Genomic DNA, 57,671 nt, shown 5'->3' on the forward strand with positions numbered 1-57,671 from the left:
TCTATGGTTCCAGACTTCTTGCAAACTAATAAAAAATTGCCATTAGGATACCCCAAATAAAGTGCTATTCACAGCGTCAAAAACGCGGTTTTGATAAATTATAACCTTCAGTTCAGGTTAACCTATACTTATCTAAGTTATAGGGTGATTTAACAGCAATTTTGAAGGAGTATAAAATGGCAGATTATAAAGCATGGCTCAGCGATTTAACCAACTGGCTAAAAGATGTAAAAGATCACGAAGTAAAAGATACAGTTACTCGGTTTGTTGAATCTGAGCAGGCACTTAAAGATTTAGGACAAGAAAAGTACGGGTTATACAAAAGTTACTTACAGCGCGATATAGAACATGTCCAAGAAAACGAATCACACTATAATTCGCTTGCATGGCAAGAGCTTAAAGAGTCTCTTTGGTTTGAACTTTCGCACATAGAAGATAAAACTCAACTTGAGTGGCAATCTCTTAGTCAAGATTTTAAGCACAATGGTGTGTATCACGCAGGCGAATGGATAGCCATGGGCACATTAGTATGTAAGAATTGCACCCATAGTTACGATGTTTATCACGCTACACAAATTACACCGTGTATTGAGTGTGATGGAATCTATTTTAGTCGTAAGGCACTGCACCCTTAAATATAAGTATTAAGTGGCTGCGGGCCACTTAATACGCCCAAAGGCCAGCGAATATGCTGGTAAAAAAAGAAGTTAGAATGACGAAAAAATTGCTGCCACTATCTGTTTCAAAGCTCGCACCGAGTATTTCTACTAATCACGTAAACACGTGTATGAGCAATCCATACCCAGAGCAACTTACGTTTATAGGCCAACAACGCGCCCAAAGTGCTTTAGACTTTTCATTAGGGATGGAACTGCCGGGTTACAACGTTTATGTAATGGGCGAGGCCGCTCACGGGCGCTTTACGCTTGTTAAAGACAAACTTAAACAACACGCAAAAGACCGCTCAACGCCAAACGAATGGTTATACGTAAATAATTACGATGACCACAGAGAACCTATTGCGCTGTTTATGCAACCGGGCCAAAGTAAGCAACTTAGTGACGACATAGATTCATTTTTAGATGAAGTACTCGACACCTTTCCTGCTGCATTTGATAACCCAGCGTATCAGCGTAAGAAAAAATCAATCGATCGTGAGTTTAACGATGCCTACGATAGTGCTATTACCGCAGTAGAAATTGCCGCACTTGAACAAAGCGTTGCGTTAGTCGAAGAAAAAAATTCTGTAGGGTTTGCACCACTTGTTGATGGTAAACAGTTAAGCGACAGTGAATTTGGCGAACTTGAAGAAACATTGCGTGAAGAATTTTTTGAAAAAATAGAAAAACTCGAAGATGCATTAATAGAAGCGTTAATAGAGCTGCCACGTTGGAAACGCGAATCAAAAGAAAAACAACGCAATCTTAAAAAGTCGACTGCAGAGCAAGCCACTAAGCCACTTTTAAAAGACTTAGAACATAAATACGCAACTCACATTGGCGTACTGCGTTATTTAAAAGATATACGCGTTGAAATTATAGACGCGGTACTTGAATGGCTAGATGACGAAGATGAAAGTGAAGAAAGCAAAGAAGACTTTGATCGTAAAGGCATGCTTACCGACTTTTTTGCACCTAACATTTTAGTTGAGTTTAAAGAGGACGACGCAGCACCGGTTGTGTACGAGCCTAACCCAACATTTGGCAATATATTTGGCAAAATAGAGTACTCAACTTCGCAAGGCTCTTTAATTACTTGTTATCGCTCAATTCAGGCTGGTGCATTGCACCGTGCTAATGGCGGCTATTTAATTATGGACGCTGAAAAAATCATGGCAAACCCACAAGTGTGGGATGGTTTAAAACTCGCGTTAAAAACACATCAAATTAAAAACGACTTACCGTATCAAGACAGCACAGTAGGCACTAGCTTTACACTTCGCCCGCAGCTTATACCGCTTGATGTTAAAATTATTTTATTAGGTTCGCGTGAGCTGTACTACACCATAGGTGAATATGACGAAGAATTTGCAGAGCTATTTAGAGTATTGGCCGACTTTGATTACTACTTGCCAAGTAGCGATAAATTGCAATATCAGTTTATTACTAAAGTAACCGAGTATTGCGAGCAAACATTAAAGTGCACTGCAACGCAGGCTGCTATGGTGCGTTTACTTAAATTTAGTTACCGCCAAGCTGAGCATCAAAATAAATTATCAGCGCGTTTTGCTGATGTGCTTGAACTTATTGCAGAAGCGAGTTACTACGCAAAACAAGATAAATTAACCGTTATTGACGCGCACCATATTGACGAAGCCATTGAAGGCAAGCAATACCGTACCGGCCAAATTAGCGAAAATATGCTCAGTGATATAAAAGAAGGGCACACACTTATTGCTACTAGCGGTCAAGCCATTGGCAAAGTGAATGGCCTAACGGTACTGCACATTGGCGATACCTCGTTTGGTACACCTGCACGTATTACCGCAACGGTTTATGCGGGCGCCGATGGCGTAATAGATGTTGAACGCGAAGCTGAGCTTGGTAAAGCAATTCACTCAAAAGGCGTTATGTTGCTTACCGGTTATTTAGGAAATAAATACGCGCAGCACTTTAGTTTAACGCTTAGCGCTAATATTGCTATTGAGCAAAGCTATGGCTACATAGATGGTGATAGCGCATCTTTAGCAGAGTTGTGTGCGCTTATTTCGTCTATTACAAGCCTACCTATTAGCCAATCAATTGCGCTTACAGGCTCTATTAACCAACATGGTGATGTACAAGCCATTGGCGGCGTAAACGAAAAAATAGAAGGCTTTTTTAAACTGTGTAAAATGCGTGGTTTAACAGGTTCGCAAGGCGTTATCATTCCTAAATCAAACCAAGTTAACTTAGTGCTTGATGATGAAATACTTAATGCGGTTGATGCGGGTAAATTTAATATTTACGCAGTTGAAACCGTAGACCAAGCGCTTAACTTATTAATGGATATAGAAGCTGGCGATATTATTGATGACCAGTATCCAGAAAACTCAGTAAACGGTATTGCACTTGCTCGTCTTAAAGAAATTGCCGACATAGTAAATGGCGATGATGACGACGAAAAAGACGAAGAGCCAGATAATGAAAAGCTAGACAACGAAAAGCTAGACAACGAAAAAGGTTAATGATGATTAATATAATTTTGGCGGTAGTTATCGCCATTTTTTGTTTTTTAATATTTCAAAATAGTAAAAAAGCAAAACAACAAGCAGGCATAAATGCACAAATAGGTGCAGACTATTTAGCCGCTAACGCAAAGGTAGAGGGTGTAGTCGAAACCACATCAGGCTTACAGTACAAAATAGTGCATAAAGGTGAGAGTGAGAACACACCGAGCCCAACAAGTATAGTTAACGTGCATTACCACGGCACACTAATCGACGGTACTGTGTTTGACAGCTCAGTAGAGCGTAAAACACCGATTAGCTTTGGTTTACATCAAGTTATTAAAGGCTGGACTGAGGGTTTACAACTTATGAGCCCGGGCGATAAATACACGTTATATGTACCGCACCAATTAGCGTACGGCGAAAAGCGTGTAGGGAGTATTCCTCCTGCCTCAGTACTTATTTTTGAAGTAGAGTTACTGGCAATTGAGTCTGAGTGATTAAATTAAATAACAAGGAAGTAAGTTATGAATAAAGACGAATTACTTAAAATAGCCAAGGGTGATATTAACTTTACCTTTCAATCTATTATTTATGCATTAGCGCTGTGCTTACTCGTTGCAGCTGTTTTTTTACTAGAGATGAGCGTTAACCTACAAATGGGTTTAATGGTTTGTATTATTGGTGTGTTTGGCATGACTATTTATAATAATTTAAATACCCGCCTAAATGCGGCACTTGCACTTATTGCGCTCTCACAAGATAACCAAAGCACTAAGTAAGCAACGAGTTAGTTTAATAAATTGGTATAAGCCCTACTTTAATAAAGTGGGGCTTTTTGCTTTTAGCTAACAATAAAATTTACTCAAGGATTTTAATACGAGGTCGATACCTATAAAAAGGTAAACTATTTTAGGGACAAAATAATGAAGGTTTCAGCGGCTCCCATTCCATACCAAGTACACAGCTCAAATACTCAACTTTCAGCGCAATCAGATAAACTAGCTGTTGAAAAAGCGAGTGAAGAAAAGAGCGAGGAAGAAAATGAGGAAGAGCCAAAATATGTGTTATCAAAGTTTTTAGATACCAAAGCGCAAGAATACAGTGAAGATAACGCTACGTTTAGCAATCAATATAAAAACCTTGAAAAAGTATATAAACACTTCACTGGACGAGTTATTGCGCTGCAAGAACAAATTAACAAACTTAAACAAAGTCCCGTACAACGCAGTTTAACTATAAATACTTCTGCAAGTGAGCTAAATAAAAGTGATACGAGTTTAACTTTAGATGCAGAGCACCTAGGTGCAAAAAAATATAAAAACACGCAACAGCAAGATCAAATAGATATGTTAGAGCTGCAATTAGGGGAGTTAAAGTCAGAACAAGCAGCAATAAAACAACAAATGGTTGAGCTGGTTATTAGTGAAATGAAAAGGCGGGGCGACGACTATACTATTTAGCGCCACCAACATGCTGGTGGGCTAGCTTTTAAACTCAATTTTACCCACTTCAAGTTTAAACTTACCTTCTTGTTTGCCTGCAATCATAAAGCCTAGCTGTTTTATATCGTCAAGATCAATAATAACCTGCTGCTCAAGCACGCGACCGCGATACGTTAAAGTAAAATCACTCGGAGCAAAGTTTATATCTACCCATTCATTTTTTACTGTTTTAAATGAGTGGGTGTACGCTGCGCCATCAAGGTAATTGGTAGTTCTGAGCCTAAGCTGATAGGTTTGTCCATCGCCTTTAACACGCAGCGCTATAGCTTTAGTATTTTGGCTTTGTGTATTTAACTCTGTACGTATTGATGCAAAACCACCGTTGTTTTCAAGCGATATATTCCCTTCAAATATTAAACTTTTAGCAGTTTGGTTTACTTGGCTATTTGATACCCCACCCATTACTGAGTCGTTAACAACGTACCAGCGCTGGTTTGCATTCGCTTGTGCACTTACAACTAATAAATTAAATACAAAAAGTGATGATAGTTGTTTGGTGATCATGGCTTACTCCTAAATACTTTAAGCTTATCAATACGGATAAACATATTATTTGTTCACTTATTTAAAGCTAATTATTTTTACTGCTCCATTTTTTCATGATTTTTTCAAACATAATTTCTTTATCAGTTTTATCCTCAGGACAGGGTTTACCGCTACCTTGAGGCATGCCATTACTACCAAATACGGTTGAAGTATCAATTAAATAGCATTTACCGTTAAATTTTTCTAATCGTCGTGTGCCTGTTGTATTTTGGCTAATAACTTCTGAGTTGTCAGATTTTACTGGCGTTTTAATAGTCGGCTTATTGTTTATCTCATCACTTGCAGAGCCATTGTCTTCACCAAAGGAGACCATTTTTTTATGAGTCATATTATTTACAGGTGAGCCAAATAGCGGCGCATATGGATTTAGCTTTTTAAATGTTTGAGAAGCTTTTGTTGGAGGGTCTGAAGGCGCAGCTGACTGGGGTTCAGTAGGTTTAACAGAGTCATTTTTAAGCTCTGTTTGTGCCTTTTGTAAAGTGGTGGTTTTGGCTTTTATTTTTTTAGTCACCTTTACTTTGGTTTTTGTAAAATCTTTTTTTATAGGTGTAGTGTTAGAGGTCGCTGCATTTGGTGCATCTGTTTTAGTATTTACAGGTTTTATATCGGGCGCATTGGTTGTTGTAACAACTGGGCTTGGCCTAGGTAGGCTAGCTAAATTAACTGTAACATAGGCCTGTATTATTGCGCTTTCCTTTTCCTTTGGCGGCTCAACTTTAATAGATTGCGAAAACAAAAAGTACAACACAATAGCGTGTATACAAAACGAGATAACCCACGGCCATGCATTCCCTTTATTCACATCAAACCCTCAACATAATAGTGCTGTTATGAGTCAATAAAATACATTTAGTTCACCTAAAGTTAATGTGTTTTACTTTGTGGCTTTATTGCAGATACAACAAAACTATTTTGCAGTTTCTGTTGTTTTTGCAGGTGCTTGGTTACGTTATTATGAGCGCAATCAAACTTAGGAGGCATTATGATATTACTTTTTGAACCAATAGAACTTGCAGGTAAAACATTAAAAAACCGTATTGTTATGCCCCCAATGACCCGCTCGCGTTCAACACAGCCCGGCGATATAGCTAACGACTTAATGGCAACATATTACTCACAGCGCGCAAGTGCCGGGCTAATTGTAAGCGAAGGTACGCAAATTAGTGAGCTTGGTAAAGGTTACGCTTGGACTCCGGGTATTTATTCAAATGAGCAAGTTGCAGGCTGGAGTAAAGTAACAAGCGCAGTACATAGCGCTGGTGGCGTGATGTTTGCTCAGCTTTGGCATGTTGGTCGCGTAACTCACAGTGACAACACCGGTGGCGTGCAGCCTATTTCAGCCTCGGCCATTGCTGCAAAAGACGTAAAAGTATTTGTAGATACAAACGGCACACCGGGTTTTGTAGATACTCAGTTACCACGCGAGATGAGCAAACAAGATATTACGCAAGTCATAGGCGAATTTCGTCAAGCTGCTAAAAATGCAGTTAATGCAGGATTTGATGGCATAGAGCTTCATGCTGCAAATGGTTACCTTATTAACCAATTTTTAGACTCAGAGTCAAATGCTCGCACCGATGAATATGGTGGCAGCGTGCAAAACCGTATACGCTTTTTAATTGAAGTGGTAAATGCTGTTAGCGACGAAATTGGTAGCAGCAAAGTAGGCGTAAGACTTGCCCCGTTAACAACCCTTAATGGCACAGTAGACGAAAACCCTGAGGAAACTTACTTAGCGGTTTCTGAGGCATTAAATAAAGCCGGTGTAGGTTATATACATATAGCCGAAGCCGATTGGGATGACGCACCTTTAATGAGTGTTGAGTTTAAACACGCCATTCGTAAAGCCTACAGCGGTGTATTAATTTACGCAGGCAAGTACACAAAAGAGCGCGCAGACAAAGCACTTAGCCAAGGCTGGGCCGACATGATTGGTTTTGGTCGCCCGTTTGTATCAAACCCAGACTTACCAGCCCGCTTAAAGCAAGGCAAGCCTCTTAACAGCCACAACCCCGACACTTTGTTTGGTGGTGCAGAGCAAGGCTACACCGATTATCCAACGGTATAATTGCTAGTAAGTAATAAACATTGAGTAAAAACATAAAGGGCTGCATTTTATGCAGCCCTTTTTTGTGCACTGATTCTATTAGCTTTACCTTGAGCAAAAAATAAAAAACGCGTAAGTTAACCGGGTTACCTATTTTAATAACAAGAAAAAAAATGAAAGCCAAAGAGATAGAACAATTAGAATTATCAAATTCTGAAACCCGAGAAGTTATTACACCCTACGCCTTTAAAATTGACAGTGCTTTACTAGGCTTGCCTTTGGCTACACCTAGTAGGCGTGCATTAGCGATTATTATTGATGTTGCACTGATATTTTTAGCAGCCAAGCTCAGCGCGGCTTTAATAGCATTTGTTGCTGCCATGGCTTTTTATAAAGGTACGGCTCAGCAATACCTCCCAAAAATGTCGAGTGTGTGGCGAAGAATCTTAAAAGTAACGGCAGCAAGTATTTTATTTGTAAGCGCACTTACTATGCTTTCAATTGGCATAGATTACCTAGAAGACGATAACGCTGATCAAGGTTTGGCTGTTCAGGGCGTAAAAATACAAGATGAAATTCAGCTTACCGCCACAGAAAAGCAACGGGTAAATACTTATTTAGCGCAAACAGCCGATGAGAGCTGTGATCAACCTTGCCAACAAAATGCGCTTGATAATTTAATAGGGGAAGTACCCAAATTAGCAAAAATGGATGACCTACAAAGCCCACAACTTGCTACCGTGTTTTTACAGTTGTTAGTACTCAGTGAAAATAACGAAATAAAGCCTGCACAGTTAATAGAAGAAAAACCTGCACAAACAACCACAAATAGTATTTTGCAGTGGAGCAAAGGCATTATTCAAGACCTAGGCTTGGGTTTTGGCTGGGCTGCGGTTTACTTTACGTTGTTCTCGCTGCTTTGGCGTGGCCAAACACCAGGTAAAAAAGCATGTAACATCCGCGTAGTTGCCCTAAGCGGTGATCCATTAGGTTTATTAGACTGTTTTGGTCGCTACGGCGGCTACGGTGCAGGTTTTGCTACGGGTTTATTGGGGTTCCTGCAGATATATTGGGACCCAAACAGACAAGCAATTCAAGATAAAATATCAGCGACGGTGGTGATTCGAGGTAGCTTGAATCAACCGGTGAATGTTGAAACGGTTGTAGATGTAGTGAAAGAGTAAAGTAATTATAAGAATATACAGATTGAGTTAAAAAACTTAAAATTAAGTACAGGTTTAACTTTATCAGGTGTTTTATGAAAGCGTTATTAGCTGATTGTTCAGCAAGTATTTCAGAACTGAGAAAAAATCCAATTGCGCTCTTAAATAAAGCTGGTGGAAAGAGCATCGAAATTTCGAAATATAATAAGACAGTTGCTTATTTAGTTCCTGCACAAATGTATGAATTGATAATGGATCAGCTTGATGACTATGAATTAGCTAAAATTATTGAAAGTCGTAGAGCTGACTTATCTCAGGAGGTTGAAGTTAGCATTGATGACTTATAGCTCTTATCAATTGAATTACATTAATTAGAAAAAGCTAATGCTTAAAGTGACATAAAGTAGCTCAGACTATTTTTCTGTTTATATTAGGGCGTGTTAGCATACAAAAAAGTAAATATTGAGTACATGGATGAATATGGTAACTTTTTCTCGTTATACGACATTAATTTTATATGGTGTTATTACCTATATTTTGTTTTTAATTATGTCTTCGGTAACGATTAATCAAGGATTGTGGCTCGCTTGGACTAATCTTCTTCACAAAACATTTAATACTTCAAATTTCACACCTTCGTATGGTTACGCTACATTATTATTTTTAGCAGGCTTAGCCGTAAATAAAATAGCAGATAGCTTTTCTATCTATAATTCAAAAAGATATTGGCAATTTAATTGGCGATACCCTTCTCTCATACTATCAGTAACATGCACTATTGCTATTTGGTTGTTTTTTGAATCTAGAGCAACCGGTTCTTTGATTAGTTTAGAGTTAATACTTTTATATTTACCTCTTATAGTCGGATTAGTATTTTTACCTGCACTTGAGTTTTTAAAAGTTCGTATTACGCAAAAAATAACTCCTCTATGTATTGATGACCCAAAAAACAACGATTCAACGCGGCATATCGCTAAACAAATTGAAGAAACTTTATGCGATGAGAAAAATCAAGCAAAGAGTATACGCATTTTAATATGTGGACCGTTTGGTGTGGGGAAGACAACGGCAATAAATTTAGCAGTTGATAAACTAAAAAATAAAAAAGAACTGCCTAAATTAGTTCACTGCAATATTGATCTGTGGGGTGTTGAAGCTGAATCTATTATCCAATATGTATTAGATGAAGTGCTAATAGGACTAGGTACAGAAATAGATATGTGTAAATTCCGCTCTTTACCGTCGCACTATATTTCAGCTATGAATGCAGGTAATACGTCTTCTAAAATATTTGCAGCGTTTATGCATAAACCTACATCTCCAGATGCACTTTTAAAAAACTTAGGTGATGCCATTAATGCAGCAAATTTAAGATTATTAGTCACAATCCAAGATCTCGATCGTAATCAAAAGGCGCTAGACAGCCTCCATGCGCTTGCTGGCCTGTTAGATAGATTAGAAGAACTGCAAGGTATTGATTATATTTTTGCAGGTGAAAACCGCCCAGAGTTTTCTGATACTTTACTGCGTATTTGCCCAATACGATTTGATTTTTCTAAACCAAATTTTATTAAAGAAATAACCGAGTTAGAAAATAAGTTAATAGATAATGATACGCAAGTGTATTATCAAAAAGTTCTTTTAAAGCCAGGTGTATCTAGGCGCCCACTACAACTTATAAATAAATTGTTACCTTCATTTAGAGCATTGCATACTCTTGAAGAGCAAATTAAATCTGCTTGGCTGGCATTGTGCGGTGAAGTGTTATTTTACGATCTTGTATTACTTCAGGTATTGAAAAATAATAACCCACCCATTTACGATGCACTGATAGTGTTACTAAATAATACAGCCTTTAAAAGCCAACCATTAGATGAGTTTATTACAGATAACTTTTCTCGGGAAGATAATTTAGATAAAGAACTTATAAAAGCTTGTTTAGAGCACTTTCGCTTAATTGATCTTTTTTTAGGTATAAAAAGTAAAGAAACGAATATTTCAAAAGATAGAGTGCCAAATCATGTTTTATCATTTTATAAACACGAGCATATAAGTAGATCCTTAATAGGAGGCAGACTTGAAAATAGTAAGCTTAAACAAAGGCACGTTTTTAAAACGTTAAATAAAATAGCGAATGGTGGTAGCCGTCATATTAAAAACCAAGCAATTACTGACTTATGTGCTGCTGTGGAAAATGATGAGACTTCTAGCTTTTGGCTTGATTCCATTGAGCGCTATGGCTGGTGTATTCTTTACAATGAAATTGAAGATGAAACGACCGCTAAACAATTATTTGAAAAAGCGATTAATGTCCAATCATCAAGAAAGTCTTTTGACCTTTTAACATCATTTGCAGTAAGGGGTTACAAAGTAAACCCAAGTAGTGCATTTATGAACTATCTTTTTTCAGAAAGAATAATAAACGACTTATTTGAGCAACGTACCTGTTTTACATATGGTACTTTGTTTGCGCTATTGAAAATTTATAGTAATTTTAGCTCATTTGGACGTTTTGGTAGTGAGCCCCAAAATTATAAAGCTCCTATGAACAATCTTATTTTACAATTTATTGATGGCAATGATTCTGTCAGCGACGCTAATTTGTTGTATTTGTTTTCAAGTAATGCCGATGATATCCCTGATTTATTACTTGCTCTAAATAAATCGACTCTAAATAAAGTACAGTCTTTGATTAAAAATATTAAATCAGAAAATACCCGTGTGATTTATAGTCAAATAGCTGAAGCACGAGAAGCAAATGATGATGAATTTGAAGGTATAAGAAGTGATGCATTAAAATTGATATCGCAAATGTTAAAGCTTTAGTTTCAATTAATTGAGGCAGTTATTATAGCTTGAAATTAAAGCGCGATAATTACCTTATCGCGCTTTAATTTTAAATATTTATTTTATCTTTCAGTTTTACCCCAAACCCAATAACTCCCAGTAACAACACAAATCCCCATACAAACACATTGCCGTATTGGCTGTACACGCTGTCGCCTTTTATAAGCTTAATGTTGGCTTTCAATATGGTAGCTTCAAACTGAGGCATGGTTTGTTGTGTGTGGCTTATTGGGTCGTATACGGCGCTTACGCCATTGTTGGTAACTCGCACTAGAGGGCGTTGTAGTTCGAGCGCGCGCATGCGGGCTATTTGCATATGTTGCAAAGGTCCAATAGAGTCGCCAAACCAGGCATCGTTACTTACTGTAAAGAGTAGGTCGGAGTCGCTTTTGTAATTACCGCGAACTAAATCGGCAAAAACAATTTCGTAGCAAATAGCGGGTAGTAAGTTATAGCCATTGGCGCGTAAGTTGTTTTGCACTTTGTCGCCACGGGTAAACGACGACATAGGTAAATCGAATAATGGGGCAATAGGGCGCAAAAAGTCTTGAAACGGTACAAATTCGCCAATAGGTAATAGCTGGTGTTTTTGATAGCGGTTTTTATCAAGGTAATGGTAATGCCCATGTTCGTCGCCGCGTTCTTTATTACCAACCACAATAAGTGTATTGAATATGTTTTTGGTGTCTCGCTGATAGTCAACAATACCGGTTACAAGGGCGGTTTTATTAAACGAGGCTGCACTGTCTAAATTGGCTAGATAGGAATCAGCAAGCATTTCTATTTCAGGCACTGCGGCTTCGGGCCATACTATTAAGTCGGCATCCCAATGTGGGCGTGTCATGTCTTGGTATTTGCTCATTGTGGTCCAAAACTCGCTTGGCTCAAAGCGCAGATGTTGCTGTATGTTGCCTTGTACGAGTAATACTGACATGTTTTTATCTGTGTAATGAATACTGCCAGTGGTGTTTGCACCTGTAAAAATAAGCGCAACAGCTGTAGCAGTAACCGCCGGGGTTTTAAAATCTTTTTGGGTAAGTTTATATAGTGCAAAGCCAATAGCGATACACACGAGGGTTAAGCCAAACTCGCCAATATAAGGGGCAAGCAGCCTTAAAGGTCCGTCGGTTTGTGTGTAGCCAAAACTTAACCACGGGAAACCGGTAAGTACGGTGCCACGTAAATACTCACTAATTGCAAAGCAGGCAATTAGTAATGCGCCAAAGCTTTTAGGACCAGTGGCAAAGCGTGTAGTTGCCCAAAAGGCAAGTGCGGGAAATAATGCTAAGTATGAGCACAAAAAAGCCATTAACGAGAGCGATGCTATAAGCGGCATACCGCCAAAGGTGGCAATAGAAACATGTACCCAGCTTATACCTGCACCAAACCAGCCTAGGCCAAATATAAAGCCATATTTAGCGGCGGTTTTTGCGTGTGCTTTACCGGTATTATTGGGATTAACGCAAAAAATTATGGCACCAAGGCTAATAAATACGATGGGCCAAATTTCAAAGGGAGCATAGCCAAAAGTTAAAACAAGGCCCGCAACCAGTGCGAGCCATGCTTTTTTATCTTTTGCTAATAGGGTAAGTCTAGTTAGCAGTTTCTTCACTGTCGTTATCATCAGCCTTAGGAACGGTGACTTGCAGTTGCAAAATACGACGATTGTCGGCGTTGGTTACTTTAAATTGGTAACCTTCTATGTCAATCGTTTCACCACGGCTTGGCATATGGCCAAATGCGTGCAGTACAGTTCCGCCAATAGTATCGGCTTCGTCTGTGCTGTAGCCTGTTTTAAAATGCTCGTTAAAGTCATCTACAGGTGTGAGTGCTTGCACTACGTGAACATGTTTAGCAAGTCGACGAATATCTTGATGTTCTTCTTCTTCGTCGTGCTCATCTTCGATTTCGCCAACAATTATTTCAAGAATATCTTCAATCGTTACCAAGCCCGATACGCCGCCGTATTCGTCAATAACAACAGCCATATGGTAGCGTTGCTGACGAAATTCGTTTAGCAGTGTATCAACACGTTTGCTCTCAGGTACTACCATTGCTGGTCGTAAATAATCGCGTATTGATGGTAAATGCTCGTCTTTATTTAAGATCAGTGGCAATAAATCTTTAGCGAGTAAAAAACCTTCTACATGGTCTTTGTCTTCAATCACCACTGGAAAGCGTGAGTGAGTTGAGTCAACCATCATTGGAATTAGCTCTTCAAGCGGGCTGTCGATCTCAAGAGTGATCATTTGTGAGCGCGGAACCATTATGTCTCGCACTTTAAGCTCAGACACGCCAAGCACACCTTCTATCATCTCTTTTGTTTCAGGATCGATTACGTCTCGTTCTTGCGCATCGGCAATAACTTCGACCAGCTCTTCTCTATTCTGGGGTTCCCCTTGCAACATTTGGGCTATTCTGCCCAACCACGTTTTGCCAGAAGAACCCTGGCTAGATTGCGAGTTACCGTCGCTCATTGCGTCTAATTGCTCCGTTAATTTAAATATCGTCCCGGTATGGGTCTGCTATGTTTAGCTCTGCAAGTAATTGCTTTTCGATGCTTTCCATCTCTAAAGCATCGTCACTCTTTATATGGTCAAATCCAAGCAAATGCAAGCATCCGTGAATAACCATGTGAGCAAAGTGGTCATGAAATGACTTCTCTTGCTCAATTGCTTCAGCTAATACAATGGCTGGGCAAATAATTAAATCACCAACCAAGGGAATATCTATTCCTGGTGGTGCTTCAAATTCGAACGACAGTACGTTGGTCGGTTTATTTTTACCACGATAGTCGTTATTAAGTTGTTGCGATTGCGCTTCGTCGCTAATAACGATACTGAGTTCTGACTCGTCACGGTATTGGCTAAGGGCTTTGTCGGCCCACAGTGCAAATTGCTCTTCGCTTGGGAGATTGTCAAACTCACAGGCTACTTGTAAATCAAGTTCGGTTGTCAAAGTATTACTCTTTAGTAGTAGGCTGTTGAAGAGCTGCAAGTGCGTCTTTTGCATTTTGCTTTTCAATGCGCTTTAGTCGCTCGCTTTCGTCGTTTCGCTCGTAGGCTTCAACTATGCGTGCTACAACAGGGTGGCGTACTACGTCTTGGGCTTTAAAGTAGTTAAAGCTAATTTCGTTTACGCCATCAAGTACTTCCATTGCATGGCGAAGGCCTGAACGTGTGCCACGAGGTAAATCGACCTGTGTTATATCGCCTGTAATAACCGCTTTTGAGTTAAACCCTATACGGGTTAAAAACATTTTCATTTGCTCGGCGGTGGTATTTTGGCTTTCATCTAAAATAATAAAGGCATCGTTTAAAGTACGTCCGCGCATATAAGCAAGCGGGGCGACTTCAATGATATTTTTTTCGATGAGTTTTTCTACTTTTTCAAAACCTAGCATTTCAAAAAGAGCGTCGTAAAGAGGGCGCAGATACGGGTCTATTTTTTGACTTAAATCGCCTGGTAAAAAGCCAAGCTTTTCACCGGCTTCTACAGCAGGACGCGTTAATAATATACGGCGTATTTCTTGGCGCTCAAGGGCGTCAACGGCGGCAGCAACTGCAAGGTAGGTTTTACCAGTACCAGCAGGGCCAATACCAAAGGTAATATCGTGGTTTAAAATATTAGCCACATAAACACCTTGGTTGTCGTTACGTGGTTTAATAACACCACGGCGCGTTTTAATCACCATTTCTTTGCCGTAAGCGCTGCTTGATGCATCTTGCTCTAGGGCTTTTGATTCGGTAATAGCTAAATGAACGGCTTCGGGTTCTATTTCGCCTAAGACACCACGAATTGGCTGAGTATCAACATAAAGGTTTTTTAAGATTTCTACAGCGCCGGCGCAGTTGTGTAGTTTACCGGTTACTTTAAAGAAGTTGTCACGGTGAATTATTTCAACAGCCAGGTGGCGCTCAATTTGTTTGATGTTTTCGTCAAACGGGCCACATAAAGAAGAAAGGCGTTTGTTATCGGCAGGTTCTAAATAAATCTCTAATGTTTTTAACTGATTACTCAAAATTGCTTCCTATAGTACTGCGCCAGCGTTAACTGGCGCTAATAATTTTGACTAAGGAACGAAAGTAGCTACGCCAATTTCGTTAACAGTGTCTGGTTTTGGCTCTGCAGCTGCAGCTTTAGTTAAAATAGCTGAAGGAGCGATTTCACGTCGTAAGTTCATTTCTGATTCTGTACGAATTAAGTCACCACGTAAAGAGTTAGGTAGTGCTTCGGTAATACGTACGTCAACAAACTGTCCGATCACTGTGTGCGGGCCAACAAAATTAACTACACGGTTATTTTCGGTACGGCCACGTAATTCCATTGGGTTCTTTTTAGAAGGACCTTCAACAAGTATACGTTGCTCTGTATCGAACATTTGACGGCTAATTTGCTGTGCCATTTGTGTAATACGGTTTTGTAGTAAGTATAAGCGTTCTTTTTTCTCTTGCTCTGTTACGTCATCTGGCAAATCTGCCGCTGGCGTACCTGGGCGTGCACTGTAAATAAAGCTAAAGCTCATATCAAAACCAATGTCGCTAATAAGCTTCATGGTTGCTTCAAAATCTTCTTTACTTTCGCCTGGGAAACCAATAATGAAATCTGACGACATGCTTAAGTTAGGGCGAATTTTGCGTAACTTACGAATTGTCGATTTGTATTCAATTGCCGTATGGCCACGTTTCATTAAGTTTAATATACGGTCTGAACCACTTTGTACTGGTAGGTGTAAGTGATCTACAAGCTCTGGTACATCAGCGTAAACGTCAATGATGTCTGGCGTAAATTCTACCGGGTGCGATGTGGTGTAACGAATACGGTCAATACCATCAATAGCAGCAATAAGACGAATTAAATCTGAGAAATAACATATTTCGCCATCGTGCGTGTCGCCGCGGTATGCGTTTACGTTTTGGCCTAGTAGGTTTACTTCACGTACGTTTTGCTCAGCAAGCTGTGCAATTTCTAGTAATACGTCATCTACTGGGCGGCTAACTTCTTCGCCGCGAGTATACGGTACAACACAAAAAGTACAGTATTTAGAACAGCCTTCCATAATTGATACAAACGCAGATGGGCCATCTGCTTTTGGCTCTGGCAGGCGGTCAAACTTTTCAATCTCTGGGAATGAAATATCAACAACCGATGAGCCTTTATCGCCTTGCACTTGTTTAATCATTTCTGGTAAACGGTGTAGCGTTTGCGGGCCAAAAATTACATCTACAAATGGTGCACGTTGGCGAATAGAGTCGCCTTCTTGTGAGGCAACACAACCACCTACACCAATTATTAAATCTGGCTTGTCGTCTTTTAACAACTTCCAACGACCTAGCTGGTGAAATACTTTTTCTTGTGCTTTTTCACGAATTGAACAGGTGTTAAGTAAGATTACGTCGGCATCTGTTGCATCATCAGTTAGCTGGTAGCCATTGGTGGCATCTAAAAGTTCAGCCATTTTCTGAGAGTCGTATTCGTTCATCTGACAACCCCAGGTTTTAATATGCAGCTTTTTGCTCATTGAAATATTGCCTCGTGTTCAATTCGATAGTGGCACAAAAATGTGCTAGAAACAGGATTAAGGAGCAAGCATGCTCACTTAAAGGAGGCGTATTTTAGCTGGATACCCGCCCAGATCCAAGTATAGTTTTCATGTTTGTGATCTCAAATCAATACAGAGCGAGTTTAATCAGCTGTTAGGGATATCCTCTGGTATAAAACAAATTAATTTTGATACAATCAAAACAGACTCAAGTAATAATAAAATGATGAAAAACATGACTAAAAATAATGTGATAGTAGTTGGCGGAGGCATGGTTGGCGCGGCTATGGCGATAAAGCTGGCTCAACAAGGCTTTGGCGTGCGCATAATTGAAAAACACCTAATAGACCCATCGCACATTCTTAGTAGCGATAAGGTGGATATTAGAGTGTCTGCTATTAATCGTTTTTCAGAAAATTTACTTGATGAATTAGGCGCAATGCCTCTTTTAAGGCAAAATCGCATAGCACCTTATCAACAATTAGAGGCTTTTGAGCGCGGTGGTGACAATTTATTATTTGATTGCGCCGACATAAACACGACACATTTAGGCCACTTGATTGAAAATAGTCTAATTCAAGCAAGTTTGTGGCAGCAATTTGGGCATTACAAGATTGAGGTTATTGAGCAATCATTACCGGTAACTAAAGTAGAGCAAACGGATGATTTAATTACGCTTGTGTATGGTGATCAAACCTATACGGCTGATTTAGTAATTGCCGCCGATGGCGGGCAATCGCAATTGCGTGATAAAGCTAATATTGGTATTACGGGATGGCAGTACCAACAGCATTGCATGGGGGTATTAATTAAACTCGATGCCCCGCAACAAATTAAAACATGGCAACAGTTTACACCAACCGGGCCATTAGCATTTTTACCAATGCAGGCACCGTATGCTAATTTAATTTGGTACGACAATGCAAATACACTACAAGCATTTAAAGGGCTAAACCCAACTCAGTTAAAAACGCACATACTGAATAAGTTCCCAGAACTTGCTGGAGACTTTGAAGTACAAACCCATGCGATATTTCCGCTAACTCGCCAACATGCAAATAGCTATTCGCAAGGGCGTTTGGTTTTAGTGGGCGATGCAGCGCATACAATTAATCCTCTTGCAGGGCAGGGCGTTAATTTAGGTTTTCAGGACGTAGTGGCACTTGCTGAAGTTTTAAACGAAGCAGGAGATATAGGTTGCCCTCTGAAACTTAAAGAATACGAACGAGCCCGCCGCAGGGCTAATTTATTAATGATGAGCATGATGGACGCGTGTTACTTTGGGTTTTCAAATAACATTACGCCACTTAAATGGGCACGTAGCCAGTTTTTAAAAATGGCCAATAATACGGGGCCAATAAAAAACTGGGTTTTAAAATACGCAATTAGCGGTGATTTAGGCTAAATTTAAAGTAGGTATTTAAAAGGCTCATTTATGAGCCTTTTTTTATGCCTGTTTTTAAGTCAGCAAATAGTGACTCGGCTATATTGAACACGGTTTTAATTTAACTGGTGTTACATCACTAAATCGCAATTTAATAACTTTAAAGAGCCTGTGTGTGGATAATTTTTTTACAGTAATAATTATTTTAGGTGCGCTACTGCTTGTTGCTAGCTTAAAAACAACCGTTAAAGTTTGTAAAAAAACATCGCAAAGAGCATGGAGTGTACTGCTATGCGCTATTATTTTTTTTATTATAGGGTATTGGTGGGTACTTTATTATTTTTCAAATCACAACATTGCACCCGTCGTTATGAATATGGTGGCTATGTTGTTGCTTGGCGGTGGTGGGTTTGTTTTTTTAGTTATTAAACTGAGCTTAAAAAGTATTCTTAAAATAGAGCAAGCAACGCAGTATCAAAAATATCAAACTGAGCACGATAACTTAACAACTCTACCTAACCGCGATAAGTTTTTTAAATCTCTGAGTAAACAAGTTGAATATCCTTCCCCATTTTCACTATTTTATATCGACTTAAATAACTTTAAACAAATTAATGATGCGTTTGGGCATCAGTGTGGTGACCAACTCTTGGCTGCATTTGCCAATAAACTAAATAAAGAATTATGCGGCATTGCTAAGTTATATCGGATTGGAGGTGATGAGTTTGCATTTTTACTGCATACCGATACAGATGAAAGCATGAATTATTGTGTAAACATTATAAACTCAGCCGTCAAAAGTCCGTTTTGTACGAATGAGCAAATGGTTAAAATACAGTTAAGTATAGGCGTAAGCCGTTTTCCTGATGATAGCCGATTGCCCGATCAGCTATTAAAAAAAGCTGACTTGGCACTGCATGAAGCTAAAAAAACATTTCAACCTTTGGTAAATTACTCATCTGCAATAGGTAAACGAGCTGAGGACTTTTTTGATTTATCAGCCAAAATTAAAGTGGCATTACATAAAGATGAGTTTGAGCTTTATTTACAACCCATAATGGACTCTAAAGATCTGCAATTACATGGCCTAGAAGCGCTTATACGATGGCCGCAAGATGATGGTAGCTTTATTAGTCCTGAAAAGTTTATAACCGTAGCTGAGCGTACAGGGCTTATTTTTCCTTTATCGAAATGGGTTGTACAAGAAGCCGTTAATCACATTAGAAATCTAAAACTATTTGGTTTCACCGGTACCATACATGTCAACTTATCGACGAAAGATATTGAAAGCAGCGAGTTTTACGATTTTATAATTAGTTTACTCGCAACCGACCCTACATTAAGCGACTCGTTAATTTTTGAAATTACAGAAGGTGCAATGATGACAAATATACCGGCTGCTAGAAAAATGATGCAACAGTTGAGTATGCGCGGGTTTAAATTTAGTGTTGATGACTTTGGTACTGGCTTTTCGTCGCTGTCGTTATTAAGAGAGCTGCCAATTAATCAAATAAAAATTGATCAGTCGTTTGTCAAAGATATGCTTATTAACTCGCCTGATTACGCCATTGTAGAATCTACATTGTTTTTAGCGGGTCGATTAAATTGCGATGTAGTTGCTGAGGGAATAGAGACTAAAGAAGTAGAACAGGCGTTGTTGAATCTTAACTGTGATTATTTACAAGGGTATTTATATAGTAAACCAATAACAATAGATGAATTTATAAGTGTTTATTTAAATGCAGAGAAAGTAAGTTGAAGTTAATGAGCTTTGAGAAGTTTTAGTCAGGGGAGTCAAATTGGCTGGGATACCAGGATTTGAACCTGGGAATGCCAGGATCAAAACCTGGTGCCTTACCGCTTGGCGATATCCCAACTATAAATTTGATATTAATTTTAGTTCTTAATAAGAACATGGTGCGGAAGGAGAGACTTGAACTCTCACAACCTAAGTTACTGGAACCTAAATCCAGCGCGTCTACCAATTCCGCCACTCCCGCATCACTAATTTGCTAATTTAAACTCTAAGCTAGAGCGATTCTTTTATCCAACTTTCCTTGGTAGAAGAAGTTGGCTGGGATACCAGGATTTGAACCTGGGAATGCCAGGATCAAAACCTGGTGCCTTACCGCTTGGCGATATCCCAACAAAGAATTAATGATAATTTTATTTCTTATCAAGAAATGGTGCGGAAAGAGAGACTTGAACTCTCACAACCGAAGTTACTGGAACCTAAATCCAGCGCGTCTACCAATTCCGCCACTCCCGCATCAACAATTTGCCAATTTAAACTCTAAGCTAGAGCAATTCTTTAATCCAACTTTCCTTGGTAGAAGAAGTTGGCTGGGATACCAGGATTTGAACCTGGGAATGCCAGGATCAAAACCTGGTGCCTTACCGCTTGGCGATATCCCAACAAAGAATTAATGATAATTTTATTTCTTATCAAGAAATGGTGCGGAAAGAGAGACTTGAACTCTCACAACCGAAGTTACTGGAACCTAAATCCAGCGCGTCTACCAATTCCGCCACTCCCGCATCGTTTGTACAATAAAGTACAGGTAGTTATTTTAAACTCTTCATTGAGCTGCAATTTAACTCTTGCAGAGCCATTTCTAAAAGAAGAAATGGTGGCTAAGACGGGATTTGAACCTGTGACCCCATCATTATGAGTGATGTGCTCTAACCAGCTGAGCTACTTAGCCATTGTTGGCTGGGATACCAGGATTTGAACCTGGGAATGCCAGGATCAAAACCTGGTGCCTTACCGCTTGGCGATATCCCAACAATAACAATTGATAATTTTAATTCTTATCAAGAATTATGGTGCGGAAGGAGAGACTTGAACTCTCACATCCTAAGATACTGGAACCTAAATCCAGCGCGTCTACCAATTCCGCCACTCCCGCACACAAGGTAGTTATTTTAAACTCTTCATTGAGCAACAAAAAAATAATGGTGGCTAAGACGGGATTTGAACCTGTGACCCCATCATTATGAGTGATGTGCTCTAACCAGCTGAGCTACTTAGCCATCTTTTTTTGTTAGCACTTCATCGCTGAGTGCGGGGCGTATTATGCTGATATGACCCAAATTCGTCAACACCTTTTTTGCAAAAAAACACTTAACTGTGTTTGTTTGCAGGAAAATTAAGCTAACAGGCTAAAATTTAATAAAAATGCTGTTTTTTTAGCTGCCTTTAAGGCGCGGAATCTTAATTAACCCTGTACTTCTTTCATTAAGCGATATTACAAAGATAGACTAGTTGAGGTTAATTATTATTTTTATAATGCTTAAATAAAAAAAGGCTCGTAAAAACGAGCCTTTAAAAATTATTACCAAGTTAAATTGGTTTAATTTGTACTTATACGTTGAACAAGAAGTTCATTACATCGCCATCTTTAACAATGTACTCTTTACCTTCTTGACGCATCTTACCTGCTTCTTTTGCGCCACTCTCACCTTTAAAGGCAACAAAGTCGTCAAAAGCAATAGTTTGCGCACGAATAAAGCCACGCTCGAAGTCGGTATGGATTTTACCCGCTGCTTGTGGTGCTGTTGCACCTACAGGGATTGTCCATGCGCGTACTTCTTTTACGCCAGCTGTGAAATAAGTTTGTAATTGTAGTAATTCATAACCACCACGAATAACAAGGTTAAGACCCGGCTCTTCTAAACCAAGATCAGCCATAAACTCAAGCTTGTCTTCGTCATCTAGTTCTGAAAGTTCAGATTCGATAGCGGCACATACAGGAACTACAATCGCGTCTTCAGCTGCTGCAATAGCGCGTACACGGTCAAGGTACGGGTTATTTTCAAAACCATCTTCAGCAACGTTTGCAATATACATTGTTGGTTTAATCGTTAAGAAATTAATAGAGCTGATTGCTGCTTTTTCTTCTTTAGTTAGTGCTAGACCACGTAAAGTTAAGCCTTCGTCAAGATGCACTTTTACTTTTTCAAGTACAGCATTTTGCTCTTTAGCGTCTTTATCGCCACCTTTTGCTTTTTTTGAATTACGGAAAAGGGCTTTTTCAGCGCTATCCATATCAGCAAGTACTAACTCAGTATTGATTACGTCAATATCATCAGCAGGGTCAATAGTGCCTGCTACGTGGATGATGTTTTCATCTTCAAAACAGCGAACTACGTGGCCAATTGCATCGGTTTCACGAATGTTAGCTAAAAACTGGTTACCAAGGCCTTCACCTTTAGATGCGCCTTTTACTAAGCCAGCAATGTCTACAAATTCCATACTGGTGGTAAGAACTCGTTGAGGGTTTACTATTTTAGCAAGTTCGTCTAGACGAGGATCTGGCACAGGTACCACACCTGTATTAGGCTCAATGGTACAAAAAGGAAAGTTAGCGGCTTCAATACCCGCTTTAGTTAGTGCATTGAAAAGCGTTGATTTACCAACGTTAGGCAAGCCAACGATGCCACATTTAAAACCCATAGTAAGATACCTTGTTTAGATTCGTTTAAACGATGTGCTTGAACCCAAGTTATTAGGGTTTAAACGAATGTAGTCTGTTTTGTGCTTTTAACACACCATCTTTTGCAAGTATTTCCATACAACGAACTGCTTCATCAACAGCAGCATCCATCTTTTCTTGGTCTGCTTTGGCCGCTTTTCCAAGCACCCAACCAGTAACCATTTCACGATGCCCTGGATGACCTACACCAATGCGCAAGCGCATAAAGTCTTTTTGATTTGCCATTTTTGCAATAATGTCTTTTAAACCATTATGACCGCCATGCCCGCCGCCTTTTTTTAATTTGGCAACGCCCGGGTCTAAATCCAATTCGTCATGGGCAACTAAAATGTCCTCGACAGGGATTTTGAAAAAATTAGCTAAACTACTGACCGCTTTACCACTTAAATTCATGTAAGTAGTGGGGATCAATAATTTGAATTCTTGGCCTTGAATGATCACTTTGCCTGTAAGGCCGTGATATTTAGGATCGTATTTTAGGGTGCAGTTGTAGCGTGCAGCGATTTGCTCGATGAACCAAGCACCTGCATTGTGGCGTGTGTTTGCGTATTCGGGGCCTGGATTAGCCAGGCCCACAAGCATTTGAATAGAATTCAAGGTTGCGAGACCTTAAAAATTATTCTGCTGCTGCAGCGTCGTCTTCAACTGGAGCTGCTTTGTTTGCTTTGATAGTCAGGATAGACTGATCATGGCCTTCGCCTTTACCTAAATCTACAGAGCTAACGCCTTTAGGGAAAGTAAGGTCAGAAATATGAACAGAATCGCCAACAACAAACTTAGAAACATCTACTTCAATGAATTCTGGAAGTGCTTTTGGAAGACACGTAATTTCAACTTCAGTTAACTGGTGAACAACAGTTGCGCCAGCTTTAGTTACAATATCTTCACCGATGAAGTGAAGAGGAACTTTAGTTTGAAATTTATGAGTAGCATCTACACGTTGGAAATCAAGGTGAGTAAGCTTAGGCTTGAATGGGTGACGTTGGATATCTTTTAAGATTACTTCAACAGCTTCGCCATCTACGTTAAGCGTAAGGATATGCGTGTAAAAACCTTCGTCTTCTTGTGCTTTGATCATATCTTTATGAGCAAAAGTAAGAGATAAAGCTTCTTTGTCAGCTCCGTAAAGGATTGCAGGAACTTTGTCTTCGCGACGTAGGCGGCGGCTCGCACCAGTACCAGTTTCTACGCGAAGTTCAGCGTTATATGTATAAGTTTTGTTAGACATGATGTCTCCAGTTATTAAAATGTGTAGGGCCTTTGCGACCAAGGTCCCTAGCCAAAAGGCGCGCTATCATACCACCACGCCCAGACAAAATAAACATCGCTTACAAAAAAAGCGCCAAAAGGCGCTTTTATACTCAGGAATGCTTAATTTTAGTGTTCAAACATCGCTGAGATAGATTCTTCGTTACTAATACGACGAATAGTCTCTGCTAACATGTCAGCAAGCGTAAGTACCTTAATTTTATCAAGGGCTTTAAGCTCGTCAGATAGCGGAATCGAGTCAGTTACAATTACTTCGTCAATCATCGAGTCACGTAGGTTTTCTGCTGCTTTACCCGAAAGAATAGGGTGCGTTGCGTATGCAAATACGCGCTTAGCGCCATGTTCTTTAAGTGCTTCTGCGGCTTTACATAACGTACCACCGGTATCAATCATATCATCTACGATAATACAATCTCGACCTTCCACGTCACCAATAATGTGCATTACTTGAGAAACGTTTGCTTGAGGGCGGCGTTTGTCAATGATTGCTAAATCGGTATCGTTTAGTAGTTTTGCAATTGCACGTGCGCGTACAACACCACCAATATCTGGAGATACAACAACGACGTCTTCAAAGTCGCGTTCTTTCATATCTTCAAGTAATACAGGGCTGCCAAATACGTTGTCTACTGGTACATCAAAGAAGCCTTGGATTTGTTCAGCGTGTAAATCAACCGTAAGAACACGGTCAACACCCACACTTGATAAGAAATCGGCAACAACTTTAGCGGTAATTGGAACACGGGCAGAGCGTACACGACGGTCTTGGCGCGCATAACCAAAATAAGGAATGACGGCAGTAATACGACCTGCAGACGCACGACGTAGAGCATCAACCATAACGATAAGTTCCATTAGGTTATCGTTTGTAGGGGCACAGGTTGATTGCAATATAAAAACGTCCGAGCCACGAACATTTTCATTTATTTGAACACTGATCTCACCGTCGCTAAAACGGCCAACAACAGCATCGCCTAATTCAATATATAAACGTTTTGCAACTTTTTGAGCTAACTCAGGTGTTGCGTTACCAGCGAAGAGCTTCATGTCAGGCACGGTAGGGTTCCTCAGGCACTGAATATTTGGACTAACGGGCAATGATAAATACCACTGCGGGTTAACTTATGATTACTTGTACGTTACTTCATTGATCGAATATGGCGGTTAACTCCGTATGAGCAGGTGAGACATTTGCGCTTGAAGCCACAAAACCCTGCCAATTATGGGGGAGATTTTCAAGTACATCTTGTGCTTGAACTTGACTAGCAAATTCGACAAAACAACATGAACCTGTTCCGGTCATCTTCGACGGTGCGTATTTTAGCAACCACTGGAGGGTTTTTTCAACCTCGGGGCAAAGCTTTTTAACTAAAGGCTCACAATCGTTGGTTAAAGTATGGTGTTTCCAATCGCCTATTATTTTTGGTGTGTCGCGTTTTAAATCGGGGTGTGTAAATATTTTTGCGGTACTTACATGTTGGTTTGGGTGTACAACGCAGTACCATTTTTGTTCAAGTTTTACTTGGTGTAATTTCTCGCCAATACCATGCGCTATGGCGCTTTGCCCTTGTATGAACACCGGAACATCAGCCCCTAATTTAAGTCCTAATTGGGCTAGGATTTCTAAATTTAGTTCTAATTTCCATAATTTATTTAGGGCTAATAAAGTACTTGCAGCGTCGGATGAGCCACCTCCAACACCTCCGCCCATCGGTAAGCGTTTAATTAAATTTATTTTTACACCCAAAGAGGTTTTACTGTGTGTTTGTAATAATAAAGCCGCTTTATAGATGAGATTATCATTTAGGGGTATGTCTTTAGTATCACCACCGACAGAAATACTGCCATCCGTTGTTAGTTCAAAATAAAGCTCATCACCAAAATTTAAAAAAGTAAATAAGGTTTCGAGTTCATGATAACCATCTTCTCGGCGAGCATTAATATGTAAAAATAAATTGAGTTTTGCCGGAGCAATCAGTGAAAAAGAAGTTTTGTTATTCATATTTATTTAAATTGCCAATCGTAGAGTTGAATTTTTATTTTTATTTGTTGATGCTTTAATGTTAGTTTGGTTGGTAACCAATAGCCTGCGTTTTGTATATAAGTGCCGTAATCTATTTGCCATTTTTTACCTGTGTTATCAAACCATAACACTTGCTTTGCACGGCCTAGCTCATCAACGACTAAGCTTTGATCGTCAATGGTGCCTTTAAGCCAATTGTCGGCGTTATCAACCGGGAGTGTAAACCCCGTTAAACGCTTTAAAAGCTCTGCAGCATTAGTATCAAAGTACTCATCGCCGTCAAACTCTAATTCAGCACCATTTGCTGTTTGTTTAAGTGACAAAATACGCGTACCAATAAAGGTAGTTAGTATTAAATTATTGGAATTTGTTGTTTGCTGCCAATTTAAGTTTGCAGATTGACGCTCTTGTGGACTAATAAACGCGAGTTTACCCTCGACCTGCCAAGTTTTTTGAGCAGCTAAACGTGGTTTCCAATCATCATAAAGTGTTGTTTTTGTATCAATTTGATGAGCACAGCCACCTAAAAACAAAAAAAACATGAATAAAATCAAATATTGTCGAATCAAATGTTGTTCCTTACTTTCCATATTCCGCTGATTTTTGGTAAAATTACCGCCTTTGAAGTAGGGCTCAGCAATATTTGGCAAATATGACCATAATAGCACTAGGTATAAATCACAAAACCGCATCCGTAGAATTACGTGAAAAAGTGGCTTTTTCGCCTGAGCAAATTTCAGAGGCGTTGCAACAATTAAGCGGCCATGCCGACTTTAATGAAGCGGTTATTGTATCTACCTGCAATCGAACCGAGATCTATTGTAGCCTCGCTCAGCAAAATTCCCAAACACTGTTGACTTGGCTTGCCAGTTTCCATGGTTTGGATGAACATGAACTGAGTAATAATATTTATTGTCACGAAGGTAATGACGCTATTAACCACTTAATGCGCGTAGCGTGTGGGTTGGATTCTTTGGTGTTAGGGGAGCCGCAAATTTTAGGGCAAATAAAACAATCGTTTTTTAGCGCTAAAACCCACGATGCTGTAGGTGTTACTTTTGATAGATTGTTTCAAAAAACATTTTCGGTGGCTAAACAAGTTAGAACCGAAACAAATATTGGCGCAAGTGCTGTATCGGTTGCATTTGCAGCTGTTAATTTAGCAAAACATATTTACGGCAAGCTTGATAAAACAAACGTTTTATTAATTGGTGCGGGTGAAACTATTGAACTGGTGGCCAAGCATTTATATCAAAATGAGCCACAAAACATTACCGTTGCGAACCGAACTATTGAGCGAGCTCGAAGCTTAGCTGACGAAGTGTCGGCGGATGTAATTGCTTTAGCGCAATTGCCAGAGCGTTTACATAAAGCCGATATAGTGATTAGTTCTACCGCCAGTACTTTGCCTATTATTGGTAAAGGGGTGGTTGAGCAAGCGCTTAAACAGCGCCGTCACAAGCCCATGCTATTTATAGATATTGCGGTTCCGCGCGACATAGAAAGCCAAGTAGGTGAGCTAGATGCTGCCTATTTATATTCCGTTGATGACTTACAAACCATTGTAAGCGAGAATATGGCAGCGCGTGAGCAAGCTGCACAGCAAGCGCAAATAATTATTACTGAACGCACCAAAGAATTTGCAATGTGGATGCGCTCACTCGATTCGGTAGATTTAATCCGCCATTATCGAAATGATGTACAAACAATTAAGTCAGAACTTGTAGAGCGTGCTGTTAGTCAGCTTAATACAGGTAAAGATGCAGAAAAAATTATATTAGAGCTCGCCAATAAATTAACCAATCGCTTAATGCACGCGCCTACCCGTGCAATACAAGACGCAGCGAAAAAAGGTGAAGTGGCGCAGCTAAACCAGTTGAAAAAAATGTTAGGTATTGATCAGGAATAACCGTTAAATGAAAGAGTCTGTTTATAATAAATTAGAAACCTTAGTAGAGCGTTACGAAGAAGTACAAGCGCTGCTAAGCGACCCGTCGGTCATTAGTGATCAAAATCGTTTTCGTGGGCTTTCAAAAGAATATTCTGAGCTTGAAGAGATTGTAAAAACGTTTTTAACTTACAAAGAAACGCAAGATGATTTAGCCAGTGCAGAAGAAATGCTTAAAGATTCTGACCCTGAAATGCGTGAAATGGCGCAAGAAGAATATAAAGAAGCTAAAGCGCAAATTTTGGTAATTGAAGATCAAATTCAAGTATTAATGTTGCCAAAAGATCCACGAGATAATAACAACGTATTTGTTGAAGTACGTGCTGGAACAGGCGGTGATGAAGCGGCTATTTTTGCTGGCGATTTATTCCGTATGTACAGTCGTTATGCAGAAACTAAAAAATGGAAAGTAGAAGTTGTGAGCACCAATGAAGGTGAGCACGGTGGTTACAAAGAAGTTATTGCAAATATTAGTGGCGAAGGCGTTTACGGTCAATTAAAGTTTGAATCAGGTGTACACCGCGTACAACGTGTGCCAGAAACCGAGTCACAAGGGCGAGTTCATACCTCTGCATGTACTGTTGCGGTAATGGCGGAAGTACCAGAGGCCGAAGCGATACAAATTAACACAGCAGATTTAAAAGTTGATACATTTCGTGCATCGGGCGCAGGTGGTCAGCACGTTAATAAAACAGATTCTGCTATTCGACTTACACATATACCTACCGGTGTTGTGGTTGAGTGTCAGGATCAGCGTTCACAGCATAAAAACCGCGCTAAAGCGATGTCGGTACTTGCAGCACGCTTGCAACAAGCTGAAGATGAGAAACGCCATGCGGCAGAAGCATCTGAGCGTCGTGATTTAGTAGGTAGTGGCGACCGTTCTGAGCGTATCCGTACTTATAACTACCCACAAGGTCGTATTACCGATCACCGTATTAACTTAACACTTTATCGTTTAAATGAAGTGGTAGCGGGTGATTTAGGCTGTGTTATTGACCCATTAATGCAAGAACATCAAGCTGACTTATTAGCGGCTATGGGCGACGAGTAGTCGTGAGCCAAACTCTTGAACAAGCTATTGCTGCAGGCGCTAATTTATTAGCACCTAGCAGCGAAAGTGCTAAATTAGATGCACAAGTTTTACTTTTACATATTCTTCAAAAACCTCACAGTTACCTTTTCACTTGGCCAGAGCATGAACTTAACGCTGAGCAACAACAGCAATTTAATACATTTTGCCAAAGGCGTTTAAACGGTGAACCTGTTGCACATATTACGGGGCAGCGTGAGTTTTGGAGTTTATCGCTTGAAGTTAACGCAACAACCTTAATACCTCGACCAGATACCGAAACGCTAGTAGAACAAGCACTTGAAGTGACTGTACCTGCTACAGCTAAAGTACTTGATTTAGGCACCGGTACTGGTGCAATTGCGTTGGCACTGGGTAGTGAAATGCCTAATTGGCAAATTACTGCAGTAGATAGAGTAAACGATGCTGTTGCACTTGCTACACGTAACCAGCAGCGATTGGCGATTAACAACGTACACGTTAAGCAAAGCAACTGGTTTAGTGAGTTGCACGGTGAAAAATTCAACCTAATTGTCACTAACCCACCTTATATTGAAAGCAGTGATATACATTTAAATCAGGGCGATGTGCGCTTTGAGCCTTTGTCGGCATTAGTGGCTGATGATTTCGGAATGTCTGATATTAAACAAATAATTACACAATCACGTGACTATTTGTTATCTAGTGGCTATCTTTTAATAGAACACGGTTTTGAGCAAGGTGAAGCTGTTCGTCATTTTTTCAAAAAAATGGCATTTGTTAATATTAAAACAGTGAAAGACTTTGGTAATAATGACCGTGTAACGTTTGCACAGTGGCCCTAAAGAATAATAATTGCTTACTAGTGCGTTAAATAATGCCATGAAGGAATTTCGACTATGATGGGTGATTTTTTATTTTCAGATGAGCCAGAAGAACCAATCAATGAGATTGAACTTGGTACCTGGAAAGTCTTAATCGTTGATGACGAACCTGAAGTTCATGCTGTTACAAAACTAGCGTTGAGTGATTTTGAGTTTCAAAATAAACGTTTAGAATTTATCAGTGCTTATTCGGGAGCTGAAGCCAAAGAGCTTATAAAAGAGCATCCGGATGCCGCAATTGTGTTACTTGATGTTGTAATGGAAACCGACGACGCTGGTTTGCAAGTTGCTAAGTTTATTCGTGAAGAAGCTAAAAATAATCATATTCGAATTATTTTAAGGACAGGTCAACCTGGTCAAGCCCCTGAACGACAAGTAATTATTAATTATGATATTAACGATTACAAATCGAAAACGGAGCTAACGGCTCAAAAATTATTTACAGTCATTATGTCGAGCCTGCGCTCGTACCGCGATATTATTTCAATAGAGCAGTCACGCGAAGGACTTGAGAAGATAATTATAGCGTCTCGTGATATTTTTTCTGCGCATTCAATAGAGCACTTTATTGAAGGCGTTATGCAGCAGTTAACATCTTTATTGGGTATTGCTGATCAAGCTATGTATGCAACTACTTTAGTTGCACAAAACCCTGAAGCACAAAATAATAAAAAGCTAATTGTTTGCTCGGGTACCGGTGATTTTGAAAAAAGTGAAGGTAAAGAGCTCGATGAGGTATTACAAGCTGAACAGTTAAGTGCGTGCCATCAGGCGCTTAATGAAAAAAGTATTATTTATAAAGATAATTACTTATTTGCGTATTGTAGCAGTGAGTACAATCATAATTCGATGCTGTTTATATCGGGGATCCCAAAGGATTTGACAGATACTCAGCGTCATTTAATCAAGATTTTTTCTCAAAACGTGCAACTTGCGTTTGAAAATGTACAGCTCCAGTCTGAAATAGAAGCAACGCAACAAGAGCTTGTTTATAGGTTAAGTGAAGCGGTAGAGCAACGATCAACCGAGACAGGCAATCATGTTAAGCGTGTAGCGCATATTTGTCATATTTTAGCTCAGGGTTATGGTTTATCTAAGCATGATGCTGATTTAATAAGATTGGCGTCGCCTCTGCATGATGTAGGTAAAGTGGGCATTCCTGATGCGGTATTAAATAAACCAGCAAAGTTAGACGCCCAAGAATGGGAAGTGATGAAAACCCACACTGATAAAGGCTACACTATTTTAAAAGACTCGCCTCATGAAATTGTGAGTACAGGTGCAATTATCGCTAAAGAACATCATGAAAAATGGGATGGTTCTGGTTACCCAGAAGGTTTAAGCGGTAATGCAATCAATGTATTTGGTCGTATAGTCGCACTTGCTGATGTATACGATGCACTTCGCCATAAACGATGCTATAAAGAGCCTTGGACTTTGCAAAATGTAGTTGATGAAATTAACGCTCAAAAAGGTACTCATTTTGAACCAAAATTGGTTGAAGTATTTAACGAGAAGCTTGATGAGTTAGAAGCGGTTCTTAGCCGTTTTCCTGATTAAATTTTTATAAAACAGAAGTACAGGGGCATATGGATTATTTAGCAGTAAAGCATTCACACATGGCAATTGCGATGTTGAGTGTAATTTTATTTTATGTTCGCGCTTTTTCGCGAATGGGTAGTGGCAATATAGCAAAAAATAAAGTGGTAATGATTGGCAGTCACAGTATAGATACTTTGTTATTAGTGTCTGCACTTACGCTTATATTTATGGCTAAAATAAACCCATTTGAACAATATTGGCTATTGGAAAAAATAGTTTTAGTGGTTATATATATTGGTATTGGGGCTAAAAGCGCCAGACAAACTAAAATGACGGCTAAAATTGCTTACATTTTGGTTAATACCGCTGTTATTTTAGCGATAGGTTATTTAGCGACGTCTAAATCAGCTTTTTTGCTTTAAGTAATACCTGACTATTTGAGCTTTATAATTATTTTATAAAGCTCAAATAAGACTCCCTTTCAGAAAATATTCAAAAACTCCTCTATATTGGTATATAGCTTTAAAGTTAGGTAAACTACGCCTTCGTTTTCTAAAATGTTGCAGTATTAATGACTACCCTCGGGTTTGACGAACACGATGAATCTTATCTTGATGATGCTTACGATGAATTTACACCTCCAGCAATTTACCGCTGTATTAAAGCAGAATCAAAATGGGACCCTCAGATAGATTTAACACCATGTTATGAGACTTTAACTGACTTTGAACAGCAAATCTCAGCGCTGTGTCTAAAAGTGAGTGATGAGCACGATCGTCTCGAAAAATTATTAGATATGTTTTACAGCGATTGGCTATTTAGTGCCTCAGGCTTAAAAGTGCCTGAATATAAATTAAATACATTAAGTTATACGCTTTCTATGCGCAGTGGCTCACCTACCACGCTGGCAATTATACTTTGTCATTTTTTACAACAAGCTAACTTTGACGCAAATCTTAGTCTTACGCAGGGTGATGTTGGTGTACATGTGGCGATTAGTGATGAAGAAGGCTACATAATAGAGCCAAGCAGTGGACAACAAAGCTGGTATATCATCCCTGAAAACGCAGATGAAGATGATGGCCAAGAACAAGAGCCTCTAGAGCTCATTTTTGATGACGAAGTATATAAGTTATTTTTAGCTCAACAAAAATGGTCTTTCATTAGCGAAAACAAATTTGGTCATGCTTTGACCTGTGTAGAGATGCTAATGGAGCTAATAGGCGACGACCCGTATGAGAGACGCGACAGAGGTTACTTATTAAATCAGCTCGGTTGCCCTAAAATGGCACGTGATGATTTACAGTTTTTTATCGATGAGTGTCCGGACGATCCTGCAATAGAGATAATTCAACACCAGATAGAAGAACTAGAAGATAATAATAAAACGCACCATTAAGAATAGGAATAATTATGGTTGAAACTCAAAGCGCATTAATTACAAATGATGCCGTTGTGCTTGGTTTACTTGCTGTTATTTTGGGGTTTATTTTTAAAACCTCAAACAGTGAACGTCCAGCTTTAAAACGATTTTATAAATATGTACCAGCTTTACTACTGTGTTACTTTTTACCTTCGTTATTAAATACATTTGGTATTGTAGATGGTAACAAATCCAATGTTTATTATGTAGCTTCACGCTACTTACTGCCTGCTTGTTTAATACTGCTCACCATTAGTATTGATTTAAAAGCGATTATTAATTTAGGTCCTAAAGCGCTCATTATGTTTTTAGTGGGGACATTAGGTATTGTTATCGGTGGGCCATTAGCTATTTTAGTAGTGAGTGCATTTGATCCAAGTATTGTTGGCGGGCATGGACCTGATGCCGTATGGCGCGGTATGACAACCGTTGCGGGTAGCTGGATCGGCGGTGGTGCTAACCAAGCATCAATGAAAGAAATGTTTGAAGTTGGCGGTGATATATTTTCTGTAATGATTACAGTCGATGTAATAGTCGCGAATATTTGGATGGCTGTTTTATTGCTAATGGCAGCAAACCACAAAAAGATTGATGCAGCTACGGGTGCCGACACGAGCGCAATTGAAGATCTGAAAAAACGGGTTGAAGCCTATCACGCAGAACATGCACGCATTCCTACTCTTAACGATTATATGACGCTGCTTGCAATTGCATTTGGTATAACAGGTTTAGCACATTTTTGTGCTGACTTTTTAGGTCCGTACTTTGGCACTACTTATGAATGGGCAAAAGAATATAGCTTAAACAGTAAGTTCTTTTGGCTAATAGTTATATCGACAACGATTGGTATAGGCTTATCGTTTACTAAAGTTAGACAAATAGAAGCGTTTGGCGCTTCAAAGGTAGCCTCTAGCTTTTTATATATTTTAGTCGCATCAATTGGTTTGCACATGAACGTAACCGCTATCTTCAATAACCCTGGGTTATTTTTAGTTGGCGCAATTTGGATGTTAGTGCATGCAAGTATAATGTTACTCGTGGCTAAACTTATTAAAGCTCCGTTATTTTATATGGCCGTAGGCTCTCAGGCTAATGTGGGCGGCGCAGCGTCTGCACCTGTTGTAGCATCAGCGTTTCACCCGTCATTAGCGCCAGTTGGCGTTCTGCTAGCTGTACTTGGCTATGGTGTGGGTACTTATATGGCTTATATTTGTGGATTAATGATGCAAGCAGTTGCACCGTAAGGAATTTAAATGAAAGACCAAATTATTAAAATTAATGAAATTGAGCTAGCAAACAACAAACCGTTTGTATTGTTTGGTGGTATTAACGTATTAGAATCTCGCGATTTAGCTATGCGTGTTGCAGAGCATTACGTAGAAGTAACGACTAAATTAAATATTCCTTATGTATTTAAAGCGTCATTTGATAAGGCTAACCGTTCTTCAATCAATTCGTACCGTGGTCCTGGTATGGAAGAAGGTTTAAAAATATTTGAAGAGATTAAAAACACGTTTAAAATTCCACTTATTACTGATGTACATGAACCGCATCAAGCAGCGCCTGTTGCTGAAGTTGTTGATGTAATTCAGTTACCCGCTTTTTTAGCTCGTCAAACAGATTTAGTTGTGGCGATGGCTAAAACAGGTGCAATTATTAACGTGAAAAAACCACAGTTTTTAGCGCCACATGAAATGCGCCATATCATTACTAAATTTAATGAAGCGGGTAATAATAACATCGCACTTTGTGAGCGTGGCTCTAGCTTTGGTTATAACAATCTAGTGGTTGATATGCTGGGTATGGATGACATGAAAGCAATGGCGCCTGTTATTTTTGATGCAACACATGCACTTCAGCGCCCTGGTGGCCGAGCTGATTCTGCTGATGGTCGTCGTGCACAAGCAGCAGAGCTTGCACGCAGCGGTATGGCGCTAGGTATTGCAGGTTTATTTATTGAGGCGCATCCAAACCCTAACGAAGCTAAATGTGATGGCCCATGTGCGCTAGCGCTTAGTAAGTTAGAGGGGTACTTAACGCAAATGAAAGCGGTTGATGATTTAATTAAAAGCTTTGCACCACTTGATACAAGTGCAAGCGATTTATAATTAAGCATGATGTTTATTAAAAAGCGACTCAGGTCGCTTTTTTTATGCCTTTAATATACACAAACTTATATGATGTATATAATCTCACGCATAAGAAAAACTAATTCTAAGCTTGGTTATTATGTCAAGACGGGTACCTCCACTAAACGCATTAAAGGCCTTTGAAGCGGCTGCGCGTCATTTAAGTTTTACTAAGGCAGCAGAAGAGCTTTATGTAACGCAGGCGGCAGTAAGTCATCAAATAAAAACACTTGAAGAGCATTTAGGTTTAAAGTTGTTTTTACGTAAAAACCGCTCATTATTATTAACTGAAGAAGGCCAAGGCTATTTTTTAGATATAAAAGAGATTTTTACTCAGCTTATTGATGCCACTGAAAAGCTATTAGCCCGTGGTGCAAAAGGCTCATTAACAGTAAGCCTAACGCCAAGCTTTGCTATTCAGTGGTTAGTGCCTCGTTTGAGTTTGTTTAATGAGTTGCACCCTGAGATAGATGTGCGAATAAAAGCGCAAGATCAAGATGAAAACTCACTGACTGATGACGTAGATATTGCTATTTACTATGGAAGAGGTCATTGGAATGGCGTACAAGCGTACAAACTTCATACTGAATATTTAGTACCACTTTGTAGCCCTATGTTATTGAGTGGGCCAAAGCCGCTTGACCAACCAAGTGATTTAGCGCATCACACCTTATTGCATGACACCACACGTAAAAACTGGAAAACGTGGATGAAAACTGCAGGTGTGCGTAACATCCAGGTAAATCAAGGGCCTATTTTTAGTCACTCATCAATGGTGTTACAAGCTGCAGTACATGGGCAAGGTGTGGCAATTGGTAATAGTGTATTAGCTAAACCCGACATAGATGCAGGGCGTTTGGTTATTCCGTTTAATCACAGTCTAGAAAGTAAAAATGCATATTACTTAGTGCTTCGCGAATCGCAAACAGAGCTTGGTAAAATAGTTTCGTTTAAAGAGTGGATGCTGAGCTTAGTAGAGCATGAGCAAGAACATGAGTATTAATAATGATTGAATGGTTTAAAAGCACCGCACAACCTGCAATTGCACAGTTTATATTTGCACATGGTGCAGGTGCCGGTAGCGATTCTGACTTTATGCAACACATGGCAAAATTAATAAGCGAGCAAGGTGTTGATGTTGGTTTATTTGATTTTGAATATATGCAAGTTGCCAAACAAACCAATAAACGTAGGCCTCCTGAGCGAGCGCCAAAACTACTTATTTATTATGAGCAAGTGCTAACGAAGGCGCAGCCAGATTTACCGTTATTTATAGGCGGTAAATCGATGGGCGGACGCATGGCATCAATGCTTGCGTGCAGCACCGAGCAAAAACTTTCGGGTGTTATTGCATTTGGTTATCCATTTCATCCGCCGGGTAAGCCAGAAAAGTTACGCACCGATCATTTTGCTGATATTGTTTGCCCTTTTTTAGTATTACAGGGCGAGCGAGATACATTTGGTACACGTGAAGAACTGCTTACTATGGAAATGCCAAAACAGCCTTTAATCACATGGCTGCCTGATGGCGATCATTCATTAAAACCACGTAAAAAAAGTGGTGTAACTGAACTGCAAAATAGAGGAGCAGCAGCACTAAGTGCTGTTGAATTTATTAAGCAACAAGTTGAGATGTGTTAAAACTCGATTAGGGGGTTAAATGATTAAATTATTTTTAATGACCGGCAGTGTTTTTTGTATGCTCTCGGTTATGTTAGGTGCATTTGCTGCCCATGGTTTAAAAAGCCGTTTATCGGAGTATTCATTAGGGGTTTTTAAAACAGCTGCTGAGTATCAAATGTTGCATGGCCTTGCACTTATTGCGGTGGCTATTTTAATTAAATGGGGCATAAATTTGAGTTGGGCTGGTGGCTTTTTCATAACTGGCACACTACTTTTTAGTGGCAGTTTATATTTACTCACTCTAACAGATATGAAGTGGCTAGGGCCGATAACACCGCTTGGTGGATTGTGCTTTATTATTGGTTGGATTGTTATTTTAGTGCAAGTTGCACGATTTAAGTTTTAAAGAGTTTAAGGGTTAATATGTCTAGTGTTGTGATTTATTGTCGTAGTGGTTTTGAAAACGATGCCGCTGCTGAAATAACGTTTCATGCTGCAGAGCAGGGTTTTGCAGGGTATGTAAAAGCAAAGCCAAATACAGGTTATGTTGTTTACGAATGTTTTGAAGCGCATCACAGCGACGAAATAATCAAAAAAGTCGATTTTAAAAATATGGTGTTCGCACGCCAATGGTTTGCCGGTACATTGCTTGAAAACATGCCAGTAGAAGACCGTGTAAGTGCAGTAGTTGAAGCTGCTAAAGATTTTACATTGTGCTCAGAGCTGCGCGTTGAAACGCCAGATACCAATGAAGGCAAAGAGCTTTTAACGTTCTGTAAAAAAATCTCAACGCCGCTTAAAAAAGCCCTCGAAAAACAAAATACAGTACTGCGTGAGCCAAAAGCAAACCGCCCAGTAATGCATGTCATGTTTTTAACAAACAATACGGCTTATGTGGGTTACTCGTATAGCTTTAATAATTCTCCATTTTTCATGGGTATTTTACGCCTTCGTATGCCAAGCGATGCACCGAGTCGTTCAACGTTAAAACTCGATGAAGCGTTTAATGTATTTATTCCTGAACAGCAACGTGAATCACGTGTGGCAGCAGGTATGCGCAGTGTTGATTTAGGTGCATGCCCGGGTGGTTGGACTTATCAGCTTGTACGCCGTGGTATGTTTGTAAGCGCGATTGATAACGGTCCAATGAATGACGATTTAATGCAAACTGGGCAAGTTAAACATTTTAGAGCCGATGGTTTTAAATATCGTCCAGAAAAAAGAAATATTACTTGGTTAGTGTGCGATATGGTGGAAAAACCAACCAAAGTGACTACGCTAATGATTGACTGGGCAGTAAATGCATACGCAAAAGAGTTTATATTTAACTTAAAACTCCCTATGAAAAAACGCTTTGATAGTGTTTATGAATGTCTTTCGATGATAAGAAAAGAGCTTGAGAAACAAGGTATTAATTACGAGTTACAAGCTAAACATCTATATCATGATCGTGAGGAAATAACCGTTCATTTAAACGTTACTAAGGTGCCACAAAATTTGTATAGTTAATATGTAGAGGCTAAAAGTGGTAAAAAACAATATTAATAAATGGCTAAGTTTACTTTTTTTATCACTTTTAATCACAGGTTGTGGTGGCGGCGGAGAAGGTAGTGATTCAACTACGCCCTCTGGTAACGCTGCGCCCAGTGTTACGCTCTCTGTTAGTAGTAACGTTATTGCTTCTAACCAATCATTTACTATTACTGCGCTTGCAAGTGATAGTGACGGACAAATAGCCAGCTATCAATGGCAACAACTTAGCGGCCCTGAGTTTACGTTCACCTCTAACGGTAACACGCTTACCGCCACTGCACCGAGTGTAACCACTGACACGACCTTTAGTTTTTCAGTTACTGTTACTGATAATTCAGGTGCTACTGCACAACAGGTATTTTCAGGCATTATCACTTCTCAAAATAATGCTCCTACAGTTAATATTACAGGCCCAAGTAGTGCACTTGCTAACGCACAGGTTAGTTTGGTTGCTAACGCTCAAGATACAGATGGAACAATAAGTAATATTAATTGGATTCAGTCTGCTGGGGACAATGTTGAGTTTACACAAGCAGATGGAGTCCTTAGTTTTACTGCTCCTAATGTATCTGAAAATACAACGCTAGGTTTTAGCGTAACCGTAACTGACAATGCCGGTAAAAGCGCTCAAGCGAGTAAAACGGTTTTAATCAATCAAGTAAATAGCGCGCCAACAGTTATTGTTACAGGCCCTGAAGAAGCTGAAAAAGGCGTTAGTGTAACCTTAGTTGCAGATGCACAAGATAGTGACGGGAGTATTAACAGCATAACTTGGCAGCAAATAAGTGGCCCTGTAGTTGAACTTATTCAAGCAGAAACAAGTATTAGCTTTAACGCGCCTACTGTTGCACAAAACACCAATGTTACCTTTGTAGTAACTGTAACAGATGACGATAACGCAACAAATAACGCTCAAAAAACAGTTATGATATTAGCACCAAACAATCCACCAACTGCAGATGATGTAAGTATTAGCGTGCAATATAATCAAGCCACTGAATTTAGTTTAGTTGTTAGCGATGCTGATAACGATAGCGTACAGATTGACTTTGGTGATGATTTAAATGGTGCGCAAATTAGTGTTATTGATGCCCAAGCCTTACGTTTTAGTTACACACCTCCCGCAAATAGTATCACTCCACAAAGCTATACGTTAACGGCGACTGATACCAAAGACACAACCGAATTTGTACTAAGTATTACCGTTATTGATTCAACGCCCGCTACGATTAGTAATGTAACACCACAAAATAGTAATGAACCAGTATTTGTAGATAGCCCTGTTAGCATTACATTTTCAGATATTATGCTTGTGAGTACTTTAGCCGTTAATTCTAGTAATGGTACTTGTACTGGAAGCATACAAGTGTCAGCAGATAACTTTACTACTTGCTTGGCTTTAACTATTGAAAGTTTGTCGGGTACTACCAGCGACACAAGTACTTATTTTCATACTGTAAATTTAAGCGCAAGCTTTGATGAAGACACTCAATATATTGTTCGTGTTACAGCTGATTTAGCTAATTTTGATAGCACAACTATTTTGGCGCAAACTGCCACCTCGTTTACAACTTCTAGCCAAAATATAAAAATAACAGAGCTTTCATCTGTGCAATTTAGTAACGACTTACCTTGGGTTGAACTTTATAATGGCACCGGTGCAACAGTAAATTTACAAGACTATTCTCTTAAAGCTCGCAGTATTAATATGTCTGATAGTACGCTGAGTGATGAGCAAGTATTTGCGCTGCCTGATAAAGAGCTTTTAAATGGCGCCTATATTATTTTACAAAGTCGCTTTGGTGATGACTTTTTAGCAAGTGCGTCATTAAATAATACAAAGCTTGTACTTGTTGGTAACGCGAATGATCAAATTAGGCCTTATTGGTACATAAATGGTTTTGCAGAATTACTTAATAGTGCGAGTACACAAACTATCGATTTTGTTAAGTTTGGAAATTCAACCCAAGAGCCAGTAACAGCCTCGCAGTGGCAAGGAGAAAATGCTGCACAAATACTGCCAGAGCAGGGCGCCAGCTTAAAGCGTGCGCTCGGCGCAACCGATACCAACCAAAATACAGACTGGAACTACTCAGTATTCAACACTCCGGCAGGGCCTAACGATATAACTTGCTCAATAGATGATGATAAAGACGGTATTCCAGATTGCGCAGAGGTAGAGGGAACAACATTTGCTGGGCTGCCTCTGTATGAATGGGGGGCGCGTACTTCACAAAAAGATATATTTATTGAAATAGATTATATGGATAGTAGTGATGTTGGAATAACGCCTCATCGAACTGCACTTGAAAAAATTGTTAGTGTATTTGCAAATAAAGGCTACACCGTTCATTTTGATGTAGGTGATTTATTTGATCAAAATAGCGATATTGCGCCGGAAAACTTTGATTTAGGTGGCGGAAATGTTGTCCCTTTTAATAGCTATACTCCGTTTGAGTACGATTTAAGTAGCCCTAATTTATTTGCTTATAAAATGGAATATACCGATATAACCCGCAGACCCATTTTTCATTACTTATTAATGGCAAGTAGTGGAAATGAAGATGGCAGTATTAGTGGGTCGGGTATTGCTGAGATCAGCGGTAATGATTTAATGGTAACTATGGGGGGATGGGGCTTAACTTTGGATACGCAAACAGCAACCAATGTAACTTATAATTATCAAGCATCAACTATCTTTCATGAGCTAGGGCATAACTTAGGCTTATACCATGGTGGCGATGAAGAGATTAACTTTAAGCCTAATCATTTAAGCTCTATGAATTATTTATATCAATTAGCGGGTTTATCAACAATAGGTAATAACGAAGGCGATCGTTATTATGAGCGCTTTTATCCAGGCAATGTTAGTTGTGATATTACACCAAATACTAATAGTCATTTAGGCTCTACAGATGATTTTATTATTGATTATTCAAGTGGTAGTTCAGCAGATTTAAATGAGAGCACAATACTTGAAGCACAGGGATTAAATCGAAATGGCTCACTACCTGTTGATTTTAACTGTAATGCAATTAACACTGAAAGCTTAACCAGCTTTGATAGTAACCAAGATAATACAATATCAATACTTAGTGATGTAGATGAGTGGAATATGCTTAATTTGCAGTTTTATATGCAAAGTGCAGGTAATCGATTTGGCGTGCCAAATACCAATAATAGTAAGGTGTATAATTTACAAAGCTCGCCTACGTATATTGAAACGCTGCCCAGTTATATAAAAGAAGCGCAACCAAGTAGTGCAATTATTGCTGAGTTAAAAGCAATTAAAGAGCATTAATATGAAACTAGGGTTAAGTATTAAGTTTATTGTTTGTAGTAGTTTTTTAAGCTTACTAATAGCGTGTAGCGATACTAACAATGCACGTGAATGGTTACTAAAAAATGACAATTTATATTATAAAAATACAGCTATTGACTGGCGAGTTGAATCAGTAGAGGGCTGTAAGACATGCGTGATAAGCCAAGATGTTGTTTATCAGCCTGAAGGCATTAGTAGTTATAATACGTTAATGCAGAGTCAAAATTGGGTGGCGGTACATGAGTTAAGTAAAATCAATGTCATCCGTTTAAAGATGCCAGATCAAACACCTTACTTATTCGTAGAGCGTATAAACGGGCGAACACTAACGCTGTTTAACCAGCAGCAAAACTACAGTATAAAAATTGGTGAAGTTACAGCCGTTAATTTTAACAATCAGCGCTTTAGTATTTTGATTAAAAACTTCGAAGAAGTAGATAAACAAAGCGATGCATTACCAAGGCGTGCATCGCTTGAGTTTATTGCTTTAAAAATAGATTAAAAAAGCACCTTAGGTGCTTTTTTATCTCGAGTGCGGTGACCTTTGAATATTGAAAAGTCAGCAACCTATTAATTAACTGCGGTATTTTGACCGATAATTATCGACCCACAAACGTGTTGCACCACACACAGCTACAGGCATAACTATTAAGTTTACAAAGGGTATAGCGGTTAATAACATAACGGCAAAACCAAACCCATATGATAAACCTTGCTTAGATTTTAAATCGTCTTTCATCTGCTTAAAGCCAATTTTATGGTTATCAAATGCATAGTCTTCATACTGCACCGCATACATCCAGCAGGTAAATAAAACCCATAGTATTTGACCTATGACAGGTAAAACCCAAAGAAGTATAAAAAAGCCAATAGCGCGAGGAAGGTAATAGCACAGCTTTGTCCACTCACGGGCAAGCATTCTAGGTACATCTTTAACTAATTCGGAAAAACCGTCATCATTAATTTTTTGACCCGTTAAATAGAGCTCAACTTTTTCACTTAATAAAGCATTAAAGGGGGCTGCAATAAAATTAGTGATGACAGTAAAGAGCATGCTGTAGCTAAATAATACGACTAATACTGCAATTGGCCACATTAGCCATTCAAGCCAGCTTAACCACTCTGGCAGCATATTATTAATGTAGCTAAAGCTATCACTTAGCCATCCAAATAAGAAAAACAACGAGCTACCAAATAGTAAAACATTAATTAAAAGTGGGATAAGTACAAAACGCTTTAACCCTTTTTGGCTAATTAATTTAAACCCCGAAAAAAAATATTCCATACCTTGTGTGATCTGCACTGTAACCTCAAAAAATATTTATCACTAGCTACAGTATAAATAGCTTAATAATTTTGAACAGTATTTTTAAGTAACAAAGTGTTAGCTTTAATGTTGCGGTTTTGGTTATATAGTACCTATAGGTGTTTAGTAATATGCAATTATGATTAATCAATGTAGATCAGGTTAGTTTTTTATTAATAAAAGAATAAACTTACTAATCATGACTATACTGAACTTTACTACATAGAAAAAAGCATCTGCATGAGGCTTTTTGTTGTATCAATATGTATAAATAATGCGAGCGAGTGGAAATGGGTACGGATCGGTTAAAAAAGTTATTATCTCACCAGCAAGGCATTTTATCTAAAATTGCATTAGGGGTACCCTTAAATGCGGTGCTTACTGAAATTTGTTTATCAATAGAGCAGATTATTGATGATGAGTCTGCAAGGTGTTCCATTTTATCAATTAAAGGCCAGCAGCTCTTTCATTGCGCAGCCCCTAATATTCACCCAGAGTACTGTGAATTGCTTAATGGTATTTACATAGGGCCAAAAGTCGGCTCATGTGGTACTGCCGCATTCTCGAAGACGCGCACAATTGTAGAAAATATTGAAACCTCACCGCTGTGGGAGGACTTTAAAGATTTAGCGCTAAAGTTTGATCATAGGTCATGTTGGTCAACACCTATTTTTTCGACTCAAGCTGATTTGTTAGGCACCTTTGCTATTTATCACAGCACACCTAAAACCCCATCAGAGCAAGATTTAGAATTAATAGATTTTTTTGTACACTTTTCAAGTATCGCTCTTGAGAAAAGTAACGAATTTGAGAAGGCAAAACAGCTTGTCGTTAATTTACAGCACAGTAATGAAAAATTTAAAGCCTTCACCAAAGTAATGCCCGATCTCATCCTCATTTTAAGTGAAGATGGCACATATACCGATGTTTATGGTACCTCTAATGAGTTGCTGCTTGATTCGTCGACGGATCTTATTGGTCAAAATGTTAAAGACCTGCTTCCTCAAAAAGATGCGCAGATGATAATTGACGTTATTGAAAAAACACTTTCGACTAACGAGATGCAAATTTTTGAGTACGAATTAGATGTACCAAAAGGAAATATAGTTTTTGAGGGACGGGCTGCGGTTTTAGATCATTACAATCCCAGTAGCCCTACAAAAAGACATGTAATATGGATGGCCAGAGATATTTCAATAAAGAAAAAAGCTGAGCAAGAAGTTCACAAACTCGCCTTTTACGATCCATTAACTAAACTTCCAAATAGAAGAATGCTTAGTGACAGATTAAGCGCGTGTGTAGAGAGTATCAAGCGCAATAAAAATATAGGGGCGTTATTATTTTTAGACCTAGATAACTTCAAGCGTATTAATGATTCACTTGGGCACAGTGCAGGGGATGAAGTACTTGTGGAGCTATCAAAAAGGTTAAGTGCAATAATAAAAGACTCAGATACACTAGCCAGAGCGGGTGGTGATGAATTTATTATTTTACTTAAACACATAGGGCAAGACACAAAGCAAGCAATCCTAGAATGTAAATCAGTTGCTCAAGAAATTCAAAGGGCTTTTCATGATAAATTCGAATTGGGCAACCTTGCATTCCAAGTAAGTTGTAGCATAGGTATTTGCCTAATTGATAGCGTAAATGCACAGGCTGGAAATATATTAAAATTTGCAGATACAGCTATGTATCATTCTAAAAATAAGGGGGGAAATAGCAGTAGCTTTTACGATCCAGCTTTGCAAACACTGCTTGAAAAGCAAGCAGAACTAGAAACCGATATAGTGAGGGCAATTGCGTCTAATGAGTTTTGTGCTTACTTTCAGCCACAAGTAAATACGCAAGGTAACGTTGTTGGTGCTGAAGCACTCATTAGGTGGAACCATCCTCAAAGAGGGCTGATAGCGGCAAACGAATTTATACCTATAGCTGAGCAATACGGTCTTATTCAAAAACTACAAAATATTGTTTTGCATGATATATGTATTTTAATTAATGAACTGAAAGCAAACGCTATAATTGACAACTCGTTTAGTGTTTCAATTAATATTAGTCAAAGTCAGTTCAATTCATCAAATTTAAAAGGTGAGTTGTTTAACATTATTAATAAATTTGATATTCGAGCATCACAAATTAAGTTAGAAATAACTGAGTCAATGCTCTCTAGCGATATAGATTATACAATTAGGCAAATGAAAGAGCTCATTGCTGCTGACTTTTTATTTTCGATTGACGACTTTGGAACAGGGTATTCCTGCTTAGCTTACTTAAGTGCGTTTCCTGTTAAAGAATTAAAAATAGATAAGAGCTTTGTTGATAAGATTTTAGATAATGAGATTGGCTTTAATATCGCACAAACAATTATCAGTTTAGGTAAAAGCTTAAACTTAGTGGTCGTTGCAGAAGGCGTAGAAACAATAGAGCAGTATGACTTACTTACAAAAATGAATATTGATACTATGCAAGGCTACTTAGTTGCAAAGCCTATGGATAAAGAACGTTATTTAAAATGGCATAGGGCTAATAGCAATCCGCAATAATACTTAATCGTTTAGAGGGATTAAACCTGGCGGTAACTATGTTAAAAATTCTGCCTTGTTATCGACACGACTTTCTTATCTCAAAATAGATCATTTAATTAAGCTAATTGGTAATAACCAAATAGAAAATCTTTATATACAAGGACATTTGCATTTTCTAGCTGTTAAAGTTTCCCAAACTATATGCTAAATAAGGACTAAAGATTTTTTGGTTAAACAATGCTAAGCTATGCCCGCTTGAATATATTATTTAAAGCTTAATAAACTTATAACAATGAATGGAAGCTTTATGCAGTTAGTTGATTTGAACCCTAATGATCCCGATGTAGTAAATGTATTTGACGATATAGACCGACTTATAAATTCTTTATATCCTGTTGCTACAGCGCAGTCTCTGGAGCTAAACGAATTAACCTTACCTAATGTGTATGCTATTGGTTTAAAAACTGATGAAGGTATTATTGCCTGTGGTGCGATCGTAGAGAAATTTGATACTCAGCCTTATGGCGAAATAAGACGTTTATACGTAAAACCAAGTCATCGTGGTAAAGGGCTATCAAGACGTATTATGCAGATTTTATTACATCAAGCTGGCGAGAAGCAGATCCCGTTAATACGTTTAGAAACAGGTCCAAAACAAATAAAATCAATCAATTTATATGAAAATTTAGGCTTTAAACGCTGTAGCAGTTTTGGCTCATATATAGATAATCCACAAAGTGTATTTATGGAGTTAGGGCTTAGCCAATAAGCTTATTAACGCTACGACATGTTAAACCTCGATATGTCGTAAATATCAGGTCCATGATCATTCGTTTTATTCTAATTTAGAGTAGTTTTAAGAAGCTACTTATTATTGCTTTGCAATAAACGGCATAACCAAGCTAATCACTTTAAGAAAGTCTTTTATAGTGATGCAAAAAATACTTCACTGTTTTTCACATCTGTCTTCGTATAAAATCTGCCTTGATAATTAGTGACTAACTTACAAAGCGAGAATTTTTATCTTTTCTAAAAGTAGCAATAAACAAATGAGCGAAATAACAGTAGTAACCCACAATGGTAATTTTCATGCAGATGACGTTTTTAGTATTGCGGTACTTAAACATGTTTTGCCAACGTTTAAACTGGTACGTACTCGCGATAAAGCGCTTATAGAGGGTGCCGACTTTGTAATTGATGTAGGTGGCGAATACGACCCCGAAACTAATCGCTTCGATCATCATCAACGTGGTGGTGCAGGCGAACGAGAAAATGGCATTCCTTTTTCATCATTTGGCTTAGTGTGGAAAAAATATGGCTTAGCGCTGTGTGATGATAACCAAGCCGTTGCTGATAGAGTTGATTCGGGCTTAGTTTCAACAATTGACGCCATTGATTGTGGTCATGTTGAAGGTGTGTCAAAAGGAATAAGCTTGAGCCAAACAATCTCAATGTTTAATCCTACATGGGAAGAAGAAAGTAACTTTGATACCTGCTTTGATGAAGCTGTTGAATTTGCAGCTCGCATGCTCATTCGTTTTATCGCATCAGCTCACGGAAGTGTAAATGCAAAAGAGATTGTTGCCAAAGCAATTGAAAGTGCAGAAGATGCCAGAGTTATAGTGCTTGAAAAATACACTCCGTGGAAAAAAACAGTGCATATTTTATCAAGCGATGCGCTATACATGGTTTACCCATCGCATTCTGGACAATGGATATTACAAACTGTGCCAGTTGAGCCAGGATCGTTTGAGGATAGAAAATCGCTTCCTAAAGCGTGGTCAGGCTTATCTGATGAAGCGTTTGTAGATGAAACAGGTATTGATGATGCCGTGTTCTGCCACAATGGTTTGTTTATAGCGGGTACTAAATCGTTTGAGAGTACAATGAAGCTTGCCGCAATGGCATTAGCTGAATAAGTAAAATAGCTAAGTAACAACATTTGTATGTTACTTAGCTAATTAAATTACGTGAGAACGTTATGTTTGAAGTAAAAACTATCGCGCTATTTGTCATAACCGCTCTTGCCGAAATTATTGGCTGTTACCTTCCTTACCTTTGGCTTAAAGAGGATAAAAGTATATTACTTTTAATTCCTGCGGCTTTAAGTTTAGCTTTATTTGCTTGGCTATTATCTCTTCACCCTGATGCATCTGGTCGTGTATATGCAGCTTATGGCGGCGTATATATTTGCGTTGCGCTATTGTGGTTATGGGTTGTTGATGGCGTAAAGCTCACTATGTGGGATGTTATTGGTGGAGCTGTTGCTTTACTTGGTATGGCCATTATTATTTTTGCACCTAAAAGTGTTTAATCTCGTCCAATTTCCTTTTGTTAAAATATCCTATACTCAAATAAATTAAACTGCAGAGATAGGAAGCCAATTATGAATATTTACAAATCACTGCTTTTACTCTTTGGCTGCCTTGTTTTGATAGCTGCTTGTAGCAAAAATCCTTTAAAAACCAATGTTACTACCTCGCTACCTACGCCTTGGTGGGAGCCATTAACGCCTGATGTTGTTATTGATAACTATGAATTTTATTTACAAGGTTGCTCGTCCATCACTCGAGTTGCTAGTGAAGGCAGTATAAAAACAGCAAGCATTGTTTTAAATATCCCAACTCGGTTATTGTCTAGTTGCCCAGAAAATCAAAGCAATAAACGCCTTAAATACGATGGCACGTATCTTACATTAACGCTTTGCAGAGTTGCATTTGGCGCTGGTGGCTGCGCAGATGAGCGCTATAAAACTCTCGATTTTGTTAATTGGGAAGAGTACATAGGTATTACATGGCTCAAAAGTGACAAGTACGAAGCATGGCGCAAACTTGGATCTACATCTTCAAAAGCAGACTCAATAACCAAAGTAGTAATCAATTGAACAAAAACTTATATAGTTCTGGAAGTGAAACTCACCTGCATAGTCCACTATATACTGCTAAATCATAAAGTTAATTAGCAGCTAAGCCTTATTAATTAAGGGCTCGTTGGCTGTGTAATAAAATGGGTATTTGTAATCTTAAAAATTACTCGTTACGAGTAAAAATACTTGTTGGACTTGAATCCCTATTTTTCTTTTAATGCGCGCAATCAGCCGATACTCACTATTGGCATTCATCAAATAAAAGAGAAAGATAAATGAAAGAAACAACATCACTAGAACAAGCTCGTACGAGCTACAATGTTCGTCATTGGAGCCAAGGTTTTTTTGGTATTAATGATCAAGGTGATGTGTATGTGGCGCCCAAGGCTCATGCCCCAGAGCAAACCATTGCATTAACAGATATCGCAAAGCAATTACAAGATAAAGGTTTAAGCTTACCTGCTTTAGTTCGTTTTCCGCAAATTTTACACCACCGTGTGCACAGCTTATGCGGCGCATTTAATACTGCGATTGAAAACTATGGTTACCCTAAAGACTACTTATTAGTTTATCCAATAAAAGTAAATCAACAACGTGAAGTAGTTGAAGAAATAGTAGCAAGCCAAGCACAAGTAGAAAAAAAGCAACTTGGTTTAGAAGCCGGCAGCAAGCCTGAACTACTTACAGTATTAGCATTGGCTGAAAAAACCAGCGCCGTAATTGTATGTAATGGCTACAAAGATAAAGAATACGTACGTTTAGCACTGATTGGCGAAAAGCTAGGTCATAAAGTGTATATCGTACTTGAAAAGCTTTCTGAGCTAGATATGGTACTTAGCCAAGCAAAAGAGCTTAACGTAAAACCGCGCATTGGTATTCGCGTACGTTTAGCGTCGCAAGGTAAAGGTAAATGGCAAGCGAGTGGCGGCGAAAAATCAAAATTTGGTTTATCTGCATCGCAAGTTTTGCATGTAGTTAATCGTTTAAAAGACGCAGGCCAACTTGATTTATTACAGCTAGTACATTTTCACTTAGGGTCGCAAATGGCGAACATTCGTGACGTACGTTTAGGTGTAAGCGAAGCTGCGCGTTTTTACTGTGAGTTACGCAAATTAGGCGCAGAAATTGATTGCCTTGATGTAGGTGGTGGCTTAGCTGTTGATTACGACGGCACACGTAGCCAATCGCATAACTCTATGAATTACAGCTTAGCTGAGTACGCAAATAACATTGTGTACACCATTGGTGATACATGTAAGCAATATGAGCAGCCAATGCCGACTATTATTTCTGAGTCAGGTCGTGCGCTTACGGCGCATCATGCTGTGCTTATTTCTAATGTTATTGGTACTGAAAGTTACACGCCAGAAGAGTTAGTAGCGCCAGCAGCAGATGCACCCCTGTTATTAAAAAACATGTGGGCATCGTTTGTACAGTTAACTGATTTAACGGATGACCGTGCATTAATTGAGATTTATCACGACAGCCAAGGTGATTTAGCTGAAGCGCATAACCAATTTGCACTAGGTTTACTTGATTTATCGCAACGTGCATGGGCTGAGCAAATTAATATTCGTATTTGTTATGAACTTAACAAGCACATGGATAATAAAAACCGTTTTCATCGTCCTATTATTGACGAGTTAAACGTACGTTTAGCCGATAAGTTCTTTGTAAACTTCTCGTTATTTCAATCGCTCCCAGACGCATGGGGCATTGATCAAGTGTTTCCGGTACTGCCATTAAGTGGCTTAACTGAAGCACCAAAAAAACGTGCTGTATTACTTGATATAACCTGTGACTCAGACGGTGCACTTGAGCATTACGTAGATGGACAAGGTATTGAAAGCACATTACCTGTACCAGAGTTTAGTGCTGACAAGCCTTATTTAATGGGCTTTTTCTTGGTGGGTGCCTATCAAGAAATTTTAGGTGATATGCATAACTTGTTTGGCGATACGCACAGCGCCATTGTTAATATGGATGAGCAAGGCGTTGCAAGTATTACCGAAATAAACCAAGGTGACACTGTTGCCGATATGATGCGCTATGTACATTTAGATGTTGAAAGTTTTCAGCAATCATACGAGCAGTTAGTAAGCACTAAAATTGAAAAACACGAACAGCAAAGCGTTTTAGACGAGTTGCAAAGCGGCCTTGACGGCTACACTTATTTAGAAGAGTTATAAGCAATGTCAACTTTGTTTGGTCACGCAGATCACTCATTGTACTCAAATGGGATGACGTTTTTACGTCGTCCTATGGTGCAAAACATTAATGCAATTGATGCAGACGTAGTGGTTTTAGGCTTACCATTTGATTTAGCGACATCGGGCCGTCCAGGTGCGCGCTTAGGCCCTGATGCAATTCGTCGTGCATCGGTTCATTTAGCATGGGAAGACACTAAATACCCGTGGACGTTTCCGTTGTTTGAGCGCTTAAAAGTGGCCGATGCAGGGGACTTTACTTACCCTGTTGGCGACCCTGAGTATTTTACTGCGCAATTAGAAATGGCTGCTGAGCAAATACTTCGTCAAGGTAAAACGCTATTAGGTTTAGGGGGGGATCACTTTGTGACGCTTCCGCTATTACGTGCTCATGCAAAAATACATGGCAAAATGGCGTTAGTGCATTTTGATGCGCACACCGATACCTACAGCAATGGATCGCGATTTGATCATGGCACTATGTTTTATCATGCACCAATGGAAGGGCTGATAGATGTTGAGCACAGTATACAAATAGGTATTCGTACCGACTTTGATCAAAGCAAACATGAATTTGCTGTGATTGATGCAATGCAAGCCAACGATTTACATGCAAATGATATTGCAGCGCAAATACTTGAACGAGTAGGTGACCTACCGGTTTACTTAACGTTTGATATAGATTGTTTAGACCCTGCGTTTGCGCCTGGTACAGGCACTCCTGTGTGTGGTGGTTTAACGTCAGATAAAGTACTTAAAGTATTGCGTGCGCTAAAAGGCATAAATATGGTGGGTATGGATGTGGTAGAGGTATCACCTTCGTATGACCAAAGCGAGCTTACCGCCATTGCCGCAGCAACAATTGCCAGTGAATTATTACATTTGTGGACGCATAAAAATAAGTACTAATTTTACAAATTAAGTACTACAAAAAAGGGTATGCATTTGCATACCTTTTTTATTTAGAGATATCGATTATTCAACAGCTTAATCTCTTTTAACCAAATAACGCTTAGCCCAATAAGCGGCAAGTTGGTGGTTACAGGGTTAAATGCTTCAATAAGTAATTGTGGCTGCATAACAACTACAGCGAATAAAAGCCCAATAAGCGCTAATATATTTAAAGTGACTAGATGTTTATTTTTATAAAACACAAATAAACACAGTCCAAATATAATTTCGCCAACACCCGCCGAGCGTGTAATTAAGTCAGACACTTCTGCTGAAAAGCCAGCACTGCCCGTCATTAACTTTTCAAGTGGCGCTACGTGATAAAGCTTTGGAAAAAAACCGTGGTATATCCAACTTAAACTCACTATGTAGCGAGCAAGTTGAATATAACCACGATTATTTCCTAGCATTGTCAATACGCTCTTGTGCACTTGGATGGCTAGATAAATATTCTAATAAGTTATTCACTTTTTCTAGGTGTTCGTTTTCGCTGGTATGGCTTTCTTGCAGGGCTTCTATTGCATCAGCAAAGTCATTGCTCGAATACCCCAATGATTCTAATTGGGTAAGCGCAAAGCTGTCGGCTTCGCGTTCCATATCACGTGAAAACCCTTGCTGAGCAAACGATGCACCGGTACCTAGCGCAACCTCTGCAACACCCTCTAAATCACCAAATACAACCGCTAATACAATCGTACTTGCGGCAGATTGTGCTGTAATACGTACGCTATGTTGATGCACTACATGGCCCATTTCGTGTAGCAATACCGCTTTTAGCGCATTGGGTTTATCGGCAAGTAGATTAGCTAACTCATCGGTGACCACGATACGACCATGGGGCAGTGCAAATGCATTAGCGCCAAAGCTGTCTGACTTATAAAATGATAATCTATAAACCGATTGATCAAGCGATAACGCCTTAAGCATACTTTTGAAATGCGCTTGTACTTTAGCTTGCTGCTCTGCGGGCAGCTCACTTGGGTCAAGCGCAATCTTTTTAATTAATGTAAAGCTCTGCTCACCCATTTGCTCTACAACATTACGTGGCAGGGTATCAACACTGTAAACAGCAATGGCCGGTACGGCTTTATAAAGCACTAACCACATAAACAATGGTGTAAATATGACAGCGGCTAAAATGGTCCATTTACTTTTTTCGAGGCGTTCCATTACGTGATGGTTATTTTCTTTAAATGGCCATCTGTAATTTACATCAAGTGGAATAAAACGACTGCCATCTTCGAAGTCTAGTTCGTCAGCAAGTCCAGCCATTCCCGAACTTAAGTTAAGACTTGTGATTGCGTGGCGAGCAATAACATATTCATCGTCAATAATTTCAATGTGTGTGTCGCTAATAGTTGCCACACACACCTGATAATTACTCGATGCTTTGGGAAAAAAATGCCCCTTTACATGCATGGTGAGCTCTTAAGTTAAAGAAAGGTCAATATCGAATACGTTTGCAGCTTCTTCAGCAAATGATGATTGCTGATCCTGCTCGGTATCAATCAGATTCAATGCACCAGGATAAATAGTGACGTTAGTTACATCTGCAAGCATTTTTGATGTGCGTACTTTTGTCCATGGGTATGCAAGCCCTAAAGAAAATACAATAGCCAACATATTAGTGAGTAATAAAACTGCGAAAGGAATTGGTTTTAGCTCTGATTTAAATGTAGCAACGCCTTCAAAATGGCTGTTATCAAAAATGTGATTACGAATAGCGGCGTGCCATACAGCTGAAACAATAGCAATCATCAGCACGTAGGCAATAGTCATAAATATAGGAAGCATAACCATAGCTGCAGAGTTTTCTAAATTTTGTTGATTTTCAATATCTATTAAATTGAGGCCAAATAATCCTAAAATCCCCATAAATACCACCATAGTGATAGAGCTCACTACAAAGCAAATAAGCGCTGTTAGGTAATAGGTTTCGCCTTTTAGATTTACAGTAAGTGGTTTGTCACCGTAACTAATGTTGCTATGGATATAGCTATCAATACGTTTTATAACATAAGGCATTAATAAATAAAGTGTAAATACGCTGGCAATAGGTAAAAGTATAAAGTTAACAAAAGCTTCGCCATAACTGCCTTTAAAAGCAAAGCGAACATTACGATGGCGCGTCATACGTAGATTAAAACGTAAACCTTGGTTAATAATCCATGGCATTAAAAAGATAAAACCAATCGCAATAAACAGGCCTAGTATAGGCATAAAGCTGATAGAGAATGTGTAAATAAAAAACACAATAACCGCTAAAATCCGGCCTTTTAAAATTTGTATTGGCGTTGCTAGATAGTCAAAGCTATGTCCATCTATACGAGTATGGCCGTAGAAGTATCGGTGTGTACGTACTTTAGCCCACGCTGAGTATATGCCGAGAGTAATAACACTAAGTAATATATTTACAATCCAAATGCCAAAAAACTCACCACCTTTACCGCTAAATTGCACTTTACCGCTAAAAATTGGTTCAGCGGGTTCATTTACTGGAGGGTTTGTTTTAGGGGGAGTAGGGTGTATTGATTCCATTAAAATTATATCCATGTTGTTTTTTTGTTAATTTACCTAAATTTGGTGCAAAATTCAATGTTTATAATTACACCACAGTTTTGCAAGTGGCTGATTAAAAGACTATAAGTAATACCAGTAGGCTTAAAACTGTGTGGCTATTAATTTTAAATTAAGCACAAAATTAATATAATCAGTTATCTGCTTTATCGCACTCTACTTTTAACCGTTTTTAAACACGTATGGACTTTTATTATGCTGCAAGCTGTTGTTTTAGGCGGGGTAGAGTTTAGCCCTTTGATTATTTACTTTCCTATCGCTTTTATTTTAACAGCCATTACACGTTTTATATTACATCGTTTAGATTGGCACGACCGTATTTGGAAGGTGGCTTGGTTTGAGGTGTCTTTATTTATTTGTTATTTGGCCTTAACCGTTTACCTACTCAGTGGAAGATAAATTAGATGACAAAATATCTACGTACACTTTTAACCATAATCGTTGTTATAGCCGCTGTATTTGCTGGACGATGGGTATGGACTGATTACATGCATACTCCTTGGACTCGAGACGGCCGTATTCGAGCTGAAGTAGTCACCGTTTCGCCCGATGTGTCGGGATGGGTAACTGGGCTAAACATTAAAGATGGTCAAAATATAAAAAAAGGTGACTTACTTTTTAGTGTTGACAACAAACGCTACCAAGCGGCACTTGATAGGAGTAAAGCGACTACTGAAAATGCTTTATACACCTGGGAGTTGGCAAAACATAAACTAGAGCGCCGAAAAGGTTTAAACACTCAGCAAGCAATTAGTGAAGAAGGGCTTGAGTCAACACGCATTAATTCAAAAATAGCAAAAGCCAATTATGAACTTGCAAAAACAGATCAAGCTATAGCTCAACTTAACTTTGATAGAACAAAAGTGTATGCCCCCGTTAGTGGGCAAATTATTAATTTAAACTTACGCCAAGGTAATTACGTAGCTCAAGGCACATCAGTATTTGCCATTGTAAAATCAGGCTCGTTTTACGTTACGGGTTACTTTGAAGAAACTAAAATCCCTTTAATACATGATAATCAAAAAGCTAAAATATCACTGTTAAGCGGTGGCAAGGCTTTAACCGGCCATGTGATTAGTGTGGGTAAAGCTATTGCAAATACAAACACACAAAGTAATACACAACTTTTACCCGTGGTGCAGCAAACATTTAATTGGGTGCGTTTATCTCAGCGAATTCCTGTTGATATAAAGCTAGATTCGGTGCCAGAGGATATACAACTTAGCGCCGGAATGACCGCCACAATACATCTAAATACTCAATAGGGAGAATGCTTTGGGTGATGTATTGAGGAATTTGTTTTTTCCTAAAAAACAGGCAATTATTTTTGCGGTTAAGGGCGTTATTGCGATGGTAATGGCGCTGACTATTGCTATGTCGCTTAATCTTGATAGACCTTATTGGGCGCTAGTATCAGCTATATTTTTGCAATTACGCCCACAAAGCGGACTCGTTATTGAAAAAGCAATATGCCAAATAATAGGCACCATAATAGGTGGTTTATTTGGCATACTGCTTTTAACCCAGTTAATTCTTTACCCTTATTTAGCGTTAAGTGCACTTGCTTTATGGTTAGGGGTAAACTCTGCGTTATCGGCAATGGTGCGCCAAGCAAACTTTATTTATGCATTTGCTATGGCAGGGGTCACCGCCGCTATTATCGTACTTTTAGTTATGGTTACACCAGCAATGGTGAGCAGTCAAAGTATATTTGATATTGCTCAGGCGCGAGTAAGCGAAATAGTGATTGGGTCGATTTGTGCGGGCATTGTTAGCCATTTATTTTGGCCAGTAAAAGTTAAACATTTACTGCAAGCACAAGCACGGTCGGTTATAAATCAAACTTTAGATTATTTAGTAACGGAACTTGATTCTAAAGGATCGCACGAAAATCGCCATCACCAAATAGATGGCATTATGGCAACGTTAGGGTCTATAAATGAAGACTGTAGCGCAGTGAGGTACGAAGGACCGAAAGGCCCCGGACGCTCGCGTGCGGCAAATCAATTGTCGCAAAAAGTACTTTCTTTACTGGCTTCAATTCAAATAATTGGTCGCCTACAACGAAACCACTCAGACCTCATTACTCCTACATTAGACAAATTAATAAGTAAACTTAAAAACGTATTCGCACAAATTAAAGAATCTGACGATTTTGATTACTGCGCCGAGCAGATTAAAGCCCTGCGCAAAGAGCTAACCGACTATAGAGCAAATACGGTGTGTGATTCGCCATTTGAATCTCACATGCTCAATGTGAGCATGGAAGTGGCTAACGATTTAACAATTTTACTGCGGGCTTACAGAGCTTTAGAACAACGCGATAAAACATTGTTAAATGCACCTAGTATGCTTACATATCGCGACCCATTGGCTGGCATTATAGTAGGGTTTAGAACTGCTTTGGTCTTTTCTATCGGCGCATTTATTTGGGTTAATACAGGGTCTTCAGCTGCATTATTAATAATGATTTTACCGGTGATTTTTTCGATAATGTTAGCGCGAATACCGTTAGCTATTTTGCAGGTGGTAATAAAACGTTTATTGGCAGGTATAATTGTTGCTACTTTTGTGACTGTTTTTTATGCGCTAAATTTACTGTCGCAAAGTGGTGGGCAACTAGAAATATTATTACTTGTATTAGCGGGTCCGTATTTTCTTGGTTTACTGCTTTTAGCTGAGCAACAAACATTGCCATACGGCTTAGGGTTTTGTATTCCATTTACTATTTTGGTTAGACCCAGCACGGATATGAGCCTAGCGTTTTCAATTGATTATACATTGAGCTCTGCAATCGCTATTTTTGCTGGCGTGAGTATTTTATTTTGGATTTTTCAGTTATTTACCGGCCCCAGTGTTCAGTTACTTGTTCATCGTGTTTTTAAAGCAACTTACAAAGATTTACTCGAAATAAATACTCATCAAACTCCTACTATTTGGTATAACCGCCGCATGGCAGATAGATTAATACGCTTAACTAATTATGATCAGGGCTCACACACACGGGCCATTACTGACCTTGCATTAACAGGTTTAAACTTAGGGCATGCTTCAATACGATTAAACTCAATTTGCGAGAACCTTGCTGGTGGTACCACACTCAAATATTTAAATGAGTGGCAACGCACGTTGGCTAGTGCATTTATGTTGGCAACCAAAGGCAAGTTTGATGAAAACTTTAAGCAAGCATCTGATAATCTTTATAACGAATTAGCAGCAACCGTTGATGATTCAAACCAATTAGAAGCAATTAAAGGTATGTTTATTCGTATTAACCTGACCTTTGAAAGAAGCGCCAGCAAGATTAATTAGCCTCACCCGCTGCTTTTCGAGTTCAGAAGTTATAACTAAATCTGTTATACTTGCTAGATAATTTTATGGGGCTGTTATGATTTCAAAAAACCAACTCAAACTTATTCGCCAACTTGGCCAAAAAAAGTACCGAAAGCAATATAATCAATACCTTGTACAGGGTGAAAAAAACGTACTTGAGTTATTAAACAGCCCATTAAATGCGGTTAATATTTTTGCTACAAACGAATTTATAAATGCGTACCAAGGTGAGTATCAGCACGCTAATTTTATTGAAGCGGATGAAGAAGTCCTCACTAAAGCCAGCACGCTAGTTAGCAATAATGCAGCCATTGCTATAGTTGATATGCCAAATGCAGAGCTACCTAAAGCAAGTGGCTTAATACTCGCGCTTGATGGCGTATCAGACCCTGGTAACTTAGGCACAATAATTAGAGTGGCAGACTGGTACGGTATTAAACATATAGTAACTAGCACCGACAGCGCTGACGCTTACAACCCT

General features: G+C 39.0%; 54 protein-coding genes and 10 tRNA genes (2 of these 64 cut by a window edge). 36 read left to right on the top strand and 28 right to left on the bottom strand.

Features of this window, described 5'->3' with window-relative positions:
- A protein-coding gene (gene leuS, locus BW142_RS10335) for a leucine--tRNA ligase (protein ID WP_076924813.1) crosses the window boundary here: on the bottom strand, position 1 shows a 1-nt sliver of it. It extends 2,588 nt beyond the left edge of the window; a 1-nt sliver of its 2,589-nt coding sequence is all that appears in the window; its start codon straddles the left edge of the window (only 1 of its three bases is visible, at position 1); the stop codon falls past the left edge of the window.
- Positions 2–176: 175 nt separating this feature from the next.
- Here leuS and BW142_RS10340 point away from each other — a divergent pair, with 175 nt between their 5' ends.
- The 5 genes from BW142_RS10340 (at position 177) to BW142_RS10360 (ending at position 4,611) form a co-directional block, all read left to right on the top strand.
- Positions 177–635 carry a hypothetical protein gene (locus BW142_RS10340; RefSeq protein WP_024598225.1) on the top strand — a complete coding sequence of 153 codons (459 nt, stop codon included), beginning with the start codon at positions 177–179 and terminating at the stop codon, positions 633–635.
- Positions 636–712: 77 nt separating this feature from the next.
- Positions 713–3,166 carry an ATP-binding protein gene (locus BW142_RS10345; protein ID WP_253188816.1) on the top strand — a complete coding sequence of 818 codons (2,454 nt, stop codon included), beginning with the start codon at positions 713–715 and terminating at the stop codon, positions 3,164–3,166.
- A 2-nt stretch (positions 3,167–3,168) separates the two neighbouring features.
- Positions 3,169–3,648, top strand: coding sequence for an FKBP-type peptidyl-prolyl cis-trans isomerase (locus BW142_RS10350; protein WP_076924815.1), 480 nt, complete (start codon positions 3,169–3,171; stop codon positions 3,646–3,648).
- Between the two features lie 27 nt (positions 3,649–3,675).
- A complete protein-coding gene (locus tag BW142_RS10355) occupies positions 3,676–3,930 on the top strand; it encodes a hypothetical protein (protein WP_076924816.1) in 255 nt (84 codons plus the stop codon).
- 144 nt (positions 3,931–4,074) lie between these two features.
- A complete protein-coding gene (locus BW142_RS10360) occupies positions 4,075–4,611 on the top strand; it encodes a hypothetical protein (protein ID WP_076924817.1) in 537 nt (178 codons plus the stop codon).
- Positions 4,612–4,632: 21 nt separating this feature from the next.
- On the opposite strand, the gene BW142_RS10365 is transcribed toward BW142_RS10360, so the two are convergent.
- Complete coding sequence (locus BW142_RS10365) at positions 4,633–5,157, bottom strand: CIA30 family protein (protein WP_076924818.1); 525 nt, start codon at positions 5,155–5,157, stop codon at positions 4,633–4,635.
- Between the two features lie 67 nt (positions 5,158–5,224).
- Entirely contained in the window at positions 5,225–6,001 is a 777-nt protein-coding gene (locus tag BW142_RS10370; RefSeq protein ID WP_076924819.1) for a hypothetical protein, read from the bottom strand.
- A 180-nt stretch (positions 6,002–6,181) separates the two neighbouring features.
- Here BW142_RS10370 and BW142_RS10375 point away from each other — a divergent pair, with 180 nt between their 5' ends.
- The 4 genes from BW142_RS10375 (at position 6,182) to BW142_RS10390 (ending at position 11,235) form a co-directional block, all read left to right on the top strand.
- Positions 6,182–7,267: an alkene reductase gene (locus BW142_RS10375; RefSeq protein ID WP_076924820.1), complete on the top strand. Its 1,086-nt coding sequence runs from the start codon at positions 6,182–6,184 to the stop codon at positions 7,265–7,267.
- Between the two features lie 152 nt (positions 7,268–7,419).
- Complete coding sequence (locus BW142_RS10380) at positions 7,420–8,430, top strand: RDD family protein (RefSeq protein WP_076924821.1); 1,011 nt, start codon at positions 7,420–7,422, stop codon at positions 8,428–8,430.
- A 74-nt stretch (positions 8,431–8,504) separates the two neighbouring features.
- A complete protein-coding gene (locus BW142_RS10385) occupies positions 8,505–8,756 on the top strand; it encodes a type II toxin-antitoxin system Phd/YefM family antitoxin (RefSeq protein ID WP_076924822.1) in 252 nt (83 codons plus the stop codon).
- 133 nt (positions 8,757–8,889) lie between these two features.
- A complete protein-coding gene (locus BW142_RS10390) occupies positions 8,890–11,235 on the top strand; it encodes a P-loop NTPase fold protein (protein ID WP_171972324.1) in 2,346 nt (781 codons plus the stop codon).
- Between the two features lie 70 nt (positions 11,236–11,305).
- Here BW142_RS10390 and lnt read toward each other — a convergent pair whose 3' ends face one another.
- From lnt to miaB, 5 genes are read right to left on the bottom strand one after another with little or no spacing between them, the layout of a single operon-like run.
- The gene (gene lnt, locus BW142_RS10395) at positions 11,306–12,868 is read right to left on the bottom strand and encodes an apolipoprotein N-acyltransferase (RefSeq protein WP_171972325.1); all 1,563 of its coding nucleotides are present in this window, start codon (positions 12,866–12,868) and stop codon (positions 11,306–11,308) included.
- Positions 12,849–13,733 (bottom strand): CNNM family magnesium/cobalt transport protein CorC, encoded by an 885-nt coding sequence (corC, locus tag BW142_RS10400; protein ID WP_007585597.1) that lies wholly within the window; start codon positions 13,731–13,733, stop codon positions 12,849–12,851. The genes lnt and corC overlap by 20 nt, the downstream gene beginning before the upstream one ends.
- 22 nt (positions 13,734–13,755) lie before the next feature.
- Positions 13,756–14,214 carry an rRNA maturation RNase YbeY gene (gene ybeY / locus BW142_RS10405; protein WP_076924825.1) on the bottom strand — a complete coding sequence of 153 codons (459 nt, stop codon included), beginning with the start codon at positions 14,212–14,214 and terminating at the stop codon, positions 13,756–13,758.
- 4 nt (positions 14,215–14,218) lie between these two features.
- Positions 14,219–15,277: a PhoH family protein gene (locus BW142_RS10410; RefSeq protein WP_076924826.1), complete on the bottom strand. Its 1,059-nt coding sequence runs from the start codon at positions 15,275–15,277 to the stop codon at positions 14,219–14,221.
- Positions 15,278–15,328: 51 nt separating this feature from the next.
- Entirely contained in the window at positions 15,329–16,777 is a 1,449-nt protein-coding gene (gene miaB, locus BW142_RS10415; RefSeq protein ID WP_024598305.1) for a tRNA (N6-isopentenyl adenosine(37)-C2)-methylthiotransferase MiaB, read from the bottom strand.
- Positions 16,778–17,033: 256 nt separating this feature from the next.
- On the opposite strand from miaB, the gene BW142_RS10420 reads away from it, so the two are divergent.
- On the top strand, positions 17,034–18,203 hold the full coding sequence (locus BW142_RS10420; RefSeq protein ID WP_253188817.1) for an FAD-dependent monooxygenase: 1,170 nt from the start codon (positions 17,034–17,036) through the stop codon (positions 18,201–18,203).
- A gap of 154 nt (positions 18,204–18,357) precedes the next feature.
- Positions 18,358–19,941: a bifunctional diguanylate cyclase/phosphodiesterase gene (locus BW142_RS10425; RefSeq protein WP_076924828.1), complete on the top strand. Its 1,584-nt coding sequence runs from the start codon at positions 18,358–18,360 to the stop codon at positions 19,939–19,941.
- 41 nt (positions 19,942–19,982) lie between these two features.
- On the opposite strand, the gene BW142_RS10430 is transcribed toward BW142_RS10425, so the two are convergent.
- The 16 genes from BW142_RS10430 to lolB form a co-directional block, all read right to left on the bottom strand.
- A tRNA-Gln gene (locus tag BW142_RS10430) sits at positions 19,983–20,057 on the bottom strand.
- Between the two features lie 40 nt (positions 20,058–20,097).
- Positions 20,098–20,182 (bottom strand) — tRNA-Leu (locus tag BW142_RS10435).
- 71 nt (positions 20,183–20,253) lie between these two features.
- Positions 20,254–20,328 (bottom strand) — tRNA-Gln (locus BW142_RS10440).
- A 38-nt stretch (positions 20,329–20,366) separates the two neighbouring features.
- Positions 20,367–20,451, bottom strand: a tRNA-Leu gene (locus tag BW142_RS10445).
- A gap of 71 nt (positions 20,452–20,522) precedes the next feature.
- Positions 20,523–20,597 (bottom strand) — tRNA-Gln (locus tag BW142_RS10450).
- 38 nt (positions 20,598–20,635) lie between these two features.
- Positions 20,636–20,720, bottom strand: a tRNA-Leu gene (locus tag BW142_RS10455).
- A 90-nt stretch (positions 20,721–20,810) separates the two neighbouring features.
- Positions 20,811–20,887: transfer RNA gene (locus tag BW142_RS10460), tRNA-Met, on the bottom strand.
- Positions 20,888–20,892: 5 nt separating this feature from the next.
- Positions 20,893–20,967, bottom strand: a tRNA-Gln gene (locus tag BW142_RS10465).
- A gap of 39 nt (positions 20,968–21,006) precedes the next feature.
- Positions 21,007–21,091 (bottom strand) — tRNA-Leu (locus BW142_RS10470).
- Positions 21,092–21,138: 47 nt separating this feature from the next.
- Positions 21,139–21,215: transfer RNA gene (locus BW142_RS10475), tRNA-Met, on the bottom strand.
- Between the two features lie 331 nt (positions 21,216–21,546).
- On the bottom strand, positions 21,547–22,638 hold the full coding sequence (gene ychF / locus BW142_RS10480; RefSeq protein ID WP_007583951.1) for a redox-regulated ATPase YchF: 1,092 nt from the start codon (positions 22,636–22,638) through the stop codon (positions 21,547–21,549).
- 52 nt (positions 22,639–22,690) lie between these two features.
- Complete coding sequence (gene pth, locus BW142_RS10485; protein WP_024605251.1) at positions 22,691–23,275, bottom strand: aminoacyl-tRNA hydrolase; 585 nt, start codon at positions 23,273–23,275, stop codon at positions 22,691–22,693.
- Positions 23,276–23,294: 19 nt separating this feature from the next.
- A complete protein-coding gene (locus BW142_RS10490; RefSeq protein WP_008171830.1) occupies positions 23,295–23,906 on the bottom strand; it encodes a 50S ribosomal protein L25/general stress protein Ctc in 612 nt (203 codons plus the stop codon).
- 149 nt (positions 23,907–24,055) lie between these two features.
- The gene (locus BW142_RS10495) at positions 24,056–25,003 is read right to left on the bottom strand and encodes a ribose-phosphate pyrophosphokinase (protein WP_007583957.1); all 948 of its coding nucleotides are present in this window, start codon (positions 25,001–25,003) and stop codon (positions 24,056–24,058) included.
- Between the two features lie 88 nt (positions 25,004–25,091).
- Positions 25,092–25,949: a 4-(cytidine 5'-diphospho)-2-C-methyl-D-erythritol kinase gene (gene ispE / locus BW142_RS10500; RefSeq protein WP_076924829.1), complete on the bottom strand. Its 858-nt coding sequence runs from the start codon at positions 25,947–25,949 to the stop codon at positions 25,092–25,094.
- Between the two features lie 2 nt (positions 25,950–25,951).
- Positions 25,952–26,539, bottom strand: a complete 588-nt coding sequence (gene lolB / locus BW142_RS10505) for a lipoprotein insertase outer membrane protein LolB (RefSeq protein WP_024598309.1) — start codon at positions 26,537–26,539, stop codon at positions 25,952–25,954.
- 83 nt (positions 26,540–26,622) lie between these two features.
- Between lolB and hemA the strand changes: the two genes are divergently transcribed.
- From hemA to BW142_RS10575, 14 genes are all read left to right on the top strand, one after another.
- Positions 26,623–27,879: a glutamyl-tRNA reductase gene (gene hemA, locus BW142_RS10510; RefSeq protein ID WP_024605248.1), complete on the top strand. Its 1,257-nt coding sequence runs from the start codon at positions 26,623–26,625 to the stop codon at positions 27,877–27,879.
- A gap of 7 nt (positions 27,880–27,886) precedes the next feature.
- On the top strand, positions 27,887–28,972 hold the full coding sequence (gene prfA / locus BW142_RS10515) for a peptide chain release factor 1 (RefSeq protein WP_024597763.1): 1,086 nt from the start codon (positions 27,887–27,889) through the stop codon (positions 28,970–28,972).
- Between the two features lie 2 nt (positions 28,973–28,974).
- The gene (gene prmC / locus BW142_RS10520) at positions 28,975–29,814 is read left to right on the top strand and encodes a peptide chain release factor N(5)-glutamine methyltransferase (RefSeq protein WP_076924830.1); all 840 of its coding nucleotides are present in this window, start codon (positions 28,975–28,977) and stop codon (positions 29,812–29,814) included.
- A 54-nt stretch (positions 29,815–29,868) separates the two neighbouring features.
- Positions 29,869–31,413, top strand: a complete 1,545-nt coding sequence (locus tag BW142_RS10525) for a response regulator (protein WP_024597765.1) — start codon at positions 29,869–29,871, stop codon at positions 31,411–31,413.
- A gap of 29 nt (positions 31,414–31,442) precedes the next feature.
- Positions 31,443–31,817, top strand: coding sequence for a SirB2 family protein (locus BW142_RS10530; protein WP_024597766.1), 375 nt, complete (start codon positions 31,443–31,445; stop codon positions 31,815–31,817).
- A gap of 149 nt (positions 31,818–31,966) precedes the next feature.
- A complete protein-coding gene (locus tag BW142_RS10535) occupies positions 31,967–32,794 on the top strand; it encodes a tetratricopeptide repeat protein (RefSeq protein ID WP_024597767.1) in 828 nt (275 codons plus the stop codon).
- A gap of 14 nt (positions 32,795–32,808) precedes the next feature.
- A complete protein-coding gene (locus BW142_RS10540; protein WP_076924831.1) occupies positions 32,809–34,062 on the top strand; it encodes a DUF819 family protein in 1,254 nt (417 codons plus the stop codon).
- A gap of 9 nt (positions 34,063–34,071) precedes the next feature.
- Positions 34,072–34,926, top strand: coding sequence for a 3-deoxy-8-phosphooctulonate synthase (gene kdsA / locus BW142_RS10545; protein ID WP_024600663.1), 855 nt, complete (start codon positions 34,072–34,074; stop codon positions 34,924–34,926).
- Between the two features lie 121 nt (positions 34,927–35,047).
- Positions 35,048–35,950: a transcriptional regulator GcvA gene (locus tag BW142_RS10550; RefSeq protein WP_024600664.1), complete on the top strand. Its 903-nt coding sequence runs from the start codon at positions 35,048–35,050 to the stop codon at positions 35,948–35,950.
- Positions 35,951–35,952: 2 nt separating this feature from the next.
- A complete protein-coding gene (locus BW142_RS10555; protein WP_076924832.1) occupies positions 35,953–36,588 on the top strand; it encodes an alpha/beta family hydrolase in 636 nt (211 codons plus the stop codon).
- A 19-nt stretch (positions 36,589–36,607) separates the two neighbouring features.
- A complete protein-coding gene (locus BW142_RS10560; RefSeq protein ID WP_076924833.1) occupies positions 36,608–36,976 on the top strand; it encodes a DUF423 domain-containing protein in 369 nt (122 codons plus the stop codon).
- Positions 36,977–36,993: 17 nt separating this feature from the next.
- Complete coding sequence (gene rlmM, locus BW142_RS10565) at positions 36,994–38,079, top strand: 23S rRNA (cytidine(2498)-2'-O)-methyltransferase RlmM (RefSeq protein ID WP_024600667.1); 1,086 nt, start codon at positions 36,994–36,996, stop codon at positions 38,077–38,079.
- Between the two features lie 16 nt (positions 38,080–38,095).
- Complete coding sequence (locus BW142_RS10570; RefSeq protein WP_076924834.1) at positions 38,096–41,404, top strand: hypothetical protein; 3,309 nt, start codon at positions 38,096–38,098, stop codon at positions 41,402–41,404.
- A 1-nt stretch (position 41,405) separates the two neighbouring features.
- Positions 41,406–41,927, top strand: a complete 522-nt coding sequence (locus BW142_RS10575) for a hypothetical protein (protein WP_076924835.1) — start codon at positions 41,406–41,408, stop codon at positions 41,925–41,927.
- A 72-nt stretch (positions 41,928–41,999) separates the two neighbouring features.
- Here the strand turns inward: BW142_RS10575 and cysZ are convergent, their stop codons facing one another.
- Positions 42,000–42,728 carry a sulfate transporter CysZ gene (cysZ, locus tag BW142_RS10580; protein ID WP_024600670.1) on the bottom strand — a complete coding sequence of 243 codons (729 nt, stop codon included), beginning with the start codon at positions 42,726–42,728 and terminating at the stop codon, positions 42,000–42,002.
- Positions 42,729–43,021: 293 nt separating this feature from the next.
- Here cysZ and BW142_RS10585 point away from each other — a divergent pair, with 293 nt between their 5' ends.
- The 7 genes from BW142_RS10585 (at position 43,022) to speB (ending at position 51,238) form a co-directional block, all read left to right on the top strand.
- A complete protein-coding gene (locus tag BW142_RS10585) occupies positions 43,022–45,274 on the top strand; it encodes an EAL domain-containing protein (RefSeq protein WP_076924836.1) in 2,253 nt (750 codons plus the stop codon).
- A gap of 289 nt (positions 45,275–45,563) precedes the next feature.
- Positions 45,564–46,025, top strand: coding sequence for a GNAT family N-acetyltransferase (locus BW142_RS10590; RefSeq protein ID WP_076924837.1), 462 nt, complete (start codon positions 45,564–45,566; stop codon positions 46,023–46,025).
- A 280-nt stretch (positions 46,026–46,305) separates the two neighbouring features.
- A complete protein-coding gene (locus BW142_RS10595; protein ID WP_076924838.1) occupies positions 46,306–47,175 on the top strand; it encodes an MYG1 family protein in 870 nt (289 codons plus the stop codon).
- 62 nt (positions 47,176–47,237) lie between these two features.
- Positions 47,238–47,570 (top strand): YnfA family protein, encoded by a 333-nt coding sequence (locus BW142_RS10600; protein ID WP_076924839.1) that lies wholly within the window; start codon positions 47,238–47,240, stop codon positions 47,568–47,570.
- A 72-nt stretch (positions 47,571–47,642) separates the two neighbouring features.
- Complete coding sequence (locus tag BW142_RS10605; RefSeq protein ID WP_076924840.1) at positions 47,643–48,140, top strand: hypothetical protein; 498 nt, start codon at positions 47,643–47,645, stop codon at positions 48,138–48,140.
- Between the two features lie 257 nt (positions 48,141–48,397).
- Positions 48,398–50,311, top strand: coding sequence for a biosynthetic arginine decarboxylase (gene speA / locus BW142_RS10610; protein ID WP_076924841.1), 1,914 nt, complete (start codon positions 48,398–48,400; stop codon positions 50,309–50,311).
- Positions 50,312–50,314: 3 nt separating this feature from the next.
- Positions 50,315–51,238, top strand: coding sequence for an agmatinase (gene speB / locus BW142_RS10615; RefSeq protein WP_007583987.1), 924 nt, complete (start codon positions 50,315–50,317; stop codon positions 51,236–51,238).
- Positions 51,239–51,291: 53 nt separating this feature from the next.
- Here the strand turns inward: speB and BW142_RS10620 are convergent, their stop codons facing one another.
- Genes BW142_RS10620 through BW142_RS10630 form a run of 3 tightly spaced genes read right to left on the bottom strand, consistent with a single transcriptional unit; the run spans position 51,292 to position 53,818 of the window.
- Positions 51,292–51,690: a DoxX-like family protein gene (locus BW142_RS10620; protein WP_076924842.1), complete on the bottom strand. Its 399-nt coding sequence runs from the start codon at positions 51,688–51,690 to the stop codon at positions 51,292–51,294.
- Positions 51,677–52,699 (bottom strand): M48 family metallopeptidase, encoded by a 1,023-nt coding sequence (locus tag BW142_RS10625; protein WP_076924843.1) that lies wholly within the window; start codon positions 52,697–52,699, stop codon positions 51,677–51,679. Before BW142_RS10625 ends, BW142_RS10620 begins: the two co-directional genes overlap by 14 nt.
- Positions 52,700–52,708: 9 nt before the next feature.
- Complete coding sequence (locus BW142_RS10630) at positions 52,709–53,818, bottom strand: YjgN family protein (RefSeq protein ID WP_076924870.1); 1,110 nt, start codon at positions 53,816–53,818, stop codon at positions 52,709–52,711.
- Between the two features lie 234 nt (positions 53,819–54,052).
- On the opposite strand from BW142_RS10630, the gene BW142_RS10635 reads away from it, so the two are divergent.
- From BW142_RS10635 to BW142_RS10650, 4 genes are all read left to right on the top strand, one after another.
- Positions 54,053–54,256 (top strand): DUF1656 domain-containing protein, encoded by a 204-nt coding sequence (locus BW142_RS10635; RefSeq protein WP_024600681.1) that lies wholly within the window; start codon positions 54,053–54,055, stop codon positions 54,254–54,256.
- A 5-nt stretch (positions 54,257–54,261) separates the two neighbouring features.
- Complete coding sequence (locus tag BW142_RS10640) at positions 54,262–55,122, top strand: HlyD family secretion protein (protein ID WP_024600682.1); 861 nt, start codon at positions 54,262–54,264, stop codon at positions 55,120–55,122.
- 10 nt (positions 55,123–55,132) lie between these two features.
- Positions 55,133–57,169 carry an FUSC family protein gene (locus BW142_RS10645; protein WP_076924844.1) on the top strand — a complete coding sequence of 679 codons (2,037 nt, stop codon included), beginning with the start codon at positions 55,133–55,135 and terminating at the stop codon, positions 57,167–57,169.
- A gap of 76 nt (positions 57,170–57,245) precedes the next feature.
- Positions 57,246–57,671 carry the 5' portion of an RNA methyltransferase gene (locus BW142_RS10650; protein WP_076924845.1) on the top strand. 306 nt of this gene lie beyond the right edge of the window, so the window shows 426 of its 732 coding nt (coding positions 1–426); it begins with the start codon at positions 57,246–57,248; the stop codon falls past the right edge of the window.

It is taken from the genome of Pseudoalteromonas sp. EB27, from assembly GCF_001974875.1.
Lineage (GTDB): Bacteria > Pseudomonadota > Gammaproteobacteria > Enterobacterales > Alteromonadaceae > Pseudoalteromonas.

Bases quoted from the DNA above. Each gene is read 5' to 3' on its own strand.
- BW142_RS10420 (WP_253188817.1), top strand. From the start codon at position 17,034: ATGACTAAAAATAATGTGATAGTAGTTGGCGGAGGCATGGTTGGCGCG.
- BW142_RS10575 (WP_076924835.1), top strand. From the start codon at position 41,406: ATGAAACTAGGGTTAAGTATTAAGTTTATTGTTTGTAGTAGTTTTTTA.
- BW142_RS10490 (WP_008171830.1), bottom strand. From the start codon at position 23,906: ATGTCTAACAAAACTTATACATATAACGCTGAACTTCGCGTAGAAACT.
- hemA (WP_024605248.1), top strand. From the start codon at position 26,623: ATGACCATAATAGCACTAGGTATAAATCACAAAACCGCATCCGTAGAA.
- speA (WP_076924841.1), top strand. From the start codon at position 48,398: ATGAAAGAAACAACATCACTAGAACAAGCTCGTACGAGCTACAATGTT.
- BW142_RS10550 (WP_024600664.1), top strand. From the start codon at position 35,048: ATGTCAAGACGGGTACCTCCACTAAACGCATTAAAGGCCTTTGAAGCG.
- corC (WP_007585597.1), bottom strand. From the start codon at position 13,733: ATGAGCGACGGTAACTCGCAATCTAGCCAGGGTTCTTCTGGCAAAACG.
- BW142_RS10640 (WP_024600682.1), top strand. From the start codon at position 54,262: ATGACAAAATATCTACGTACACTTTTAACCATAATCGTTGTTATAGCC.
- BW142_RS10585 (WP_076924836.1), top strand. From the start codon at position 43,022: ATGGGTACGGATCGGTTAAAAAAGTTATTATCTCACCAGCAAGGCATT.
- BW142_RS10630 (WP_076924870.1), bottom strand. From the start codon at position 53,818: ATGGAATCAATACACCCTACTCCCCCTAAAACAAACCCTCCAGTAAAT.
- rlmM (WP_024600667.1), top strand. From the start codon at position 36,994: ATGTCTAGTGTTGTGATTTATTGTCGTAGTGGTTTTGAAAACGATGCC.
- BW142_RS10350 (WP_076924815.1), top strand. From the start codon at position 3,169: ATGATTAATATAATTTTGGCGGTAGTTATCGCCATTTTTTGTTTTTTA.
- BW142_RS10360 (WP_076924817.1), top strand. From the start codon at position 4,075: ATGAAGGTTTCAGCGGCTCCCATTCCATACCAAGTACACAGCTCAAAT.
- BW142_RS10355 (WP_076924816.1), top strand. From the start codon at position 3,676: ATGAATAAAGACGAATTACTTAAAATAGCCAAGGGTGATATTAACTTT.
- BW142_RS10555 (WP_076924832.1), top strand. From the start codon at position 35,953: ATGATTGAATGGTTTAAAAGCACCGCACAACCTGCAATTGCACAGTTT.
- ispE (WP_076924829.1), bottom strand. From the start codon at position 25,949: ATGAATAACAAAACTTCTTTTTCACTGATTGCTCCGGCAAAACTCAAT.
- BW142_RS10385 (WP_076924822.1), top strand. From the start codon at position 8,505: ATGAAAGCGTTATTAGCTGATTGTTCAGCAAGTATTTCAGAACTGAGA.
- BW142_RS10620 (WP_076924842.1), bottom strand. From the start codon at position 51,690: ATGCTAGGAAATAATCGTGGTTATATTCAACTTGCTCGCTACATAGTG.
- BW142_RS10380 (WP_076924821.1), top strand. From the start codon at position 7,420: ATGAAAGCCAAAGAGATAGAACAATTAGAATTATCAAATTCTGAAACC.
- BW142_RS10590 (WP_076924837.1), top strand. From the start codon at position 45,564: ATGCAGTTAGTTGATTTGAACCCTAATGATCCCGATGTAGTAAATGTA.
- BW142_RS10540 (WP_076924831.1), top strand. From the start codon at position 32,809: ATGGTTGAAACTCAAAGCGCATTAATTACAAATGATGCCGTTGTGCTT.
- BW142_RS10375 (WP_076924820.1), top strand. From the start codon at position 6,182: ATGATATTACTTTTTGAACCAATAGAACTTGCAGGTAAAACATTAAAA.
- kdsA (WP_024600663.1), top strand. From the start codon at position 34,072: ATGAAAGACCAAATTATTAAAATTAATGAAATTGAGCTAGCAAACAAC.
- miaB (WP_024598305.1), bottom strand. From the start codon at position 16,777: ATGAGCAAAAAGCTGCATATTAAAACCTGGGGTTGTCAGATGAACGAA.
- BW142_RS10600 (WP_076924839.1), top strand. From the start codon at position 47,238: ATGTTTGAAGTAAAAACTATCGCGCTATTTGTCATAACCGCTCTTGCC.
- BW142_RS10340 (WP_024598225.1), top strand. From the start codon at position 177: ATGGCAGATTATAAAGCATGGCTCAGCGATTTAACCAACTGGCTAAAA.
- BW142_RS10535 (WP_024597767.1), top strand. From the start codon at position 31,967: ATGACTACCCTCGGGTTTGACGAACACGATGAATCTTATCTTGATGAT.
- ychF (WP_007583951.1), bottom strand. From the start codon at position 22,638: ATGGGTTTTAAATGTGGCATCGTTGGCTTGCCTAACGTTGGTAAATCA.
- BW142_RS10525 (WP_024597765.1), top strand. From the start codon at position 29,869: ATGATGGGTGATTTTTTATTTTCAGATGAGCCAGAAGAACCAATCAAT.
- BW142_RS10390 (WP_171972324.1), top strand. From the start codon at position 8,890: ATGGTAACTTTTTCTCGTTATACGACATTAATTTTATATGGTGTTATT.
- BW142_RS10560 (WP_076924833.1), top strand. From the start codon at position 36,608: ATGATTAAATTATTTTTAATGACCGGCAGTGTTTTTTGTATGCTCTCG.
- BW142_RS10365 (WP_076924818.1), bottom strand. From the start codon at position 5,157: ATGATCACCAAACAACTATCATCACTTTTTGTATTTAATTTATTAGTT.
- speB (WP_007583987.1), top strand. From the start codon at position 50,315: ATGTCAACTTTGTTTGGTCACGCAGATCACTCATTGTACTCAAATGGG.
- BW142_RS10635 (WP_024600681.1), top strand. From the start codon at position 54,053: ATGCTGCAAGCTGTTGTTTTAGGCGGGGTAGAGTTTAGCCCTTTGATT.
- BW142_RS10345 (WP_253188816.1), top strand. From the start codon at position 713: ATGACGAAAAAATTGCTGCCACTATCTGTTTCAAAGCTCGCACCGAGT.
- prfA (WP_024597763.1), top strand. From the start codon at position 27,887: ATGAAAGAGTCTGTTTATAATAAATTAGAAACCTTAGTAGAGCGTTAC.
- BW142_RS10605 (WP_076924840.1), top strand. From the start codon at position 47,643: ATGAATATTTACAAATCACTGCTTTTACTCTTTGGCTGCCTTGTTTTG.
- BW142_RS10595 (WP_076924838.1), top strand. From the start codon at position 46,306: ATGAGCGAAATAACAGTAGTAACCCACAATGGTAATTTTCATGCAGAT.
- BW142_RS10625 (WP_076924843.1), bottom strand. From the start codon at position 52,699: ATGCATGTAAAGGGGCATTTTTTTCCCAAAGCATCGAGTAATTATCAG.
- BW142_RS10530 (WP_024597766.1), top strand. From the start codon at position 31,443: ATGGATTATTTAGCAGTAAAGCATTCACACATGGCAATTGCGATGTTG.